The organism is Pseudomonas marginalis, from assembly GCF_001645105.1.
GTDB lineage: Bacteria > Pseudomonadota > Gammaproteobacteria > Pseudomonadales > Pseudomonadaceae > Aquipseudomonas > Aquipseudomonas petroselini.
On sequence record NZ_LKEG01000032.1, the window covers coordinates 57,643 to 112,754 of the forward strand.

A 55,112-nucleotide genomic window follows, 5' to 3' on the forward strand; every position below is an offset into this window, starting at 1 on the left:
GCCCTGGGCTAGCGGCATCTGGATATCGCAGTACACCGTGTCATCGTCTTGTCCCATGCCCTCACCCGCTCAGTCTTTTTTAGATTTATTTCTTGCGGCCCGATGCTGCTCCAGGTGTCGCATCTCTGCTTCCCAACTCGCCAGGAATTTATCCCAGCCTGAGGCGTATGGCCCATCGACCAACCTGGTCGACCCGACGCTTGCCTGGTAGAAACGCTCTCTCCAGGGTTGCGGAATAGTCTGCTCCAAAATGATGATGATTCCGGAGTTATGGCGCATCACCGAGACAGAGTTACGAACCTGAATGAGGTCGAGTGGCTTATCGCTACAGGGGGTGTCGTTTCGCTCTTGGTCGTCGAGATAATCGAGGATGGCAAGGAGGTCGGATGCACTGGGATCACCAGGACGGAGGCATGCAAGGGCCCACAGAGTCCTTCGCCTAGCGCCCTCAAGCTGACGGAGTTCATCGTGGGTCATTTCAGCCGCATCCTTGTTGATTTGATATCGGGCATTAGCTATGGCGCGCCGCCTGCGGCGGAAGGCTGGAGAGAACTGAGCCACGGCTGCGCCGCGTCTCAGCCCGTTGGGCGCTCATCCTGCACGCCTGCGCGCTCCGCTTGCCCGATACTCGCTAGGAAAGGAAAGTCTGGCGCAGCGATCCTGAAGCCGGGGCGGGTGTAAGCGTGCCCTACGTACAGGATTATTACTTATGGAGCTTACTGAAGCGACTCGATAGCACTGCAGCTTCGGTAGTTTCCCAAGCTTCAGGATTAGACGTAGCGTTGAACATCACCCATGCCCTCCACAGGAAAAAGGCGGCTACCAAGCTCGACTCAATTACTGCAAATACCGTAGTGGTATACATATAATCTGAATTTTCTCCGAAGAAAAACAGCACTGGAAATATTGAAGCGATCCAGCCGGCGACGAAAGTTAGACAAAATGCGATGGCCGCAGTAACCGTCAGGAAAATCGGGACTTGATATCTGTACTGGGTTGCAAATGATTTCTCGCCGTTTTGCTTCGCTAGGCCGTACAAGATGCCTGTGTTTTTTTCTTTGTCATTGTTTCTTTTAAACAGGCCATACAAAGTTACACTCTCGCCGACCTCCAACTCTTCATAAAGCTTGTTCGACACTTGCAAATTCGGGATAACTGCACCGTCAATGCTGACTTTAGCTTTATGCCCGCCGTTCATTCGATCAATAGATCGAACGTAGTCAACTTTTCCTGAAACTTTCACGCAATCGAACTTCATCACTCACTATCCCTGCCTTCGCTTAAAAAAGTGGATCTGGTTCTTGCCAAGACGTCGCTCAGTGACGATTGCAGGCGGGCTTACGCGGGCCATAAACGTCGGACTTGATGAGCGCGTCTCCCATCGAGACGTCCCTGGCCGTGTCTTAGGTGCTGCTCTCATGACCAATCCATCATCAATCCAAACATCCCGCCGCTATGATCAAGCGACTGCTTGGCAAACCATATGTCACGATAACATCACTATGATCTGTTTATCGAAACACGCTTGCCGTGGCTCTATCCTCAGTTTTGAGGATCCGACTCATGCATCTGAAAGAAGCGCTGGCAGGAGCATTGCGTGGAGCTCGTGCTCATCAGGGGTTTAGTTACGAAGAGTTGGCGGGGGCAACGCACAGAACGTACGTGGGGAAGCTTGAGCAGGCCCGAGCGAACGCGACGTTGGAGAAACTGGACGAGATCGCTGACTATCTAGGCCTAGACCTTTTGACTATGGTCACTCTCGTCATTGCTGCACAGGGTGAAGAACTTCCTTCAGAAGCTTTGCAACGTACTGCCTTGCGAATCAGGGAATTCGAAATGTCCGGAGGGTGGCAGTTGGTAGAGGAGCAATTCAGTGATGGAAAGCTTATCAAGCGCTCCCAAGGTAAGCCTAAGCAGCCGCTTAAAGCGGACTACGTTCGAGTCCTGAAAGCGCAAGGTTTCGACAGAAAAACAATCGCTGAAAAGCTCGGCATTGCCAGAAGCACAGTCCAAAAATACTGGAATACATAAGCCTGCAGAGCATCAGCAATCCTGCAATCTGAGCAAATCGCGGTTTATGGCCCGCCCTATCGGGTCGGCTGTCGTAATCCGTGCCATGGCTGACGCCAAGTCATGGCTCTTTGGACTTCCATCCTCGCGCCTGCGGCCTAACTGGCCTGCGCGCTCCGCTTGCTCTGGTTAATTCCATCGACGGAAGAAACTCCAGGGATGCCTCAGCACTGCGCAATGGAGTGTAGTCATCCTGTCCATCCATATTTCTGTTGGAAGGTGCGGTCGCTGGGTGGACAATACGAGTTTGGCCATCTAGTAGTTGGCCATTGAGGAAGGAACCCCGCGCATGAGTCAGAAAGTCCTGAGGCTTCCCCAGAACGATGTCGGTCGCGACTTCGTTATCGGCGACATTCACTTCAAGACGATTGACCTCCATAAAGGATTGTTGAAGCTAGGTTTCGACAAAACTATCGACCGAGTCATCGGGGTGGGTGACCTCATAGATCGCGGGCCTGGAGTCCTCGATGGTCTGAAGCTTCTTGGTGAGCCGTGGTTCTTCACCGTTCTAGGTAACCATGAGCAGATGCTTATCAACGCTTACAGGGAAAACCCCAGCGCTCGTTATGTAGCTCATGGTGCAGGCTGGTGGTCGACCATCGCTGACGAATCGAAAGAGATGGTCGTTGGGAAGCTCGAGAGCCTTCCCACAGTCATAGAAATCGAGTCCCCTCGCGGTTTGGTTGGCGTTGTTCATGCTGATGTCCCTGCCGGGATGTCATGGGTCGAGTTCACTCGAGACATATCGATCCCTGCTGTAGAAGAGATCGCGCTATGGGGGCGCGAGCGGATCAAAAAGCACCATCGAGAAGGTGTCAAAGGGGTCTGGCGTGTCTGCACGGGGCACACCTGGATTCCAGAGCCTGTTCGGCTAGGGAACGTTCTTGCACTTGATTGCACCGGAGGGGGTGAAGGGCCACTAGCTGTCTATTGTGTTCAGGCGGACACGATTTATGTGGAGGGACGCCCCGTGACACTTGACCAATCGGAGGCTGTTACCGAGCTACTGGACGAACTTGAGCAGGCTTTAGGTCATCTTAAGGCCACCACCAACGCTAACAAGCTAATTGAGTCACAACGCTTGAGCCATGAGGCCGACGAGTTAGCTCGTCGAGTGAACACTACCTGGCTGACTTTGCGTTCGGAAATTGGCGAGTCTCAGAAGTTGCTTAATGAGCTTCACGGACTCAGCTTGCTCACCGGCGAACGAAGGGAAGCTAAGCTCGAAGAGCTGAAGTTCAAGCATGCAGGCACCCAGATAGAGGGATTGCTGTCGAGACTTCTTGATTGAAGGTTGAGTACCAGTAACCCGGAGACCTAAGAGAAATGATGGCCGAATCTGTGCGAGTAGTTCGTAAATGAAGCAGGTGAGACTAATACGACATGGAGAAAGCGCTGCGAACGCGGGCGAAGCCACTTTAGATCACGCGACCATTACTCTCACTCCGAGAGGAGTTGAGCAAGCGCAGCTGGTGGCACTGTCGTTCAACCATGCTCCGGCTCTGATCGTTGCCTCGCCTTTCACCCGAGCGCACTCAACCGCTATGGCGACCGCAGCGGTGTTTCCTAATATCCTTTTTGAAACTTGGCCCATCCAAGAATTCACTTACCTTGAACTCACGCGGTGCACTGGCACAACCGTCGCTGATCGGCGCGAATGGGTGGAGGCGTATTGGGCCAAAGCAGATCCTGGTTTCACGGATGGTGAAGGCGCTGAGTCATTTCTAGATTTCATAGCTAGAGCTCAGTCTTTCCTGGATCGACTTGCAGTGCATCCTGCTCATGACATCGTAGTGTTTTCGCATGGTCAGTTCATTAACGCTGTAGCCTGGCTGATTGAGCGCAAACCGCTCGGCATTGACGGTGGAGCTATGGTGGACTGGCGTGAGTATGAGATCGCGAACCACGTGCCCAATTGCGGTGAGTGCCTGCTTTCGAAAGATCCCGACGAAGCCGGTTGGAAAGTAAGCCGGTCAGCCCCAAAGGAGCCACGAATGGATTCCATTTGGCGCGTGCCGGGCAGAGCTTATCAAGTCGCTCGTGATCCTGAGCGCCTGCTCATTGAAGAGCGCGCCGAAGCTCTCTCAGCTGCGGGCTATCCACTGCCGAATGATGATCCGGCTATGTACGCTGAGCAAAGGCTGAAAGAGGCCAGAGCGGCAGCGCATTCATCCCAGGTAGGTAGCATCAGCGAAAGCACTGCGGCGGAGCTCTCAGCGAGAGAGGTATGCCAGGTATTGCGAGAGGTCACCTTCGAGCGACGGACGATTACCAAGGTGAGTCAGGCGTCTTGGGATGAGATTTATGCGGGCCATTTCGTGGTGAGCGTCGATGGTTGGCGGCTATCGATCTACAACGACTGTGACACGCTCGACTACTGCGAAGAGTGCATCAGCTCTGATGGGCGACGCTGGTCGTTTCACTCTGGAGATCGCTTTGGTACTGACCCGATAGCGTTGCTCAGCACTTGGGAACATCAGACGCTTGAGCGTCTCCTGAAAGCGCTCTAGGGAGCCAAGTTCGAGCGGGCCTCTACGAGGACGGCTGTCGTAAACCAAGCCTCGATGTTGCCGAGTCTTGGCCCTGTGGGCTTCCATCCTCCGGCCTACGCGCTCCGCTTGCTAGTGACCCCACGTCACCCCTCCACAAGATTTGTGGCCCAATAGCCTCGTCGTACTTCGGACGTGCTGCTTGGATGGAAGTGAGTTGTGCATACCAGCCCTCGCCCCCGCAACCCAATATGGACAGTTCTAGAGGCGAAGGCGATAAACGTGAAAATGGAGCCCCCCTGTCGAAACGTCCTTTTCCTTACTCAGCGGCGAAAGAGACGGTCTAGAACCAGCAGCGCTACTGCACCAATCGCGATTGCAGCAACCGGTTTCTCTTTGACGAACGTGGATACGCTGTCCAGCGCATCGCCATAGGTTTGGGTCAGCTGACCAGCAGCTTGACGTCCAGCACCTTCAGCTTCCAGCTTCGAATCACCAAACAGTTTTCCGACTGCGCTCTGCGCTTTGCCGGCAACCTTTTCTACAGCGCCTTCAACTTGTTCGCTCTTCATGATTCACCAAACCTTCGTGTGTGATTGAGTAACCCAGAAAAACCTGGGCTTGAAGCAACCTGCACAGAGTTAGGGGAACGGGCGTAATGATTAGTTCAAAGTTGATGAGCCTCAGGATTTGTCCGCAAGACACCTAACCATTTCTTATGCTGCGCTATGCTGAGCGGCCCTGAAGGAGATCACCCCAATGCCAAAGGAATACTCATTGTCAGATGTGCTGGAAAGGATGTACCAAAACCAACTCGCCCTAGAGGCAGCGCTGATGGAATTAACCCTGCACGTCGAGGCTCACGGTCATGCAGACGCTGGAGATAACGTCCGTGGCGCGCTTGAGACCATCGGCGAGAACGCCGGCCATATCAAGCAAGGTCTAGCCCGGCTCAAAAAGCTCCCATGAGGCAGCCGCTCTTTGATTTTGATCTCAAACGCGCCTCACGCGAGGGCTACATAACAGGGAAAGCTGCGATCAACTTTCCACACGTAGGAAGCACTAATGGCACACTTCTGCTCCAGACGCATTCCAGCCTCGTCCGCCTCGTCCGTCGCCCCACGCAATAATCCGCTTAAATTCAAACTGGCTTGCTACCTGGCCATTGCTGGAAACTCCAAGCGAAAGCTCGTTCCTGACGAACTACTGTCTACGCTTACCCGAAGGCCATGTAACCGAAATTGAGAAAGCCCCTCATCACCTGATGAGGAGCTAGTACAGCGCAGCTGGATGACTAAGGCGCTACATTCGTGTTGAAAATCTTGCTAACCACAGTCCACTTGCCATCGACTTTCAACAGATGGAAAAAGTCAGTGAAGGAAATACCTGACATGTCGTTGGCGTCGATGCGAGCGCTAGCCGCAGTACCGACGATCTCGATGCGGGTAATTGCAGCCTTTGCATCCGGAGATGGGCGGAAACCCTTGTCAATTCCCTCGAACAAGATTGGAATCGCGCCGCCTTCCAACTTGCCATCGGCGCCGACGCTGTACATCGTCGCATGTTCATTGAAAGCGGGTTTCATGATACTGCTCTTGGCCTGCTTGCAACCCTCAATGTACTTGTTAAGTACCTCTGTAATAGCTTGATAGTCTTCTACGTACGTAGCTTTGCTGACAGTCTTACTACTGACTTGCGGGCTACTTGGTGCATTTTCTGCGTGAGCCATCGTGCCAATGCTCAAAATCAAGGCCACGAAAACCAGCTGCTTAATAGATGTAGTTTTCATTTAGTCGCTCTTCGTAAGGAGTGCAATTATTGAAATATACTCAACCGCAAAAACGCAGCAGACGCTCCGGGAATCTGCTGTGTGCATGCAGCTTCGCAATGAAATGACGATGTGTTTTCAATGACGAAGCCCGCAGTTTCACAGTGACCTGCGGATTCTTTGTTTTTGAAATTACTTGCTCAGGTTGATCTTGAGTTCCTGAGATGCCTGCGCAATCGCGCTGCGCGGCGTCGGCAGATGGCTGAAGCCGTTCGACAGACCGAAATCGTGAATCATGCCGTTGTAGCGAACCGTCTTCACAGGCACACCCGCCGCGTCGAGCTTGCGGCCGTACGCTTCAGCTTCATCGCGCAGGACATCGAATTCGGCAGTCTGGATCAGCGTCGGCGGCAAGCCCTTCAACTGTTCGGTCGTGGCCTGCAGTGGAGAAGCGTAAATCTGTTTGCGTGCCTCGGCGTTGGGTGCGTAATTGTCCCAGAACCACGCCATCATATCCTTCGTCAGGAAATAGCCTTTGGCAAAGGCCTTGTACGACGGCGTGTCAAAGTTGAAGTCTGTCACTGGGCACAGCAACACTTGCGAACGCAGTGCGGGTTCACCCTTCTCGTTCGCCATCAGGGCAACTACGGCGGCAATGTTCCCGCCAGCACTGTTGCCGGCTACGCCGAGGCGAGTGCCGTCTACCTTGATCTCTTGCCCGTGTTCGGCGACCCATTTTGTCGCGGCATAGGCTTGCTCGGCGGCGACGCCATATGCCGCCTCTGGCGAAAGGCTGTAGTTGACGAAGACCGCCACCGCACCCGAGCCCACCACCAGGTCACGCACCAATCGCTCGTGGGTCGGGAAGTCGCCCAAAACCCAGCCGCCGCCATGGAAATACATAAACGCGGGCAGAGTCTTCTGCTGGCTACCGACCGGGCGCACGATGGTCAGCTTCAGATCACTGCCGTTGACGCGTATCGTCTTCTCGCTGACATCAGCTGCCGGCAAGACTACTTGGGGGGCAGCCTGGGCACCCGCCAGCGCCGCACGGGCATCGACCGGCGTCATGGAGTCGAGCGTCGGAACACCTTCAAGCGATTGCAAGAGTTTCGCGGTGTTGTGCTCAACTCCCGGGTAAGTGGCGGCGGAGGCAGTACCGGGCGCAAGTGTAACGACCGTAAGAGCCAGAGCAGAGGTAAGGGTTTTCATGACGTTTCCATTTTTATGCCTGAGTGCTGGGAAGCCTCAACTGCTACAGACTTAAGGACGACAGAGGTTCAAGGCGCGACGTGAGTGTGAAAGATCTTGCTGACGACCGTCCACTTACCGTCAACTTTCAACAGATGGAAAAAGTCGGTAAACGAAATGCCGGACATGTCGTTTGCGTCGATGCGCGCGCTCGCCGCGGTACCGACAATCTCAATGCGGACGATAGCTGCCGGTGCATCAGGAGAGGGGCGAAACCCTTCATCGATCCCCTTGAACAGGATAGGAATTGCGCCGCCGGCCAGCTTACCGTCGCCATCGACGCTAAACATGGTCGCTTGCTCATTGAAAGCAGGCTTCATGAGACTGCTTTTTGCTTGCTTGCAGCCCTCGATGTACTGGTTAAGCACCTCGGTGATGGCTTGGTATTCGTGTACGTAAGTAGGTTTGCTCATGGTTCTACTCCTGCATCAGTTGATGCCTATGTATCGCTGATTTGGCGTAACAAATTATTTGATGCACCACTATAGGCATCAGCGATAATGAATAAAATGATCACAAGCATGGATACCGTATGAGCAATAAAGTCATAATAAAAACCGCATCACACACGGATACTCATAAAGCAGCAGTCGCCCTACCCCCCGTGCATCTTCCAGGCCTTTTAACGTTTGAGGCTGCTGCCAGGCATTTGAATTTTGCCCGCGCGGCTATCGAGCTAGGCGTCACGCCTACTGCTGTATCACGCACCATCAAAGGCATAGAAGCGCAGCTGAATGTGCGATTGTTCAATCGTACAACTCGCAGTGTCAGCTTGACTGAGGCTGGCGAAGCGCTGATCGGAGCATTAGCCCCTGCACTGGCACTGATCAAGGACGCGTTGTCACAGGCCTTGCTTGCGACCGACCAGCCATCTGGTACCGTGCGCCTAAACTCCTCCTACGTCGCATACCGTATCTTTATCGAACCGCACCTCACCGCCTTCATGGAAAGATTCCCACTTATCAATGTCGAGATATCTCTGGATAATCGGCTGAGTGATATCGTCAACGCCGGTTTTGATATCGGCATACGCATGGGAAAACGCGTTCAGAACGATATGGTGTCCGTGCAGCTGGGATCGCTACAAAAAAGAATTGTCGTTGCTGCACCGGATTACTTCCGCGATCTGAGTGAACCAGAAACCATTGAGGAACTGCTAGAGCACAACTGCATTCGTCAACGTTATTCCGTTGGCGGCAGACTGTTCGAATGGAAGTTCGACGCTCAAGGCCAAATGACCCAAGTCGACGTTCAAGGGCGCTTTGTTTTCGATGAGATGAGATCCGTTCTGGATGCAGCCATACAAGGTCAGGGCATCGGCTTCGTCTTCGAAAATTTTGCAAAGCAAGAGTTAGCCAGCGGAATGCTGCGGCACATATTGAAGGAGCACAGCGCACTAGATGATGCGTTTAATCTGTACTATCCGCATCGCAAGCACATGCCTGGAAAGCTTCGTGCATTTGTTGACTTCATGCGCAGTGCAAATCGGATGGAATCCGATTGATTGAATGCTCGCTTACAAAGTCCCGATTGTATCGACGAGACCCCAACGCCCCGAACACACTCATTGTCGACTGATGCATGCTGGCGAACCTGCTTGGGATTACGACGGGGGAAACGGGCTCATCAGACCAGCTCAAGGCAGGCGCCGGTCTTCTGTAAACCAGAAGACTGGCGCCCTGCTGCTGTTACGAGGCCGTACCTTCGAGCAGGTACAGATCTGTTTTCGCCGAACGAGTACGGTAGCCAATCACATCCTGATAATCCTGGGAGTGATAAAACTCTCGAGCCTTCTCAGGGCTTTCGAATTCGACGAGTACCACGCGCTCGACACGACGATCACCCTCGAGTACCTCGGGTTCGCCGCCTGCGATAGCGAAAATCGCACCCCACTTTTCGAGTACGGGCCCCACGCGCGTCATGTACTCGTTGTAAAAATATTCTGGATCGGTCACGACCAGTTCGGCATAGATGTAACCTTTCTTTTGCATGACAACACCTTTTTATTGTTGTGAAATTAATGGGCTGAACCGAGGTAGGCTGCCCGTACAGCGGGATCACTGCGCAGCTTGCTGGCAGCGCCGTGTATCGATATGTAGCCGTTCTCAAGGACATACGCGTAGTCGCTGACCTCAAGGGCCGCCGCTGCGAATTGCTCGACAAGAAGCATTGTCACGCCGGTGGCCTTCAACCGCTCAATGATGCGAAAAACTTCGTCAACCAGGATCGGCGCCAGGCCCATTGAAGGTTCATCGAGAAGTATTACTTCAGGAGAGAGCATCACGGCACGTGCCATGGCGAGCATCTGCTGCTCACCTCCCGACAATGTGCCCGCAAGCTGTTTGCGACGCTCCTGAAGACGCGGAAACAACTCCAGAGCTCGCTCCAGATCCTGAGCGATATTTCCTTTCGGCCGGCTGCGCATGAAACGAGGAAAGGCACCCAGGGTGATGTTGTCGATCACCGAAAGCGTGGGAAACACCCGCCGCCCCTCAGGTGAATGGGCCAAGCCGCAGCGTGCGATTTTGTGGGAAGGCAGCCCAGCAATATTTTTGCCGTCCAGCATGACCGTGCCCTGCTGCGGACAGATCATTCCAGACAAGGCTCGCATTGTCGTTGTCTTGCCAGCGCCGTTACTCCCTATGAGGCTGACCACCTGCCCCTTTAGGACTTCCAGGCTGATTCCATGAAGTACCTGAATCTTGCCGTAGCCAGCATGAAGGTTATCGACTTTGAGCATGGTCACGCCCCCTTCTGCACAAGAACGGGTGGTGAAATGCGTTCTACCTGTGGTGCTGGGACGACAGCTTCTGCGGCACTTCCTCCGAGGTAGGCCTCTATCACCCGAGGATTAGACTGAACATCGGCTGGCTTGCCCTCGGCAATTTTCTGGCCGAAATCCAGCACGGTCACTGTGTCGCAGATGCTCATCACCATGTCCATGTGGTGCTCGATCAAGACCACGGTTACGCCGTGATCCTTGATCTTTTTGATGATCTGGACGAGCTCGGCAATATCCGCAGCGGTCAACCCGGCCGCGGGCTCATCGAGTAACAGCAACTTGGGTTGCAAAGCGAGCGCTCGGCCAATCTCGAGCAGGCGTTGCTTTCCGTATGGAAGGTTCCTGGCCTGCTCGCTGCGAAGTGCTTTGAGTCCAATGAAATCAAGGATATTGAGGGCCTTCTCCCTTGCTTGCAGCTGTTCGGCTTGATAACCAGGGAGGTTGAGCAGGATAGAAGGTAGGCCCCGCTGGAACGTATGGTTAAAAGCAACGAGCACGTTTTCCAGCACACTCATCTCGCCGAAGAGCTGTACGTTCTGGAATGTCCGGGCAATGCCACCCAACGCAATCTTGGAGGGAGAGCGCCCGACGATCGAATGACCTTCAAACTGGGCCACTCCTACCGTCGGCACATAGATGCCCGTAATCACGTTCATCATCGTGCTCTTGCCTGAACCATTGGGCCCAATCAACCCGTGAATGCTTCCGCGCGCCACACTCAAGCACACGCTATTGAGGGCTTTGAGCCCGCCGAACTGCATGACAATGCTTTCGGCTTGGAAGATCGGCTCATTGCTCGGCGTCCGGTCGGCGCCTTTATCCCACAAGTTCACTGATCGCGGCCGGTTTGTACTGACGATCGAGGCCTGATCCTTGCTGAACCTGGAGAAAGGCGCCTTCAAAAAGCCAATAACCCCGTTGGGCAGATAGTAGATGACGGCCAGCATCATTAAGCCAAAGATTGTCAGTCGCTGTTCGGTAATATCGTCAATGTTGAATGCAAAGACTACGAACGCTACGAGCGCGAGACTCGGTATAGCGATCTGTCTGGGCGTGAGTCGTTTTTGGAATATCCCGAAGCCCACCGTTATTGCAACGATGACCGCAAGTCCTACGACCAGTGAATGAAACAGGGCAAGGTCAGATAACCAGTTAGGCAGTAGTACCACCACCGAAGCGCCGATCAGCGCACCCACACGACTCTTTTTCCCTCCGAGGATCAGCGCTAGGAGGAATAACACATTGAGCTCGAAGCCGAAGCCATTCGGCGCGATGTATTCCTCCGAATAGCTGAACAGACTGCCCGCAAGCCCCGCGAAGGTGGCGCTGATTACAAACGCTATCACCTTATAACGGTAAACGTTGACACCCATGCAATCGGCCGCCATGGGACTCCCTCTCAGGGCTGCAAAGGCACGTCCCAAAGGTGAGTGCAGGATGCGTGTCACTGCAATGAACGACAATACTACCGCCGCCAGCACTACGTAGTAGAACTCCTGCGAAGACAGCCTGTGCTCGAAAAAAACGGGCTTGAGCACCTGTAACCCTTGAGGGCCATTGGTGAGGAACGCCATTTCATTGATTAGAATCAGGATGATCGTCGAGAACGCGAGCGTCACCATCGCAAGATAGGGCCCGGTGACCCTTAATGCGGGAAACGCCAGAATCCCACCAAATACTGCAGTCACGGCCATCGCTGCGGGAACCGCAACGTAGAAAGGCAGGCCCAGTTTTGTGGCGATCAGACCGGCGGTATAAGCACCGACCGCAAACAGCCCTGCATGCCCCAAGGAAACTTCACCGGTATATCCAACAAGGATGTCCATGCCGAATAGCAATACAGCATAGATACCGATCACCACCACCAGATGCAGGTAATAGGGGTTAGGGAATGCCAGGGGCAGTACCGCTGCTACAAGTAAAAGCAAGCAGCTAACAAGTAGTTGGACGTTGCGCATACTCACACCTTCTTGATGGCGGCCCTACCGAAAATGCCGGCCGGCTTGATCATTAACACGATGAGTAACAGCACCAGGCCAGGCACGTCCTTATAGCCGGTCGACAGGAAGAATCCTGTTGCCGTTTCCGTGACGCCCAGAATGATGCCGCCTACGATGACGCCGAACCCGGAGGTCAGGCCGCCGATAATGGCTACCGCGAAGGCTTTGAGGCCTAATGCGACCCCCATGCTTGCGCCAGTGAGGGTCAACGGAGCTACCAGAATTCCTGCAAATGCCGCGGTCATCGAGGACAGTGCATACGAGAATGTAATGACCGAGCCCGTGTTGATCCCCATCAACCCTGCGGCATCCCGATCAGAACTCGTGGCAACCACTGCTTTGCCGAAAATGGTCTTGCGATTGAAGAACTCCACCGCCAGCATCATCAGGATGGCGCCGGCTACCACCAGCAGCTCCATCGGCATCACGAACGCCGAGCCGATCTGCAAAGGCAATTCCGGTAAGGGAGAAGGAAACTTCATGTCGTCCTTGCCCCAGATGTTTTCTGCCACGTTCTTGAAGATGATCGCCAAAGCGATCGTCGACATAATCCAGCCGAATTCAGATTTGATTTTCATCGCCGGACGCACCGCAATCCGCTCGACCACTACGCCTTGCAAAGCGCCAAACAACATGACCAGAGGAATGGCGACCCAGTAACCGACGTAGGGATAAAGCGTGAGACCGACAAGCGCCCCTAGCGCAAGAGCTTCGCCCTGACCAAAGTTAAGCGTCGTGGACGTCGCAAACGTAAGTTGGTAGCCAAAGGCAATGACCGCGTAAATCATGCCCACGGAGATACCGCTGAGCAGTACTTGTAGAAGTAGCTCGTCCATTGATATGCCCTCCCCTAATCGGGGTCGATAAAGGTGGCAGCAGAGTCTTCTACTACCCGAGTTTCAGCGCTGGGGAACTAGCGGTTGTTTCGGTCGGCGTCATAGGCATAAACGACCCGGCCATCCCGGATCTCACCGATCACCGCGACGGCGGGAGACTTGAAGGCCTCGTGATCGGTTTTGGAGAAAGGTTTGTCGTAGGTCATGACCAGGCCCTCTACCGGTTTCTGCAGATCTTCCAGTGCTTCCTTGACCTTGGCGCCGTCAGTGGAGCCTGCCTGCTCAATGGCTGCTGCCAGGATGTAGATGCAGTCATAACCTTGGGCCGCCCAGACCGGGCCCGGAATTCTGGAGACCGAATAGGTCTTCTCATACTTGTCGATGAAGGCCAGGCGCTTGTCTGTCGCACCGTCGAGAATGAAGGTCTGGGGCATGCGCACGCCTTCGGCATTGGCACCTGCGTTTTCGGCAAAGTTCGGCATCGACAATGTCCAACTGCCGATCATGGGTACCTTCCACCCAAGCTTGGCCATGCCGTTGGCGATCTGTGCTAGTTCGGGGCCGATGCCATAAGTCAGGATTGCCTGAGCACCGCGCATGCGCGAGCGCAACAGCTGAGGTGTCATGTCGACGTCTTTGATGTTGAATTTCTCGACCGCGACGGGCTCGATCCCTTTCTCTTTGAGCACGGCCTCAAGATCCGCTCGCCCCAATTGGCCGTAGTTGGTGGAGTCGGCCAGGATCGCAACCTTGGTGAGTTTTCGAGTGTCGATTGCCTCCTTGACGATCATTTCAGCCTGGATGCGGTCGGGAAGCGAAACCCGGAAAATATAGCTGTCCGGCAGAAAGGATTTCGTCACTTCAGTGCCGGATGGCCCCGGTGTGATGACAGGAATTTTAGACTCTTGGTAGAAGCGCTGACTCGCAAGCATGACACCGGTATTGATGACACCCACAGCGGCCACGATTTGATTGTTGTAGATCAGCTCCTGCGCTACCTGGATGCCGCGCTCATTCTTGGCTTCGTCATCTCGTTCAACAAGCTCCAAGGGCCGGCCTAAAACGCCGCCTTTGTCATTGATTTCCTTCACCGCGATTCGCATGGCGTCACGCATGGACACGCCCATAGGTGAAGATGCGCCCGTGTAGGGGCCTGGTGCCCCAATCTTGATAGGGTCAGCTGCCATGGAGCTCATGGCCAGCAGGAGCCCAGATACAGCCAACGTCGTGCGCAGGATCAATTTCATGATTTGTCTCCGTTTTTATTGTTTTCAAATCGTTAAGCGGGAGTGCAGTCAATGGATGTGCATCCCTCCATTCACATCCAATACGACTCCTGTCACATAACTGGCCATATCCGACGCGAGATACAAACAGGCATTGGCCACTTCTACGGGCTGCCCTATACGTCCCAAAGGCGTGGCGGTGAGCGTAAGTTTTCGATTTTCGTCGGAGAGTCTTCCGGCAATCAGATCGGTCTCGATCAATCCAGGGGCGACGGCATTCACACGGATGCCATCAGGAGCAAGCTCCCTGGCTAATGCCTTTGCCAAGGATTGAATGCCACCCTTAGCCGCCGAATAGTGGGCGCCGCCCATGATGCCGCCACCGCGTTGGGCTGAGACTGAGCCCATGCACAGAATGCTGCCGCGCCCCGCCTGGCGCAGGTAAGGCACGACGGCTCGGGACATGTTGAACGCACCACGTAGGCTCACATCCATAACCAGGTCGTAACCTTCGTCATCAATCTCCAGCAGGCGACGCGGCTGGCTGACACCTGCGTTGTTCACCAGGACATCGATCTGTCCGTAGGCGGCAATGATCTGCTCGACAGCACGCTTGCAGGCCTGAGGGTGTCGGACATCACAGACGAAGCCCTGATGCGGATCCCCGAGGGTTTCCTTGGCGATCTCGAGCTTGTCAGCGGCGATATCGAGGAGCACTACCTTCGCTCCCTCTTCGGCAAATCGACGGGCGATCGCCCATCCAATGCCATTGAGTGATGCAGCACCCGTAACAACCGCGACCTTATCCTTGAGCAACATATCGGTATCTCCCCTATAAGCCGGCAATGGCGGCGTCAACCTAATGGATGTGAAGCCCGCCGTTGACGTCCAGAACCACGCCGGTGACGTAGCTTGAGAGGTCGGACGAGAGGAACAGGCATGCGTCAGCAATATCCTTGGGTATGGCTAGACGGCCCAGAGGCGTGGCGTTGAGTGCAGCCTGGCGGCCCTCATCAGTGAGCTTTCCAATCAACAGTTCGGTGTCGACCAAGCCTGGAGCAATCGCATTGACTCGGATGCCATCGCTGGCAAGCTCCCGCGCCATGGCTTTCGCCAATGTTTGCGCCCCGCCCTTCGCCGCTGCGTAATGTGGGCCGCCGAGCACGCCGCCACCACGCTGAGCCGCCACTGACCCCATGTTCACGATCGCACCGCTGCGCTGGGCCCGCAGATGCGGAACCAGGGCACGAGACATGTTGAATGCTCCGCGCAGGCTGACATCCATAACGAGGTCGTAGTCCTCGAGCGCGCTATCCATTAGCTTGAAAGGCTGGCTGACGCCCGCGTTGTTGATCAAGATGTCGACATGACCAAAAGCGTCGATAACGGCATCAACAGCTCGCTGGCAGGCATCCGCAGAACGAACATCACACTGCAACCCAATGCAGCCGTTTCCAAGTTCAGCGGCAGCGGTATCGATAGCACTCCGATCAAGATCTAAGAGCGCGACACGCGCACCGTTTTCGACGAAACACTTAGCAGTTGCCCAGCCGATTCCTTTCAGCGAGGCGGCACCGGTAATGATGGCGGTCTTGCCTTTAAGTAACATGGTGTTCTCCCTTTCTTCTTGTTTTGCGGAGAAAGCGTCGCGGTTATACGGTGAGAATCACCGAGCCGCTGGTTTTACGGGACGCTAGGTCTTGGTGCGCAGTAGCCGCTTCCTTCAATGGGTAGGCGTTGTCGACGCGGATGCGTAATGCACCGGTTTTCACCAATTCGAAAAGCTCTGCTGCGCCGCGCTGGAAATCAGTTGCCTCTGCCACGTAATGCGAGATGGTGGGACGCGTGATAAACAACGAACCCTTGTTGCGCAGGTAGGCCAGATCCACGGGCGGTACGTCGCCAGATGCCCAGCCGAAGGAAGCCACCAGCCCAAATCGTTGGACGCAATCGAGCGATTTCTCAAAGGTATCCTTGCCAATGGACTCGTAAACGACGCTGACGCCCTTTCCATCAGTCAGGCGCTTGGTCTCATCAAGGAAATCGAGCTTTTCGATATTGATGGGATGAGCACAGCCGTACTCTCCTAGGATATTGGCCTTCTCATCACCCACGCAGGTACCGATTACATTGGCCCCAAGGTGAGAAAGCCACTGGGTCAAAATCAGCCCAACACCACCCGCAGCTGCATGCACCAGCACCCAATCACCGGCCTTGATGTCTTTCAAGCGCGTGGCGAGATACCAGGCCGTGAGTCCACGAAACAACGCACCAGCGGCAGTTGCAGAATCAAGGTCTTGATCGGGCAGTTTGAATACGCGATCAGCGGGGACATTGCGACGCTCGGCGTAGGCACCAGGCGTCAGGAAGTGGTAAACCACCTTGTCCCCTTCGGCAAAACCTTTGACCGACTTGCCGACCTTTTCGATCACACCTGCTGCGGCGAAGCCAATCCCGCTGGGCAGCTTTGGAAGCGGAAGGAGCCCAGAACGCAACTGGGTATCTATGAAGTCGACGCCGATCGCTTCCTGGCGAATCTGTACTTCCGAATCACCAACCTCTGGAAGCTCAATTTCCTTCCATTGCAGCACTTCGGGGCCGCCGGTTTTTTCGACAATCAATGCGCCTGTAGAACTGGTCATTGCAGTACCTCGCTATTCGGATTCGTCGATATGTGATTACTGTGCAGTCCAGCCACCGTCCACTTTCAAACTGGCACCGGTGACCATGCTGGCTGCCGGGCTAGCCAAGTAGAGTGCAGCGCCGACGATGTCTTCGACTTGCGCCATATGGCCCAATGGAATCTTGGAGACAAGAAACTGCATCTTCTCCGGGGTGTTGACGATGCTGCGAACGAGCGGCGTGTTGACGAAGGTGGGAGCGATGCTATTCACACGCAGCCCGCGGTCGGCAAACTCGATTGCCATCGCTTTGGTGAGCCCTTCTACCGCGTGCTTGGTCATGCAGTAGACCGTGCGGTTAGGTGAGCCAATGTGGCCCATCTGGGAGGTGATGTTGATCACGACACCAGGAACTTCCTTCTCCGTGCTCAACATTTTTTTCGCCGCGGCCTGCGCGGTGACAAAGCAAGCCCGGACGTTGAGATTAAGCATTCCATCCAGATGTTCATCACTGACTTCGCCCATTGGCTCGGGGAAGTTAGTGCCTGCGTTGTTCACCAGAATATCGAGCACTGGAAGCTCACCGATCAGTGCGCGGATAGCAGCGCTATCGGTGACATCGCATACCGATACGGTGGCTTGACCGCCTTGGGAGCGGATATAGGTGGCTACCGGATCAAGTGGGTCGCGATCACGACCGACGAGAATTACATGAGCGCCTGCGCTGGCATACGTGAGCGCGATGCCCTCGCCGATACCACCGCCTGCGCCTGTAATCAGTGCTGTTTTTCCGTCGAGACGGAAGCTTGGGGCTACGAAAGGTTTGATATCAGAATACACAGTGGGCTCCTTTTCTTTTTGTATGGCGCCATTAGATTTCAGTGAAACCGGGATCCCTATCATCGGAGTGGGAAAGACCTGCACACCGATCGTTATCAATCCCGGTTAACCTTCTTATTGCGCGCCGAGCGCCTGGATCTTGGTGAGTTTGTAGAGGTCAGGCGCCGGTTCGCATTTGGCACAGTTCACGCCGGGCTCGTTACCCGCCGCTTGAGCCGCGTCTTGTGGAAGAGGCTGAATTGTGGCGCCAGGAGTGGCTTTCCCGTCGGTGGCTGACTGCAGCGAGATCTCCGGGAGCAGTACCGGGTTAAAAATTTCGGTCACAAAGGAATCTGGAACTGTGCCTGCCGGAAGGGTGTTGCAGGCCGGTGTGACCACACCGCCGTCGCACACTTTCACCTTATCTGCGGGAACCCATGGCAAGGCGTACTCGATGTTGTGTTCCTTCATCTCGCGCTTACCCAACAATTGCTCCATCATCAGCTTGAACGCCAGACCTGCCGATGCGGGTGGCGATCCGGAGGAAACGCCTCGCAGCCCCTTCGCCTGATAGTCGGGATTGGCGAGCCCCAAGCGGAAACCGTTTGAGTTCTCGCCGGTGATGGGGATCAGCTTGTGATTGGCCGCGAGCAACGCTTTGAGCGCTCCGTTTTCGCCGGCCTGAGCCCAGATGCCATCGACGTCCGGGTGCGCGGCCAGCGCTTTCGCGGTTTCTTGCTGCGTGGTTCGGTCATCCCAGAAGCTGTAGTACTCAGCAACGATCTTGATGTCCGGATAGCGCTTGAAGACACTCATGGCCCCGTCATAGTGGCGCTTGTCCACCGAGTTGCCCGACATGCCGCGACTCAAGAAAATCTTGCCTTTACCATTGAGCTCATTCACCAGTGCCTGCGCCGTGTTTTCCCCAAAACCTGCGGTGATGTAGCTGACGTTGTAGGCACAGGGCTCAGTGACGGTGGCGTCATACATATAAAACAACGTGCCTTGCTGGCAACCCCGTTTGATCGTGCGATTCAAAGCTGTGGGCGAGATGGGAAAGCTTATGACGCCGTCCGCGCCTGCTGCGATCATACTTTCATAGGCCGATATCTGTGCCTGGACGTCGGTGCCCGAAATCACCTCTCGCAGCTCGACCAACTTGTCGTAAGGCGGCGTTTTCGCCAGCGCCTTTACAACGTTCGCGGCTTCTGACTGCCAGGCGTTGCCGCTGTAGCTGACGCTCAGGTAGATGAGATAGTGATCCTTGGGTTTAGCCTCAGCCGCGTGGGCTCCGGATATTCCTAACGCGCCCATGGCGGCCGCTGTACATGCCAGCGTCGCAAACATGCGCTTGGAGAACCTTGAGGACGGCGACGTCATTGTTTTTGTCATGTCATGCCCCTTTTATTGTTGTTGGTTTGCTATGAACGGCTTGGATCTAGGCCATGGCTTTGGACTTGCGGCGTTGTATTGAGCGCAAGTAGTCCATAGCCCCCTCGTGCTGAAGCAGAATGGCGAACAGAATGATTGCCCCGCAGATGATCGTTCTCCATCCCTGGGAGAAACCCAGACTCGAAATGATCATGTCGAGTACGGTCAGCAGCAGTGCACCGGCCAGGGTGCCGAGGAAACTGCCTCTCCCTCCGCTAATCGCTGAGCCGCCGATCACTACGGCTGCGACTGAGGGCAGCAAGAATGGCTCCCCCATGCGCAGCGTCGCGCCGTTGGAATAACCCACCAGGAGCATCCCGGTAATACCTGCCAGCAGCGCGCACAGCGCATACGTCATGACCGTCAGCCGCACGGTGTGCAAACCAGCGAAACGCGCAGCGACCGGGTTTGAGCCCAAGGCGTAGAGTCGTGTCCCAAAGCGGGTGCGTGCCTGGAGGATGTAAGCGATTGCCGCACCGAAGAGTGTGAAAGTGATGATGACCGGGACGCCGAAGGTGCGGGCAGTCATCAGCCAAGTCAGGTGATCCGGTGACGTGCCACTGGGTGCTCCCCCTGTAGCCCCTAAGCTGAGGCTGTAGACGATGATGCCCATGGCTAACGTCATAATGAATGCCGGCACCTTGAACACTGCTACCCCTAAACCATTTAACGCACCTACCGCCGCACAGACCCCAAGCACGATGAGCAGCTTCCACTCTTCGCCATCAACCCCTACCCAGGCCGTTGTCAGAATGCCGCCAAGGGTAATGACCGACGGGATGGAAAGATCCAAGCCTCCGATCAGCACTACCAACCCTTGGCCGAAGGCGACTACGATGAGGAACGCGCCTAGGATCAGTACAGTTTCGAGCTGCTGTGAAGAACTGGCGTTCGGATTTACCCAGCGAGCCACGAACAGGGCAATGATGCAGAGTAAAAAGACGCCACCGATGTTGAGAGCCTCTCGGGATATCCGCGCGGATGTTCGGGTATCCGTTAGCCCCTTATTCATGGCAGTTACCTGCAGAGCTTCAGTCGATTCAATGCTTCCACTGTTCATCTCAAGCTCTCCTCATACGGAACCGATCACCGGCGTTCATCAGGCCGACTGCCAGAATCATCACCAGACCTTGCAACAATCCGATGTAGAAGGACTGGGCACCCATCGAGAACAAAAGCTTTTGCAGAAGCATCAAACTGGCGGCGCCGATGATGCTTCCGGTAAGGCCGCCTACTCCGCCCCGGAACGAGGTTCCACCCAGCGCGATCGCAGCGAAGGTCAGCAGCAGAAGGGAGTTACCTGAGGTGGGATTGCCGGTGGCCGTTTGGGCTGAAAGCATATAGCCGGCCAGGGCATATAGTCCGCCAGCGATGACAAACGCGAGGCAGCGGGTTCGCTGAACTTTGATGCCAGAAAGCGCGGCAGCATGGTCATCCTGGCCCACGGCATAGAGTGAGATTCCAAAGTCCGTGCGGCGGACGATTAACCATAGAGCGACCACAATCGCCAGCACCACACCCGAAGCAGGGAAGCCGGCGACGGTGTCCGTGAGGTTCTCGCTCAACCAGTCGGCAACATGGCCACCGGGCGCATCGAGCACGACCAGTGAGAGCCCCAACGTCATGATCATCGTTGCCAGTGTCACGGCCACGGCCTGAAAACCACCGTAGGCGACGAGAATGCCGTTCAGCAGGCCGACTGCGCATCCAATCACCAATGAAAGACCCAAGCTCGCAGCTGCGCCTCCTGGCCCTTCCAAGGGAAAGGTTGCCAACATTACGTTCACCAGCGAGATTACGCCGGCGACAGACAGGTCAAAGCCTCTGATCAGAACGATCAAGGTACCTCCGGCTGCTGCTACGGCCAGTGGCGCTGCGTTGTTAAGCAGGTCATTGAAGGCGTAAGCACTCAACGCGCTTTTTTCAACAATGGCATAGGCTATGTAGAGTGCTACATACAAGATGGCCGCCATTCCTGCGCCGCTCTTGGCAATGGGTGCCAGCGTCGAAGCCACACTTTTCATGCGACCGCTCCTTCTAGGTGGCGCGGGTTGCCCGTCGCCGCCGCCACAAGTGCTGTCTCTTCAATCGATTCACCTTCGAGCTCCGCGGCGATTCGGCCCTCGTAGATCACGAGGCATCGCTGACTCAAACGCACCAGTTCTGCGAGTTCGGACGAGTACAACAGAACGCTTCCGCCCTGCCTTGCGAAGTCCTCTATCGCTAGATACAGGGCCTGTTTGGTACCCACGTCGACACCTCGAGTAGGATCGAAAAGCAAGAGTGTTTTTGCCCCCGTAAGCAGTACCCTGCCCAAGAGTGCTTTCTGCTGATTGCCACCAGACAGTTCCTTAATTTGAAAATCCAGGTAGCGGTCTTGGAGATCGACTTGGCTGGCGATGCCACTGGCCAGTTGACGCTCCTTACCTCGAGAGGTGAAGCCCATCAGGCCAATGCGATTTAACGCCGATACAGCCATGTTCGATCGAACGGCCAAGTCCCCGAAAATCCCTTGAGTCTTGCGCTCTTCCGGCAGCAACGCGACCTGAATGCCAGCATCGAGTGCAGCGGACGGTGAATCGATCGAAACGCTTTTGCCTTCGACCTCGATCGCCTTGGCATGTTTGGGGATCAGGCCGTAGAGCGCATGAAACAAATCACACTGCCCCTGCCCGTCCAACCCTGCCAAACCTACGATCTCACCTGGGTAGAGTTTAAAGCCGAGATCCTTGACCTTACCGGCGGTCAACCCCTCAACGTGGAGGCGAGGCTGCTGGATCACTCGGTTTTCGGTAGGCATCGACCTCACTGTCGCAGCCGCCATGCGTTGACCGACCATCATTTCGAAAATCTTAGCGTCATCCGTGTCCAGCAAGTCAGCGGTACCGGTGCTGCAACCGCTGCGTAAGATCGTCGCGCGACTGCAAAGCTCGCGGATCTCATTGAGTCGATGTGAGATGTACAGAACAGCAGTGCCTTTTGCGGTTTCCTTGCGAATGAGATCAAACAACCAGTCGGTGGAAGGCAGAGCTGCAGTTGGCTCATCAAGGATCAACAATGCGGGGTGATGACTCAGCGCCCGCACGATCTCTAGTCGCTGTTTATCCGCCAAGGAGAGTTCACTGACGAGGGACGCAGGCTTGATGTCGTTGAGGCCATAGGTGGCCAGCGTCAGACGCGCTGCTTCTTGATTCAAGGATTTTGAGTTCAGGCCTTGCCAGCTCTTGGCTAATACCGGGAGTGCCAGGTTGTCCGCAACCGTAAGATTGGGCAGCAAGCTGAGCTCTTGAAAAGCGGTGGTCACCCCGTCCTTGCGTGCTTCCATAATCGTCTTTGGCAAGTACTGCGCGCCGGCAAAATTCATGCTGCCACTGTTTGGAGACACTACGCCGGTGAGGATCTTGACGAGGGTCGACTTGCCCGCACCGTTCTCACCGAGCAAGGCATGAACTTCCCCTGCGTTGATATCAAAGCTGACCCCGCTCAGTGCGTGCGTCGGCCCATAAGACTTGCGCAAGTCGCTCACTTTCAAAATGGGATCTGCAAGCGAAACAGGATTCGAATACACGGTGGGCTCCTTTTATTTTTGTATGGCGCCATTACCTTTTCGGTGAAATTGAGGTTACTGGGCACTGGCGAAAGCGACCAATTCAATTATCATGGTGATTGTGCAATCTAATCTAATAATGAGCTCATCATGGCCGCACCACTCGATCCTCAGCCCCTGCCGAACGTTAATCTCAAGCTTCTGCAAGCATTCATGCTCGTCGCGGAACACGGAAGCTTTCGACAGGCAGCCGATTTGACGCACAAGTCTCAGTCAGCGGTAACCAGTCAAATTAAACAGCTGGAAGCACAGCTCGGCGTGCAGCTTTTCCACCGAACGACTCGGCAGGTCAGTCTCACGGAGTCAGGTGTTGAGCTGTTGGAGAGCGCTAAACGAGCGGTGCATGAGGTGGAGCTGGGCTTGCGCCGTATCCAGGAAACGACCGATTTAAAACGAGGACGGATTTTTCTCGCCTGTTCGACAACCGTTGCCTCCACGCGTTTGGCAAAGATCCTTGCAGCGTTTGAAAGCGATTTCCCGGGCATTGAAGTCTTCGTGCATGAGCTAACCTCAGGCGATATGCATGACAGCATTCGTAAGGGAGAGGTGGATTTCGGAATCGGCCCCGTCAGTGACAATCAGGACTTCAATTTCGAGACCATCCTCACGGAAAATCTCTACGCCCTGGTACCGAAAAAATTCAGGGAGGCCGGAGGCCTTACGATCACAATGACAGCGTTGGCCGAGCTGCCGCTACTGCTCCTGAACTCCGCAACCGTGTTGCGGGCCGTGGTCGATGACACTGCGAAACGGCTCGGCCTGGAGTTGAAGACCCGATATCAGTTCAACCAGGCACAGACTCTGATCTCCATGGCTAACGCAGGGCTGGGCGCCGCGGTGTTACCCGCTGTAGCGCTGCCGGATCATCCGAGCGCGGACACTCATGAAATGCTGATTATCGAGCCAGAGCTGACTCGGCAGTTGGCGATCATCACGCTGAAGGGACGAAAGTTATCACCGGCAGCTTCACGGCTGGCTCAGCTAGTGCGGCTGCTGATCACAGCGCCGCACACCACTGATCGCCACCGTGCTGCCCGGTAACGAGCGGATTAGCTACTCAGCTTGCTGAGGATGCGTCTTGCCCGAGCGAGTACTGGCGCATCAATCATCTGTCCATCGAGCTTGAAAGCCCCGCCATGCATCTCAGCGGCAGCCAGAACACGGTTCGCCCAGTTGATCTCATTCGCCTCTGGCGCCAGTGCAAAATGGATGTCCGCTACTTGTTTGGGATGGATGCATAGTACGCCTGCGAAACCCATCTGCACGGCTGTTTGAACCGCCTGTATCAGGCCGGGCGAATCATTTATTGACGGGAACACGCCATCAAGGGCTGGGGCCAGACCATGGACTCTGGATTGGACGACGATCCCAACCTTCAGGTGCTCCAGCACCTTCAAAGAACCTGCTGATCCATCCTTGAGCCCTAGATCAAGGGCCATGTCGATTGCCCCAAAGCAAAGCCTTTCCAAACCCGATGCTGAGCACAGATCGCTCAGATTCGCTGCACCTACGGCACTTTCGATTATCGGGACAACGGGCTTTCCGGTAGCGGCCGCGGTTTCTACCTGCACTTTGGTCTCCGTCTTGGGGAGCATGATCGCGACAACCCCATGATGCTCACGGCAGAATGCGAGGTCTTGATCGTGCTGTTCATGCCCGGGCGAGTTGACGCGCACCCACACTCTCGTGTCCGGGTTAGCAACGAGATAGTCGCCCAGCATTTGCCTGGCGCCACTTTTCGCACCCTCCTCCACAGCATCCTCAAAATCGACGATTACCCGGTCAGCACCGCTCGCAAGCGCTTTTGAAAAGCGCTCTGGACGATTGCCTGGGACAAAAAGTGCAGAACGCACCACATCGTGTGCGCAAGATTGGTTCGAAGCGTTACCCATGATTAGTCCTGCTGTTGAAACGTGAAATGATCAATCAAACCCGATCTCGCCAACCTGTCCGACTCCACCCTGGTTTCCCGCCCAGACCGACGCTTGCCCAGACTCATTCACACGGCCGCCCACAATCAGGGTTTCTCCGGCAATGAGCGGTCGTACACCGCGGAAGGCAAACGTTCGGACGGTCGAATCTGGGGTGAACTTCGAAAATGCACGCATCACCAGCGTCGCCGTGAGGGGGCCATGTACGACCAGTCCCGGGTAGCCTTCAACTTCCGTGACATACCGCCAGTCGTAATGGATTTTGTGGGAGTTGAAGGTGACCGCTGAATAACGGAATAGCATGGTTGGGCTCGCATCGATCTCCTCAGACCATTCGGCTTCTGGCAGTGGTTCACCGTCATCCACCACCGCCTTGGTGACGGCGCGATAGACGATGTCTTGCTCCTCGACCAGTGCGACCTCACCGTCCTGAAGGTATTCGTGACGTACCGTCACGAACAGCAAAGAGCCCGTTCGGCCCTGTTTTTCCTTCACGTCGTGAATAACAGAAGAACGTCGGGCGCACTTGCCCACCACTAGCGGCTTGATGAAGCTCAAGCGGCCACCGGCCCACATGCGCGTGCGGTCGCCAGCATCGGGAAGAAAATCACCGGTCTTGGCATGCCCATCGGTACGCAGCGCCTCTGTTGAAGCGAGATCCTGGAAGTACGCCCAATGCCACAGCAGAGGTAAGGCATCGCCATCTACTGGCGGGTTTTCGTTGAGCGTGGCAGCGATCCGGGCAGCATTCGCCTCGGTGATGACTTCAGCACGATCCTGGGTTTTACCGATCCACTGTGAGTGTTCCACGAGCCCTCCTTATGCCAGAGCAGCTTTGGCTGCTAGGCCTTGACTGACAACATTGTTTGTTGAACGAGAATCTTCCAGCACCATGTCAGCGCCCTTCTCGGCGATCATGATGGCCGGTGCATTGGTGTTGCCGGAGCTGATGCTCGGCATGATCGAGGCATCGATTACGCGCAATCCTTCAATGCCTCTTACACGCAAGCGCGAGTCGACAACGGCTGTTTCGTCGTTACCCATGCGGCAAGAGCCAACGGGGTGGTACATGGACTGGCCGAACTTGCGCAGATAATCGAGCAATTGCTCATCAGTCTGGACATGACTACCGGGCATGGTCTCTTTGACGATGTGCTGCGACAGCGGCTCGGCGGCATGGATTTTTCGCATCCAGCGGATACCGGCGATCAGAGCCTTGCAGTCATCCTCGTGCATCAGGTAATTCATGAGGATGTTCGGGTCGTCGTAAGGGTCTGAAGAGTTAAGGCGGATGCGACCGCGGGATTTAGGGCGAATCTGGCTGCAGGAGGCGGTCACCACCGGGATTTTCTCAGGCACGATCTTGCCGTCTTCGGTCACGATGATGCTGAAGGGCCTGAACTGGATCTGGAGGTCGGGCGAGACCATCGAGGGATCGGATTTGATGAAGCAGACAACTTGCGCCGCAGCCGACGTCAACAATCCCTTGCGTGCACCTACGTAATGCAGAACATGGGGGATCAGGCGCCAGCCCTGGATCTCATGATTGATGGAGAACTTGGGCGTGACCTGGTTCAAGAAGTGAACGTAAGCATGGTCATGAAGGTTCTCACCCACGCCCGGCAGGTCGTGAACGACCTCAATGCCATGCTCTTTCAGATGTTCTTCAGGCCCCACACCCGAGAGCATAAGCAGTTGAGGGGATGCAATGGTGCCACCGCTTAGAATGACTTCCTTAGCGAAGACCTCATGCTTTTCGTTCTGTCCCTTGATTGCGTAACGCACGCCAACTGCGCGTTTGCCTTCGAACAAAATCTTCTCAGCATGGGCGTTCACCTGCACCTCAAGGTTTGGACGGCTGCGCACAGGCTTCAGGAACGCTGTGGCGGCGGACTGGCGCACACCTTTTTCAACGGTCATCTGCGGGTAGCCCACGCCGTATTGCTGGGCACCGTTGAAGTCTTTATTGAAAGGAATGCCGATCGTTTTCGCAGACTCGATGAAGGTCAAGGATGCAATATGGGGATTGACCACGTCGGAGATGGCGAGCTCCCCCGTTGCACCATGGTATTGATCAGCGCCACGCAGTTGGCGCTCACTTTTCTTGAAGTACGGTAGAACGTCCGACCACCCCCAGCCTTCGTTACCATCATCGCGCCAGGCATCGTAGTCGTAGGCGTTGCCGCGCATATACACCAAGCCGTTAATCGCACTCGATCCACCTAACGTCTTACCTCGAGGGCAGTACAGAACGCGGTTGTTGAGTCCAGGCTCCTTTGCTCCCTGGTACCGCCAGTTAACCTTGCTGTTGGAAAACAAACGGGTCATGCCCGCTGGAATCTTGATCCAGAGCAAGTCATCAGACGGGCCCGCCTCAAGCAGTAATACGCGCTTCGAGGGGTCGGCGCTTAGCCTGTTTGCCAATACACAACCCGCGGATCCGGCGCCTACGATGACGTAGTCATAGGTCGATGCGTTCATTTTTTCACCCCTGTCATTTGTTTTTGTCGGGAGCCGAGCGATCAAACCAGCCCGGTCAAATAAAACACGGCAATCACCACGAAGGCCGCCATGGTTTTGAAAATGGTCAGTATGAAAATGTCTCCATACGCCTGACGATGTGTAAGCCCGGTCACCGCCATCAGCGTGATGATGGCGCCGTTGTGAGGCAAAGTATCCATGCCTCCGGCGGCGATCGAAGCCACACGGTGCATCACTTCAGCCGGTATCGCGTACTGATGGGCCAGTGCCACAAAGTGATCCCCAAGCGCTCCGAGGGTGAGGCTGAGGCCGCCAGAGGACGAGCCGGTGATGCCTGCGAGGACGTTAACGCTCACTGCGAGGTTGATCAGTGGGTTTTCGATGTGGGAGAGCGTGTCAGCGACCATCTTGAAGCCTGGCAGCGCCGCGATCACCGCACCAAATCCATATTCCGACGCCGTGTTAACGCCTGCCAATAGGGAGCCCGAGACCGCGAGCTGGGTTGACTCGGTGAACTTTCCACGAATACGGCCCCAACCGATAATCAAGGTAACAATGATGCCAAGCGTCAGTGCGCCCTCCACCGCCCAAACGGCAGCCATCTTGGTCACGTCCTGAGACACGGCGGCAAAGTCCGGACGGAACGTCACCAGCACCTGATTGCCTGCGCCGTAGTAGCTCAGAATCAGATCCAAAAACAGTTTGTTGCTGATGCCAACGATGACCAACGGCAGGATGGCGAGCCAGGGGCTGATCATTGGCTCGTCGGTAGGCGGGGCGGGTTCGTTGGTGTGCCCTTGCCCATAGCCCTCGCCTCGCGCCATGAGGCTGCGGCGACGCCACTCCAGATAAGTGATGCCACACCCGGCGACAAAAATCGCGCCTATAATGCCCAGCCAGGGCGCTGCGTATGCATCTGTGCCAAAGAAAGCAGTGGGGATGATGTTCTGAATCTGCGGCGTTCCTGGAAGTGAGTCCATGGTGAACGTGAACGCCCCCAGGGCGATCGTCGCAGGTATCAGACGCTTGGGGATGTCGTTGCGCCGGAACAGCTCAGCCGCAAACGGATACAGCGCAAACACCACGACGAACAGCGACACTCCGCCGTAGGTCAACACTCCCCCCACGCAAACGATGCAGGTGATCGAATAGCTGCTGCCGAAAACCTTCGAGATGGCGGTTACTATCGAGCGTGCGAACCCTGAGACCTCGATCAGTTTCCCGAATACCGCTCCCAACATGAATACCGGAAAGTAGAGCTTCAGAAGCCCCACCATCTTGTCCATGAACAGCCCACTGTAAGCGGGCGCGACCATTGCAGGCTCTGTCAATAAGACTGCGGCCAAGGCTGCTACCGGAGCGAACAGGATCACACTGAAGCCCCGGTAGGCCACGAACATCAAGAATCCCAGCGATGCCAGGCAGATCAATAGACTACTCATTGGAGTTGCTCGCTTTTATTTTTATAAGTCGCGCGTTCTGCTACAGACAGTATTTATCCAGACGCCCTGCCTACGACGCCGCTGTCCCGCAGCACACCGATTTCGTGATCGCTCAGTCCAAGGACGTCGGCCAATACCTGATCGGTGTCGCGGCCGAGTTCGGGCGCCGGCTGCACAGCAAGGCGCGGCGCCCCGCCAAACCTGAGTGGAGTGCCAGCCGCCAGATGCTCGCCGACCCCCGACGTTTGAATGCGCTCGAAGACCGGGTTTTCCAGAGAGACGCGTTTGTCTTCGTGGAGCAATTGGCGAACGGTTCGATAGGGGCCAAACGCAACGCCGTGCTGGGAAAGGTGCATTTCAATCTCGGCAAGCGAGCGTTTAATGCACCACTGTTTAACCAAGGCGGCGAGTAATTCACGCCCCTCAAACCGGTCAGCTTCGTGATCAAAGTTCACCCCTAGCGCGACCTGCAGGGCCTCGACGGCAGGCTGCAAATCACAGGCTTTTACCAACGCCCGCCATTGCCGCGCAGAAATGGCCACAATCATCACCCGGCGACCGTCTGAGGTAGCGAAGTCGTGCCCAAAGGCGCCGTATAGATGATTGCCGAGGGATTCACGTTGCGGCTCGATCAGCTCCGACTCTGTCAGCAAGCCCAGAGACGACAGGGTTGAAAAAGCCGTATCAGATAATGCCAGGCGTATTTGCGCGCCCTCCCCGCTGACCTGTCGGCGTGCAAGCGCGGCCACAATGGCCGTGGCTGCCTGATTCGCACAGATCACGTCCCAGGCAGGTAGCGTGTGATTGACGGGGCGATCAGGTGTTCCGTACCCGGTGAGCATCGGGTATCCCGTTGCGCAATTGACGGTGTAGTCGACCGCAGTGCTCCCATCGAAATTACCCTCGATGGTGCAAGAGATCAGGTCAGGCCTCAGCTCAGACAGCAGCTCGTGGCTCAGCCATGGGGTGCCAATATTGGTGAGCAGGATCCCACCCGCGTCACCCGGCGCCCCGATCAGCTGTTGCACAAGCTCACGCCCTTCCGGGCGCTTGATGTCAATCGCAACGGACTTCTTGGCCTTGTTGAGGCTCGTCCAGTAAATGCTCCGGCCCTCGGGCATCATCGGCAAACGTTGGTAGTCAATGCCTCCACCAATCAGATCGACACGGATGACCTCCGCGCCCAGCTGCGCCAAGGTCATGCCACACAGCGGTGCAGCAATGAACGCGGAGCTTTCGATGACCCTTACGCCTTTTAGCAGATCGTAATTCATGATCGTTCTGCCCTCTGCGCACGCAACTCGGTCGCGTTGCGCCGCGTCGGTACCAGGCATGCACGCGTGAAGCTCATGCACACGGTGCCCTCCTGGTTAAACGCCTCGGTACGGGTTGTAACGATGCCCTGTCCTGGCCGCTTGGCACTCTCGCGCACTTCGGTCACTTCAGAACGTGCATACAGGGTGTCGCCCGGAAACACCGGCGCACTGAGCGTTATGTCTTTCCAACCCAGGTTGGCAATAGCGTTCAGGCTGACGTCTGCAACCGTCAGACCCAATACGATGGCCACTGTCAGGCCGCTGTTGACCAGCGGGCGACCGAACTCACTTAACGATGCAAAGTGATGATCACAATGCATCGGGTGCTGGTTCATCGTCATCAGGCTGAACTGGATGTTGTCGGCTTCTGTAATGGTGCGACCTGGCCAGTGACGGTAGGCATCACCCACTTTGAAATCTTCCAGAAACCGCCCAGGCATTGGGAATTGAGTTTCCATCATTCTTATCCTTACTGTTGGATCAACAGGAGCGATGTGTCAGCCGAGGACAAACGGATCCGGCGTCTCGAGTGCAGTGCTGATCCAGACGCTTTTGGTCTGAAGATAGGAATAGATGGCGTCCTGGCCATTCTCATGACCTACGCCGGAACGCTTGAAGCCACCGAAGGGCGCCATGTAACTGACCGCGCGGTACATGTTCACCCAAACCATCCCGGCCTGAAGGCGCTCGGACATCAGTAAGGAGCGACGCATGTTCTGAGTCCACACCCCCGCCGCCAGGCCATAAGGCGTGTCATTGGCGATCGCAATCGCGTCTTCCTCATCCTTGAAGGGAATAATGCTGAGGACAGGGCCAAATACTTCCTCGCGTGCGATACGCATCTGGTTGTTCACGCCAGTAAAAATGGTCGGTTCAACAAAGAGACCGTTACCGCATTCCGGGTTGGTGGAAGGGTTGCCACCGAGTCGGCAGACAGCACCTTCAGCCTTGGCGATGGCGATATAGTCTAGAATTTTCTGGTATTGGGCGGGCGTCGTTACAGGGCCGACTTGTGTGGTGGGCAGCATGGGATCGCCCATCTTCGCCGTGCGTGCGAAGGCCAGAAGTTTCTCCACGAACTCATCATGGATTGACGCTTGAACAAGCAGACGGCTGCCTGCGACGCAGGTTTGGCCGGTGGCGGCCATGATGCCACCCACAACGCCCTTGACTGCGTTATCAAGGTTCGCATCATCGAACACGATGTTTGGAGATTTACCCCCGAGCTCGAGAGTCACTTTCTTGAAGTTCTTGGCCGCCGACTCATTGATTTTCTGACCGCCATACTCGCTGCCGGTGAAAGCGATTTTCGCGACGTCTGGATGAGTCACCAACGGTTCACCCACTTCCAGCCCAAAACCGGTTACGACGTTGACAACACCTGCGGGGAAACCTGCCTTTTCAATCAACTTGGCCAATTCAAGCGCTGAGGCGGAGGTAAACTCAGAGGGTTTGAGAACAAATGTGTTACCTGCGGCCAGCCCAGGCGCCAGCTTATTCACAGCCAGCAGCAACGGTGAGTTCCAAGCGGTAATGGCCACGCATACCCCAAGCGGCTCGTAACGGGTGAACGTAAACGTGTCAGCCTTATCGATAGGCAGTACACCCCCCTCAATTTTGTCGGCCAAGCCACCAAAATAATAGAAGTACTGGGGTAGGTACCGTACTTGCCCACGCATCTCAGCGAGCAGCTTGCCATTGTCGGCAACTTCAGTGGTGGCAAGGTGCTCAACGTTTTCAGCGATCAGGTCGCCCAGGCGACGCAACAACTGCCCACGCGCACTTGGCTTCATCTTTGACCATTCAGGAGAATTAAAGGCTGCTTTAGCGGCTGCAACGGCACGATCTGCATCAGCGGCGCGAGCGCGAGGCAAAGTGGCCCAGGTTTCGCCCGTGTAAGGGTTCTGGGTGTCGAAGGTTTCACCTTCAATGGCGTCAACCCATTCGCCGCCAATGTACATTTTGTAGTGAGTCATGCTGGTTCCCTTGTTCGATTCAGATAACGTTGCTGGCTTTGAGCGCTTGCAGCACTTCAGGAGAAAGACCCAAGAGACGGCTCAAAATGTCGTCGGTACTCGACCCCAGTGCAGGGCCGGTAGAGACAAACGCGGCAGGTGTTTTGGAAAGGCGGGGCATTGCGTTAGGCAGCACCAGCTCACCGATACGCGGATCCTGAACCTTGATCAGGTTTTCCCGAGCGGCAAACTGAGGGTCTTCGAAAATGTCGGCGATGGAGTTGATCGGGCCAGCAGGCACCTGCCCTTCCTTGCAGATATCCAGCAGTTCCTTCTGAGTGAAGCCGGATACCCAAAGAGCAACCAGCGCATTGATCTTGGCGCGATCTTTCACGCGATCGGGGCTGGTCGGGTATTCGATAGCCAACTCCGGCGTGCCCATGGTTTGCGCCAGTCGTTCGAACATACGATCGTTGCTGCAGGCCAGCGCGATCCACTCACCATCTTTCGTTTGGTAGTGGCTATGTGGGACGACATTGATCGTGTCGGCGCCCATACGCTCACGCACGTAGCCGTACTTGGCGTACACCGGCGCAATCTCGTCGAGCAAACGGAAGACCGACTCGTACAGCCCAATGTCAACGAATTGCCCCGTACCACCTGCCTCTACAGAACGCAGGGCGAGTAACACACCAATTGCACCCCACATTCCGGAGATATAGTCCGCCAGTGAGGTCGAGCCAGGAACAACAGGCGGGCCATCGTTTTCGCCTGCCAAAAATGCGAGTCCACCGAAGGCGTGAGCAATTCGCGCAAAACCCGGCTCGCCGCGTTTTGGGCCGGTCTGTCCATAAGCACTGACGCGCAACATGACCAACTTAGGGTTGATCTCCAGCAGCGACTCGAAGCTCAGGCCCCACTTCTCTAGGGTTCCGGGGCGGAAGTTCTCAAGCACTACATCTGACTTCGCCACTAATTGTCGGAACAACTCGGCACCCTGCTCCGAACGCAAATCGAGCGTCACTGACTGCTTGTTACGGGCCTCGCTGAGCCAGACCATGCTGTCGCCGCACTCAGTCGGGGTGCCGAATTTACGCAGGGTGTCACCCCCAGCAGGCTGTTCGATCTTGATAACCTCGGCACCAAAATCGGCAAGGATCGTCCCGCAAAATGGCGCTGCCACGAAGGTCGCGATATCCAAAACTCGGACACCGGCCATAGGCTGATTGTTATTTGTCTGGCCCAATTGAGACTCCTCAGATGCTGTTCTTCGACCGGCGCAAAAAGGTGCACCGGTGAGCTGAGGTCAATCCTAAAAGAAGCGCTGAAAGGGCACTAATCGAATAATCATTTCAATTATGCAATTTAATGAAATTATCAATATTTAGTATTTAATTCAATAGGTTAAGTAGATTTTACGAGTGCCATGGGATGCACCACTAGATCACGTGCATCACTGCACAATTGACCAAATGTTTACGGGCAGGTGAACGATGGTGAACACAAGAAGCGCCATTAGCATCCATTCAGTAGCACCCCATACAGCTTCAATGGGCGCTACTTTCAGGATGCCTGACGTTATAGGCAGCGCAGTGGAGAATTACGCTACGACCGATTCCTGGCCTCTTGCCAGGCATATCTCGCTGACCCGCAATCCCAACTTAGTATTACGAGATGGGAACACGTCTTTAAGCCGCTCCTCATGAATGGGGATAACGCGCTTGACCTGATAATCAACAGCTTTGAGCATGTCATCCGACGCTGCTACCAGGTTGGTGTTACTGCCCATCGCAAGGCCCACCGGTTTGATACTTAGTCGGCCGTCGATCTGGCCATCGATTACCTGCGGGTTCTTCACCAGGTTCTCGTAGACGTACACAAGATCACCTGCCAGCACCCATCCATTTTCAGACTCGCGCTCAAGGTCATTACGAACATGCAGCCACATGCAGCCATAGGTGTGGCTGTCGAACGCGACGTGAATATCGATGCCCGGAACCACATCTTCCAGAGCACCGTCCAGGCACTTCAAGCGGCCTTGCTTAGCTAGGTCAACAGCCCTAAGGATGTCCGACGGATCAGTACCCGCCATCATCCATTGCATATGCTCCGGTTGGGCCATAGCCCAAATCCACTTCGAGAGTTCGCGCTCCTGAATGTAAAACGTAGCGTTCGGGAAAGCGTCAGTATTGCCCAGGTGATCGAAGTGAGAGTGGGTAATGAATACAGTGTCCACCTCTTCCGGCGTCACCCCGCACTCTGCAAGTACTTCGCGAGGCGAATGCCAGTGTTCGACACCGAAACGTTCACCCAAGACCCCGCCATAAGCCTGGTGGTTGTAGCCAACGTCTACCATCATGGTTCGCCCGCCACCCTTGATAACGACGTAGCAATAAGGGAGCTTACGAACTCCTTCGTTATGCGCACCGTAAAGCACGCCACTGACGGGATAATTCACCACATAGGCATATTCAGCGACCCAGATGGAGTACGTGTTGTCGGTCATAAGGTGCTCCCAATTCTTGTAATTAGTAGTTGCACATGATGTGTTGCAGCTTTAAGAAATAGCGGTGGAGCCTATGTTGCAACACGCGCATGCGTCTTCAAATGCCACGGGCTGCATGGATACGACTGGATCGGCGGCGCAATGAAGGACAGCGGTGACTGCCTTTAACTGCGTAAGCCACTGCGCAAGCTTGAGGGTGAGTTCGCGGGTGTTCCGCACCGCAACGTTAAGGTCGTCGGCAACTTGGTAAAGCTGCCGTGCTGCTTCTCGGAGGTGGTTGAGGTGCACAGCCGCAGTGACAGGAGCGCTTAACGCGTAAAGCTCTTCAATACAGGCCTGCGCCTGCTCTTTTGGCGTTCTGGACATCTCAAAATAGGTATCGAAGCACCCCTTCGCCTGACCCAGTATCAGGAGCCCTGCAATTTGTCCGACGAGACTGTTCATCCTCTCGTAGTGCGGGCGAACGCGACTCGCGTAATACACCCATTCATCCGTACGCTCGTTGACACCAATAACTGCATTCGAGAGCGCTGATGGCACAGCCGGAACCGTGCCGAGCGAGATCGGCGCAAAGGAGGTAAGAGTTGCGTTCATCGCTGACCCCTTCATAGCTTGAGCATTCAACTCAATGTTGGCGTATTGCTCAGCTGCTAATTTTGTTTACGGGACGTTAGAACAGAAGCCATCTCAGGCCTTCCGCTAAGGGCATGCACTCTGCTGCGGAATAAGCGATGCTTCGCTAAAGCATGGGTGGCGTTCAGCAAAGAGTGAAAGGGACGAAGGGACGAGCATGAGGGTGTCTCCGAGCTTTTTATATTTGTATGGGAAAGACCTTATCCCACCGCTCATTGCACTGGCTATTTCAATAAAATTGGAGATTATTCAGTTTGATCGATCAATGATGTGTTAGACGCGACTCCGCTATAAAAGAGCCGCACCTAAGCGTTTCACCTCAATTGTGACCTCTGAAAATTTTTAGCCTGATTTTCGCAAAATCTATAATGAAGTTGAAATTACAGAGCCGAATAACCACCATCAACGGTTAATACGGTTCCGGTAACAAACGATGCTTCATCAGAGGCCAGAAAGAGAATAGAGTTTGCGATCTCCTCAGGCCTGCCAAGTCGTTTGATCATTTGTTTATCAGTCATCACCTTCAAATACTCTTCGGAGATATTACTGACTGCGGGAGTATCGATCGTACCTGGCGCAACGGCATTGACACGAATGCCCTTTGGTGACAGTTCGGCGGCGAGATGAAGTGCAAGACCTGACGCCACGAACTTGCTTGGGCCATAAACCGCCAAACCAGGAATCCCATTCAAGGCTGCGATAGATGAAAGGAAAATTATCGAGCCTGTAGCTTTAGGAACCATGTGAACAGCAGCATGCTTTGCAACAAGGAACATGCCGCGGGCGTTGATCGACATCACCTTGTCCCAGAGTTCTGCGGTTGCCTGCTCGAGATCTGCTTCCGGAATGATCCCTGCATTGGAAACGACTACGTCGAGTTGCCCGAAGGTTTTGATGCCTACCGCAATCATCTCGATAATATCTTGTTCTACAGATACGTCGCATTTTATAGTGATAACTTCAACGCCCTTGACTCGAAGCGAGTCAGCAAGCGTGCTCAAAAGATCGATATTAATATCAGACAGGACAAGCTTCGCGCCCTCTCGCGCCATGACCTCGGCGGTTGCTCGACCAATACCATTAGCAGCTCCGGTAATAACAGCCACTTTGGATTGCAAGCGGCCGAGTCCCTGAATTGAAGTAGTCATGTATACGATCTCGCTTAAAAAATCTATTAAAGTTGCGGGCAATTTTTAGCAGTTAGCCCAAGTTTGCAAATCAAGAAGTTGCGCTAAAATAGTTACTCAATCAAGGCTCGTATCGAGAGCCTTGATCTGGGCGGCAACTCAGATTACTGCGCAGCACCGCAACGCACTAATTAAATTATCATCGCGACTATGCAATTAAATCTAATAATCTCTCATCTCACTGACTTGCCAGCCGCCCGTGGGAGGCCGGCATCTTTCATCCATTATGGAAAATCTGCCCGATAGTGACGCATGCAAGTTAGCTATGCTTAACCGGGCGCAACAACTCCCACAGAATGAAGTGTATTTTTTGGCGCGTCATTTCTCGATATCGAGAGTAGCTAAGTCCGATCGCCCTTTTACGGCACGAATGGATAATTAGGCTTTGGTATCAAGCCATACAGAACCGTAACGTGTGTAGGCAGTAGGAATTTCAATGATTTCTTTCAGATCATCTGCTGCAGTGCGCACCCAGAATGGATCACGCAGCATTTGCCGACCGACAAACACTAGATCAGCTCGGCCGTTCTGCAGAATTTCTTCGGCTTGGCGACCACTCTGGATCACACCCACAGCCCCCGTAGCAATGCTGAGTTCCTTGCGTAGCAGTTCCGAAGCCGGTACCTGATAGCCCGGATAGGTTTGCACCTTGACCATCTTGATACCGCCAGAGCTGCAGTCGATAAGATCGACGCCCTGTTCTTTCATCCAGCGACCGTACTCAAGGAATGACTCGGGCGTGTTTCCGCCGTCGGCGTAATCAGAGCTGGAGATTCGAACAAAAAGGGGACGATCGCCCCAATGCGTTTTTACTTCCTCAAGCACCTCGCGCAGGAAGCGATAGCGACGCTTGGCATCGCCGCCATATTCATCATCGCGAGTATTGGCGAGTGGGGAGAGAAATTCATTCAGTAAATAACCATGTGCGGCATGGATCTCAAGCACATCAAAGCCCGCTTCACTGGCGCGTCGTGCGGCGTCGCCATAGAGCTTTACCAAACCCGGAATTTCGTCAGCCGCAAGTGCACGAGGCACTGGGCTGGTTTCCGTGAATGGGATGGCCGATGGCGCAATGTGAATTAGATTGGGCAGGTCAGCGTTGCGCCCCGCATGGCCGATCTGAGCACCAGCTTTTGCACCAAAACTGTGAAGCAGTTTGGTCAGGGCTTTCAAGCCGACGACGTGAGAGTCGCTCCATATACCGAGGTCACCGGCTCCGATACGACCATCGGCGTGGACTGCAAGCGTTTCGGGGAAAATTAATGCAGCCTGGCCCAAGGCGCGGGCACCGTAATGCACTCGGTGCCATTCAGTAACGAAGCCGTCATCGGCAGCCATGTGCATGCACATAGGCGACATGACGACGCGGTTTTTCAGTTTCATGCCTTTTATTTCATGGGGGGATAGCAACAAGCTCATTTGATATATTCCGTAGTGATTGATACGGAATGATGCTAACGTATGCACGTCGAATACGTAAGTACGCACTTTTTTGTGCTATAGGCACATTTTTTATACCTAGGAGCTGAAAGATGAAGAAATGTACGCCTCAAGGGGAAATAGAGGCGTTTGCCTGCCCCGTTGCGTTCACTGTCGACGTCATCGGTGGCAAATGGAAAGCGCTTATATTGTTCCATCTAATGTCCGGAACGAAACGTTTCAACGAGCTACGACGGCTTATGCCAGATATTGCTCAGAGGATGCTCACGCTCCAGCTGAGAGAGCTGGAGACAGATCAGGTTATTCATCGTGAGATTTATCGCGAGGTTCCGCCAAAGGTGGAGTATTCGCTTACAGAGTTAGGGAGTACGCTCATGCCTTTGGTAAAGGCGATGCGGGAATGGGGAGCAGTACATGAGCCTGCGATTTTGACGTTCAGGCGCTCTGCAATCGAAGGAAAACCCTTGGAGTATCTTGGCTAGTAAACACTTTAATACAAAAGGCCATTCTCAGGCCCTTTGTGCTAACTTGTCAGCAACGAGTTAAATTTAACAATTTAAAACTCTCAAGATTAGTTTAATACTGTTGCGTTTAGCTTTTAGAGAAGTGGGATACTGTAGCTAACAAACACCCGATTCTGATCTTGATCACGTGCGGCTTCGCTATTGGATTTACCGTTACGCCAACCAAAGCCAACGCCTTTGAGCGCTCCCGACTGAATAACGTAGTCCAGAAAGATATCCCTTTCCCATTCCTTCTGATTGTCGCCGGATCTCGTCTTAATATTGTCCCCGGAGAGGTACATGACCGAGGCTTTCAGGCCAGGAATACCCAAGGCGGCAAAGTCATAGGCGTACTGACCAAATGACGTACGTTCCCCTGCGCGGGTGAAGCTCTGGATCAGACGGTCTGTGTATAGGTACAGGCTGCTACCTCCGGCGCCTTTATCCACTAAACTACCCTGGTTCAGCTGGGTGAAGCTGCTCCCGTCCGAAACGCTTTGGTAGCCCGCAGTAAATGCGTGGGCGCCAAGGCTATAAATTAATGCAGCACTCCAAAGACGGTTGTCGATCACGCCATCACCGTTCTTTGTGTAGCCACTGATTCGGTAACCTGATGTACCGGAGCTGTTTTCACCTGACGAGTCAGTTTTGAAGTAGCGAAGATCAGTTTTAAGAGATTGGTTATCCGAGATTGCAAGCGTGTGAATCAGTCCGAAAAATTGCTGGTTATAGTAATTATCGAGATGAGCATAGTAGTACTGAGCCGTTAAATCCTTGGTGACTTTCCAGTCGCCCCCTGCGAAAGCGAACTGGTTGCTTTCGCGCGTACCCCCCATAGCGGCCAGCCCCGTCTGATCAGTTGAACCGCGACCAGTAGCATGTTCAATCCGCCCACCCGTCAGGGTCAGATCCTTGAACTCGCTCGAGGTAATTTGGCCACCCTCGAAGGTTTGTGGAAGCACCCGTCCATCGTTGGCGACCAGGATCGGTAGTTTCGGAATCAAGGTGCCGTAGCGTAGTTCGGTCTTCGACATTTTGACTTTTCCGGTCAGCCCCAGCCGGCTCCACTCGTCGACGGCGCGGTTGTTACTGTACGATGGAATCATAGAGCTGCCGACGTGTCGTCCCTTGCCAGAATCCAGAGTAATTCCCAGCAGTCCCAAGGCATCAACGCCAAAACCAACGGTTCCATCGGTATATCCCGACTTGAAATCCAACATGAAACCTTGCGCCCACTCTTCGGTTTTCGAAGGCGCAGCGGTACCATCCCGGTTGTCGTTATTGAAGTAAAAGTTCCGCATTCCCAAGGTGGCTTTGCTGTCACTTAGAAAGTCAGCAGACGCCTGGCCACTTATGGCAATGCTGACAAACACCAGTTTTACAGATATTTTCTTTAGACTCACTGTATAACGCTCCGATTTTTATTATTGGTAAGCAACAGAAGCAACAACTAACTCTCCCTACAAATAAAACGCACCCGAAAGCCACAAAATTTATCAACAGCACTGAGATATTAATAGGCGAGGCTGGAATGCTTTTTCTATTATTCGAAAGATGCAAACTAGCCTTATGATCCGTTTAACTGCATCAGTTTTTACGAAAATCTCCATTCACGCCGCTTACATCTTCGAAAACGACTCAGTTTTTCCCAACGTGATGTACTCAAGCATTAGCTATTTGAGGCTAAACGGATAATCGCGTCACGACTGCCTGCTTGCTCTCGAAGTAAAAATTTCTGGATTTTACCAGTTGCGGTTTTCGGCAACTCCATAAAAACCACTCTACGCGGACATTTAAACCGTGCGAGACGGGCCTGACAGAACATCATTAGTTCTGCCTCGGTCGTAGGTTCTACACCCAGTTTCAACTCGACGAACGCACATGGCACTTCGCCCCATTTGTCATCAGGCTGAGCGACAACAGCGGCATGTAAAACAGATGGATGACCGTGAATGGTTTCTTCGATTTCTACAGACGATATATTCTCGCCACCGGAAATAATGACGTCCTTGCATCGGTCGGTAATTTGTACATAACCGTTGGGGTGCACCACGGCTATATCACCAGTATGAAACCAGCCGCCTTCAAAGGCTTTTCGGGTTGCGCTTTCATTCTTCAGATAGCCCATCATCACGGTATTTCCTTTGAGCAGTAGCTCACCCGTTGTTTGGCCGTCTTTCGGTACTGGCTGCAAAGTTTCCGAGTCCGCGACCATTACGCCTTCGAACGCTGCAGATCGAGCCCCTTGCTGTACACGAAGAGCACCCTGCTCACTCGGTGTTAAATCATCCCAACCGTCTTGCCATTCGCAGCCAATTGGGGTGCCGGAAACCTCTGTAATTCCATAAACATGGTTAACGTCAAAGCCATGTGAGACTATCGCATTCAGTACGGTAGCAGGAGGTGGGGAACCAGCAGTCAGCACTCTAACCGGACTTTTGAGCGGCGGGCGATTTGCGGCGTTCGCGATCATTGCCATCACAATGGGCGCCGCACAGAAGTGATCGACACCATGGTTGTCTATCGACTCAAAAACCGTCTCTGCGGAAACTTTTCTTAGACACACATGCGTGCCAGCGACGGCAGTGATAGCCCAGGTAAAACACCATCCGTTTGCGTGGAACATCGGTAGTGTCCACAGATAACGAGGTGCACGAGAAAGCGGCCAGTTGGTGATCTGCAACATACTCATTAGGTATGTCCCGCGATGACTAGCCACTACACCCTTCGGATCACCGGTTGTACCTGAAGTGTAGTTGAGCGCAATCGGCTGCCACTCGTCACTGGGCCATACGCCCTCGAAATCAGGGTTACCACTAGCGATAAACGTTTCATAATCGACCTCCCCAATGCTCTCGGAAAGTGGAGCTAAGTGATCATTGATGTCGATGACAATTGGACGATGCTCAAGGAGTTCAATTGCGGCATTAGCCAGCGCGGCAAACTCTCGATCAACCAAGAGGAGCTTGCACTCCCCGTGACGAAGTATGAATGCCACGCCTTCTGCATCCAGGCGGTAGTTAACGGTGTTCAGAACTGCGCCGCAGAGGGGTATCCCAAAATGCGCTTCGAGCATTGCCGGGGTATTAGGAGACAGGATTGAAACGGTGTCTCCGGCCCCCATTCCCTTTTTGGAAAGAGCCGAGGCCAATCGAAAGCAACGTTCGCGGGTCTCACTCCAGGTTCTGCGAAGTTCGCCATGCACCACAGCTACCCGATCCGGGTGCACGATAGCTGCACGATCAAGAAAACCAAGTGGAGTCAGGGGCAAATAGTTGGCCTTGCATTGTTCAAGCCCATTCTCGTAAGCACCAGGCTTCATGATGTCGTCTCCTTATTATTGTGATGAAAAGTGGAAAACGCGCCCACAGGTTCCCGATCCGTGACCAAGGTGTTCTCTATACAGGACTCGTCGGCGTATCCAAGGCTCATTCCGCAGACCAACATTTGATCTGCCGGGATCGCAAGGGCCTGCGAAATAACGTGGTGATATTTCAAAAACGCTGCTTGCGGGCAGGTGTGCAAGTTTCTGCCACGCGCCGCCACCATCACTGCCTGCAGGAACATTCCATAATCAAGGAGACTTCCTTCTTTCAAGACTCGATCAATGGTGAAGATCAATCCTACTGGCGCATCAAAAAAACGGTAATTGCGGCCGTGCTGTGCATGCATCCGCTGCTTGTCACCCTTCTCGATTCCCAGCAATCCGTAGAGTTCCCACCCTACTTTCCTTCTGCGATCCACGTAGGGTGAAGTCCATTTTTGTGGGTAATATTCGTATGCATCTTCAAGGTGGTTGCTGAGTGACGGATTATTGTCGACCTCGGCAATGGCACATGAGAGATGAGTCTTCGCTTCTCCAGTGACAACATGGACGCGCCAAGGCTGCATATTCACTCCAGTTGCGCAGAACCGAGCGATATCAAGGATCGCTTCGATTTCTTCGCGTGGAACAGGAGTGGGCAAAAAGGCCCGAATGCTGCGTCGTGAAGCTATCGCCCAATCAACCGTTTGGCTGAGAAGCTCAGACGATATTGGCGGTTCGGATAAGCGATTGATTTTCATACCTTCAATTCCACGAATTCAGCTTCGGTCAGGTGCATCAGGGGAGTAGCTAGACGGTGCTGGGGCTTTTTTGACTTGAGTAGAGTCAGCACGCGACTGATTGATCATGGTGACTGCGACTGCGCCGATGAGCCCAGCAAGGCTGATGGCCATAAAGTTTTTCTCAAGCGGAAGGTTTAACGACACCAACCAGCCGATGAGAACCGGTGCGACGATTGCGCCAATCCTTCCCACTCCAGACGCAAAGCCCACACCGGTTGATCGAATCGATGACGGGTAGAAATCTCCTGCATACGCATATGCCAACAACTGGGTACCCAGGGTCGATGCACCGACAACGAACACCACGGGGAAAAGCAAAGTCGTTGAGCGCGTATAACCCAAGATGGTTAAAGCAATTGCACCGACGATGTAGAAGCAGACCAGTACGTGTTTGATGTTTAATTTGTCACTCAACCATCCACCGCCGATAGCACCGGCGATGGCCCCCACATTGAAAACAATCACAAAGTTCAACGCCGAGCCAAGACTGAATCCCGCCATCGCCATAAGCTTGGTTAGCCAGGAGTTAAGGGCGTAGACCATGAACAGACCGGTCATGAATGCCGCCCAGATCATGACGGTGCTAAAACCTCGACCATCCTTAAACAAATTGCGAACTGGTGCTTCTTGTTTATCCACTATTCCGGCATTCCCGGTCATAACAGTGTTTTCGTCAATGATGAGAGTAGGGTCTAGCTTTCGAGCAATTGCTCGCAGCTCATCCTGACGTCCGGTTTTGAGCAGGTAACCTATGGACTCGGGCATGGTCTTCAGGATCATGGGAATCAGAAGTACTGGCAGCACCGCCACATAAAACACCCACTGCCATCCGTGACTCTCAATGAGTTGCTTGCCAGTCATCGCAACCAAAATACCGCCCACGGAGTACCCTGCGAACACGAGAGTTACCAGCCGAGTACGTAATTTGAGTGGAGAAAACTCACCCATCTGGGCGGTGCAAATTGGCAGTACACCGCCGATCCCAAGACCAGCGATAAAGCGCGAAATGCTGAAGCTGATAGGATCACTGGTGAGACCTGCCGCTGCTGTGAAGATACTGAACAAGGCAACGCAGACTGCGATCATCTTGGGGCGCCCGATACGATCCGCTAGCGTTCCAAGAAAAATCGCGCCCAGCATCGTTCCGAAGAGCGCAGACCCGGCCATTATTCCGGCGCTAGTTGGATCAATGTTCATGTCTTTCATGATTGCCGGCAGGGCCGCACCCACTACGGCGAGGTCGTAGCCATCGATGATCAGAATGAGCACGCACCAAAACAGAATGAGCCTATGGAAGCGGTTGAACTTCGACTCAACTGCGAGTGTATAAACGTTTACCGGCTGCATATCGCGTCTCCTTCGATCTTGTTTTTTTTGTGAAGTGCACTTGCATCTGCCTCATCAGGCACCTGGTCTTTGGAGTTATATCGAGGTTGAACACGCACCGTTTGAAGGCTCGGTGGTTTGCTTGATATGCGACGCAAAGGGTGCCTGCGTCGCATCGTAGAAGTTGCCTTTGCTGAGGCCTATGCCCAGCGACTTCGTTCTGCCTGACCGATTTGGACACCAACAGCTCGTCATAAACGTCGAGGATGACTTTAGCGAGAGATGCCCATCGGCATCCGGCGGGTGAAGCGCGTTGCAGATCTCAGTACGTAATCCGGCGGGAAGTGGTTCTCCTGCTCCGAAGGAAAGGCTGTTAGATCCCGCCCGATTCGTCAGCATTGGAGCGGCGATAAGCGCCAGGGCTCACTCCCGTCCACTTCTTGAAGGCACGATGAAATGCGCTGCTCTCCTGGAAGCCAGTGAGAGCAGCCACTTCGGTTACGGTCATGTTCGGTTGGCACAGCAGATTGATTGCCATGTCACGTCGCAGATTGTCTTTCAAACGCTGATAGCTAACGCCCTCGGCCTGTAGTCTTCGCTGGAGCGTCGAATAGGATATGCGTAGCGTGTTTGCCACCTTATCCAGCTCTGGCCATTCCTCCGGATTCAGGCCTCGCAATTTCATCCGGATCTGGGCGCTGGTGCTGTCCTCGTTACGATATTTCACCAGCAGACTGGCAGGCGACTCTTTCAAAAACGCCGATAGGCTGGCTTTGTTTTGCACGACCTTGAGGCTCAGAAACGTGCGATCAAAACGAATCATCGTAACGGGAGCACCAAACTGGATTTCTTCACAGAAGCGCATCCGATAGTCACTGTCGTCCAGTGGTCGATTCGGTTTAAAGCAAAGTTCCTTTATCGGAATACGCCTATTACCCAGCCAACAGAGCAGCCCATGAACTAAAATCAACCATGTTCCGTAGCTAAACAGGCGGCGTTCAACGCCTTTGTCATGGATAACAATGACGGCGCAGTCGTCTTCAATCTTCAGCTCACCGTGAATATCGTCCAATACGAGGCGTAAGAATTTCAGAATCCGACGCAACGCTTGCTCTAACGACTCGCAGTCAATTGACGACTGGCACATCAATTGGAAGCTGCCTCGTCGCATTGGATGGCTATCGATTCCGAAAAACTCATCATCGAGCAGATCTGAAAGTGCGACCCACAAGCGAGAGAATGCAGCAGCCGAAACCCTGGCTTGGGGAGAAGTCAAGAGTTCCGGATCTATACGCGCTTGCTGCAATGCGATGGAGGTGTCCAGTTGGCGTCGCGATGCGCCATCGAGAGCTTCAAGCACCAATCCAATTGAAGTCGTTCCCTTATCCTGGATGAGCACGCTTATTCCTCTGCGCATATGATTTCTGACGTGATGCTGAGCTTTAGGTCTTTTCGGTAATTCTACTTCGAACAACCTGACGAGCCTCAATTCTTTGTGTACGTTTCAGCTTCCCTGCATTGAATGTCAAGTGCATGTGCCAGCCCTTTTCTTGATGCCTGGCCTCGATTGTCCAAAGCATTCAAACAATCTGAGGCGTTTGAGCATTGTCGGGATCACTGACCGCCGACACTATCGGTTCAACAATCTTCGGCGTGGCTGACACCTGAAGCGAACCGGCATTTGAGCCTTTTATCTGTCAAGTAACCGCTTGTGCGGTACTACCCACTTTTAAGGGGACATCATGCGCATCGAAAACTCAGTCTTTCTAATCACTGGCGCAGGTTCCGGACTCGGTCTGGCATCGGCGCGTGAATTGGTGGCCCGGGGTGCAAACGTGGTGCTGGTTGACGTCAACGAAGCATCTGGTGCAGCTCGCGCTGACGAGCTGGGAGAACGTGCAATCTTCGTTCGAGCCGATATCACCAGTGAAATTGACTGCCGAACAGCAATAGCCTCTGCAATTAGCACATTCGGTGCGTTGCATGGTGTGATCAACTGCGCGGATATTGCACCAGCCGAACGGGTTTTAGGTCGTAATGGCCCCCATAGACTGGAAAGTTTTCGTCGAACTGTCGAGATCAACTTGATCGGAAGCTTCAACATGGTTCGCCTTGCCGCCGAGGCTATGGCGGGGGGAGCCCCCAGTGTCGAGGGAGAGCGCGGCATAGTCGTGAATACAGCCTCAGTCGCCTCGTATGACGGACAGACAGGCCAAGCCGCTTACGCCGCATCCAAGGGCGGCGTCGCTGCCATGACACTGCCATTGGCACGCGACCTGGCGCGTTCAGGCATCCGTGTGATGTGCATCGCACCCGGAATATTTGAGACCCCTATGATGGCGAGTATGCCTCAGGAAGTGCAGGCATCATTGGCACCCTCCACGGCTGGGAAGACCTTCAGAATACGCGTCCTTGGCAGCGCACATCATCGAAAACTCCATGCTCAATGGTGAGGTGATCCGTTTGGATGGCGCTTTGAGAATGGCCGCGAAATAGATCGAGCTAAACGTCTATGACCGGTCACTAGCCCCGCCCAAAAATGAAACAGAAGATTCAGTTATGAGCTATCAACAAAATGCCTGACCAGAAAGAAGGGGCGCGAGCATTTGTGAGGAAAAGCACAGCTAAGTTTTGAGCGGAAGTGTCGCGAGTTAAACGCTGCGAAATCGAGGAGATACCGTGGCAGATAAAGAGCTGTTTTGGGAAGACTTCATCCTAGGTAGAACTTGGACAGCCAAGCAATCTGATCCTATCACAACGGAACAAATTATCGCTTTTGCTGCCGAGTACGATCCTCTCGATATACATATTGACCCTGACCTTGCCCGTTCGAGTCCGCTTGGGGTGCACTGTGCCAGCGGGGTACAGACGTTCGGTATCTCGCAACGTTTGATGTGTGATGCCTTACTTCTTCAGACAAACGTCGTTGCGGGTGGGAAGATTGATGGCTTTAGGATGGTTGCTCCAGTCGTGCCTGGAGACATTCTCACGCTCTCAGCTCAAGTCGTTCGATCACTCATCCACGCTGGAAACCATGCACGAGGGTGGGTTGTATTTAAAGCTGACGTCGCTACGACGGCGGGGAAAACCGTCCTTGTATATGAGGTAACAGTATTAATACTGCGCAGGGGCGATTCAAACCTCGCCTCGCTGGTATCTCTCCAGGAAACCTAGAAGCTCATATCGGTGAAGCAATGAGAAAGAACGATCTTCCCGTAAAAACCCGTCTAACATGCGGCCGCGTCTTCACATGGAGGAAGAAATTGGCGCGTGGCAGGGAGGATGTTCGCTGCTGCTCGGAGCGCTGGACGCACCCAAAATTGAGCCAAAAAAAAGGGCCATCACCGGCCCTTATGTAGTCAACCCCAAATCACTTGCTTAGCCAGGATTCGACAGTCGCTGCGCCATGCTCAGTTTTCCACTCCTTCAGGCCGCGATGGTTCCCGCCTTTCGTTTCAATGATTTCGCCGGTATGTGGGTTCTTATAAACCTTAACCTGGCGGGCTTTACGTGTGGCTTTAGGCTCAGATACTGGAGCGCGACGGCCTGCATGTGGATCAAGCAGGTTGATCACGTCCTTCAAGCTGTATCCGTATTTTGCGAGCAAATCGCGCAGCTTGGTCTCGAATTCTATTTCTTTCTTGAGGCCAGCATCACCCTTGAGGGCCTCGAGCGCTTGTAGCTGTTCGGCGAGGTGTTTTTCAAGCTGGCGGAATTCTGCGAGTTTGGACATGAGAACTTCCCTAGTAATAAGTATTGTTACGTTACAACAGGATAGACACTCAAATGAAGAAGAAATATCAATACTTAGCTCCCATACTCTACTAGAGCATTTGGCCTTCTTCCGGAGAGGGGCGTTGTTACCAGCGGCCAAGCCTTCGCGCGGCTTTAGTCTGATCTGGGTATGTAGACCAAACGCCCACTAATCAGAAGCCAAGAGCTTTTTAACTTCAGCGATTATCAAGTCGATGTTGAACGGCTTTGCCAACACCGCATCAAACAGATCCGATCTCTCCATGCCGATGTGGGCCTGAGCACCGCTCATCAGGATGATCGGCAATTGATTAGCCGAAGGTAGAGCTCGAACGGCTGTGGCGAATTCTAGGCCGTCCATCACCGGCATCATAAAGTCGGTGATGATCAACGCAGGCCGTTCTCTTTCGAGCACGTCTAGTCCTTTTCGGCCGTTGCTGGCGGTTACCACCATGAACCCTTCATCCTCTAGCGCGAAACTGAGAATGTCAGCGATCAAATACTCGTCGTCGACGACCAGGATGGTGGTCATTTTAGTTCAACCTACTCAAAAGCTTAAGAAATTGAACCGGGAGGTGACTCAGTGGGGACTGATGGTTCATGTCTTGAAGCCTTTGTCAGGAAAACATCTTGATCATGGATGACTACCTCAAAGCGCGAGGGGTCATAAGAGCTGTCTCGTACTTTAAGAATGGAAAGCGTCCTGCTTAGTTCAGAGTGATTCTCAGAGAAACGCATAAGCATCAGGTTGTCGACGATACTGGACAGGTCAGAGTTTGGGGCGCTGACCTCTGAACCAAACAGATCGCGCATTTCCCAGGATGCAAATACCGTAACGCCCCTGGATCGGAGCTCGTTCATCAGAGCACTGAAGAAGTCAGTAATCCGTGCGGGATTTGTCGATACTCGTGTCATACCGCTAAGGCTATCGATGAACAGGCGCTTGATGCCCTTTTCTTCAACGATACTCAGCAATCGTGCGCCGAGCCCATCCAGCAGGCCTTCAGTGGTGGGCTGCCAGGCAATGCTTAAGGCCCCGCTGTCCTCCATACCCTTGATATCGATACCCAGTGATTGGCCTTTAAGTCGCAGCCGTTGTGGGCTTTCGTAAAAGCCAAAATGCAGTCCTGGAGCATCGACCGTCGACTCGGCAAGAAATTTGAGACCCAGAGTCGTTTTACCAATGCCGGAAGGGCCAATCACCAGAGACACGCTGGAACTGTAAAGGCCTCCACCTAATATGCCGTCAAGCGAACCAATGCCACTAGGAATACGCGTCATGTCGGCGCTGTCTGGGGCGGACGGGTGGCTGTAAAGACTTTCGAGTCGAGGGTAAACCACCAACCCATTGTCGGTGATCTCGCACTCATGAAGGCCTGTCATCGCTCCACTGCCGCGAGTTTTACGCAGCTGAATACGACGTACCGAGCGAGTGCCAAATAGCTCTTCGCCCATTTCAATTACGCCATCAACCATTGTGTGCTCAGGGCTGCCGTCGTCGAGACGGGAGCTGGTGAGAAAGAGCACTGTGCAACCAGCGAAAGCAGCGTGCCCTTGAAGCTCAGAAATGAACTTCTTGGTGTCAATGTGCGAGTCGGCTTTTGAGCGAGCATTGAGCAAACCGTCTACCACCATCACGGTGGCTTTTTGGCGGCTTATCTCGCGCCGAAGCAGTTTCACCACCTCGTCCAGTCCTTCGTTTTCCAGGGTGTCAAACGCGCTGACAAACTGAATTTCGGCTCCCACTTTGGAAGAGTCGAAAAAGCTCATAGTAGAAAGAAACTGAAAAAGACGGTCGTGTGACTCGGCCAGCAGTGTGGCGACCAGAACCCGACCTCCATTGTTCGCATGGTGGAACCCAAGTTGGTTGGCTAGGATGGTTTTGCCAGAGCCTGGCCGCCCTTGGATTATGTATGAAGCACCCGCGACCAGCCCTCCCTTGAGCAGAGCGTCGAGCCCTTCGATTCCACTTTGGAGGCGTTTTAGCTTTTCCACAATGCGACCCTGATCTGAAAAACAGGCTGTTTAAGCCGAGTGATGGGAATGCTAACGCCATTTACGCTCTAGAGCCATCCAGACCTAAAGCATGGTGGGTTGTTCACCAGAGGATGTAGTCCCAGATCGTCTCTCCCATGTACGACCTCCACCAGCACTTACGCAGAAAGGTTGGAATCGCGAAAAGTGCCGCCCCGCACCCTCCCCAGATTACCCACATACGCCGAGTAGCATTCCTCAGCTTGAATACAGTTCTCGCATGACTATCCGGCCCTGAATCAGCCCTAAAGAGATTGGTACATCCTGTTAGGAAACATCGTAATGAATGGCACTATGAAATACGTCAAAAATGGATCTTTTATCGAACCATTTATCAACTATTGTAAGGGCACGCACCAGGCAGCAATAAGAAATTTTGATTCAGTCAAAGCATTTAAAACACTCTTCACTGAGAATTAATATTAATTATAAAAACCATTCCATTGGTATTGGGGCATGCGCTATTTTAGTGCTATCAGTCCTGCGCTTTTCCACCATCCAACCTCCAGCCCGAGAAGACTTTGTAAAATGTCCTTCTCTTCGACAGAAATGGCTGACGACATGCGACTTGCGTAGCAACCTCGTAGAACTTAATGATATAAGTTGCAAGCATTTACACGAATGGCAGGCTGCCAACAAATCACCTGTTCTTAATAGTTTAATGAATAAAAATTTAGGTAAATAACTAACCGGATATCCGTCCGATCATCACGTCTTACGCTCAATAGAACCCGCTGGAGCAGAAATCCTAGTAGAATTCATGGAGCTCATTACCGCCCCGTTGAGATATTCTATGAATTCTGATTTAACTGAAGAAGAAATGCGTCTTGCCCTATTTGGTACGCCTCTGCCCGAAGACCAGGTGTCTGCGCCTCAAGTACAGGAGCCTGAGCCAGAGGTGGTAGCTACAAAGCCAGCAGAAGCTCCCCAAGTGAAGAAGAAAGTGGCGAAAGCATTTACGCCCAGGCTGAGGGTCACGTTACGTGTTGGAAACGAGTTTGAGGGGAAAATGATCGAGTTGATTCACGAGGCTGATACGTTGAGCTCGTTGCTTGCTGAGCAAGAGGCTATGAAGGCAGCAAAGAAGAAGTACAAATACGTGGAAGTGTTATCGGTTAAATCGATGTAGAAAACGCAGCTGGGCCGATGAGTTAAAACGTCGTGCGCCTAGGGAGGTCTCTTATCTCTCACGAGCAAGCCCCTCTTCACTCTGCTCTCTACCTGAATCAACTCGCCGGCGTTGTCGACAAACAGCCCGTCACTTGGGGGTAAGTCTGGCAAACCAGCATAATTTTGTTTTTGGGTTCAAAGCCATGATTAATCATGCAACGCTGCACTTCAGCAGTGCGCCCGATGCTGGCGACGTCCAGATTCGACCCAAGTGGTTTCGCATAGCCGCACGCATACATCACTGGTAGGGCTTCNGTGAAATGCTTCATCTTCTACAAACGGCAACGCTTCGAGCTGCGACAAACTGAGCGGACGACCCTGCCTTTCTTCGACGCAGGCTGGCATATTCTCCATTATTTCACAGTATTCAAAGCCGTCTTTACGGGTAAAGCCGAGGCGCTGCATACACTGAAAGTGAATTATCTGTTCGTTTATTGGGAAATGGTTTTGTGGCCCTGCCACAGGGTCGCCACATTCTGCCATTGCGGCTCTTACACCATCTACAGAGGTCGAAGTGCGTTCCCATTGGGTGAATTCCGGTGATGGGGGGCAGCCGGTGAGTAAAAGTACCGATGAGATCAGGATTGGGATGGTAATGATCTGAGATTTGCTGAACATATTTTGTCCTTAATTTATGTCAGGCCACGCGAATGGTGTCCAACTCTTCGGGGCGAATAATTCCACCATATGACTCCTACAGTACCAGCCGCTACCTGGGCGGTCTCAGGTATGTCGGGTGTCAAAACTGGTGGTTGATCTAAACGATGTCCGTTCTTGATGAAAGCTGACAAGAACTACTCATGGACAGGCAGGACAATGCTCCAGTTGCCGTCCATCAACATCTACAGCCAACGGGATGTACGACTCAGGTTGATCATTCATCGACGTCTGACTCCCCTGAGAGCGGCTTAACCAATTCTGGGCCCTGATTACGAACGCTACCCACAGCCTTGCTCACCTTATACCAATGAAAATCGGTACCAGGCCGGCAGTGTTCCATCGCGATTTCCCGCGCACGTTCAGGGGAAGTATCCAAGGCAATCCATTCGCGGGCATGCTCAGGGGCCAAAACCAGCGGTTTCCGATCATGGATATCTACCATCCCTTGATCACTGGCGGCGGTGATGATGACGAAGCCGTCGCGAGGGTCTGGCTCCAAGCCCTGGTGAACCTCAGCCAAACCAGCGAAGAACATCGGAGCGTGATCCCTCAGGGTGATGAAGTAAGGCTGCTTTTTCTTTGAATCAGCCGGATCTTTGACCCACTCAAACCACCCGTTCGCCGGTGCAAGGACGCGACCGTTTGGCCAGAGCTGATTGAAAAACCTCCCTGTCACGAGTGTTTCAACCCTGGCGTTTATCGGATCAGGACGCTTTCCTTTCGCCCAAAATGGCGACCATCCCCACTTCACCTTATCAATGCTTAGCTTTTCGTCTAAGGGGCGAATAATTTCCACCCGGGTCGAGGGTGCGACGTTGTATCGCTCTACTGGCCAAAGATCGTAGCCGTTGATCACAAGCTGCTCTGGCGCGAGCTCCTTCAGATAGTGATCCATCGATTCGTAGATCGAGTAGCGTCCGCACATGCTGTCACCCGTCGAATAGTGATGCTTATGAGATTGACCACAAGCGAAGCAAATCGTTAACTGTATATACGTACAGTCTACCAATCTAAGGCTTGCATCATGAGCATCACCATCCTCGGCCCACTCGCTACTGGCGGTAAGAAGCTGCCCCTTTATTCATCCAAGGTGCCGGCGGGCTTCCCCTCCCCTGCAGCTGATCACATCGAAAAGCACATCTCCCTTGATGAGCTGTTCGATATTCGAGCCCCGCACGTGTACCTGGTGAGAATCGATGGGGACAGCATGCAGGGCGCAGGAATCTATTCAGGGGATCTAGTGGTCGTTGATCGGAGCATCGATGCGGTCAGCGGCGACATAGTCATCGCAGCACTCAACTCCGAGCCCTTCTGCAAGCGTCTGCTTTTGCGCGAGAACGCCGTGATGCTGTTGTCAGAGAATTCAAAGTACCCGGCAAGGCATGTGATGGAGGGCGATGATCTGGTGATCTGGGGTGTAGTGAAATACAGCGTGCGCGATCATGACAACACGTGAGCCCGTCTTTGCCCTGATTGACTGCAACAGCTTCTACGCGAGCTGCGAACGAGTGTTCAGACCCGACCTGGCAAAGACACCTATCGTGGTGTTGTCCAACAACGACGGCTGTGTGATTGCGCGCAGCTACGACGCCAAACCCTTTGTGAAAATGGGCCAGCCGTACTTCCAGATCAAAGACCATCTACGCTGGCATGGAATCGTGGCCTTCAGCAGTAATTACGCTTTATACGGCGACATGAGCGAACGGGTCATGACGATCATCGAATCGATGGTGCCAGCGCTCGAGGTCTACAGCATCGATGAGGCGTTTGCCGATCTCACTGGCCTCCCAGGCGATCTATCTGCCTTTGGGCGGCATATGCGTTCCACTCTTTTCAAGCGCACAGGCATTCCTGTCGGTGTAGGCATCGCACGCACCAAGACACTGGCCAAGCTCGCCAACCATACCGCCAAGCGACTGCTGGACATCACTGGGGGTGTGGTAGATCTGTGCGACCCTTTCAAACGGGACTGGACGCTGCGCAACACCGATGTTGGAGAAGTCTGGGGAGTCGGCAGGCGCATGAAGGCACACCTGGAAACGATGGGCATCAAGACCGCCATGGACTTGGCGAAAGCCGATCCGTGGATGCTTCGCCAGAAATTCAGTGTGGTGATCGAGAAGACTGCTCGCGAGCTTGCCGGCACTTCATGTCTGGAACTGGGTGAAGCAGACCCACCCAAGCAAGAGATTTGCTGTAGCAGGATGTTCGGCACCCGACTCACGCAGATCCAGCCGATCAAGGAGGCCGTTGCTACCTACACCCAGCGTGCGGCAGAAAAGCTCAGAGCGCAAAACTCGCTGTGCAAGAAGATCCGCGTGAGTATCAGGACAGGCATGTTCAATCCCGAAGAAGCGAAGTACGCGAACGGCGCACTCGTCGAACTCCCCTACCCCACAAACGACGTTCGACTCATGACCAAGGCTGCGACTGAAGCCGTCAATCGCCTCTTCCGACCAGGCTTCAAGTACAGCAAGGCGGAGGTTCTGCTGATGGATCTACGACAGCCAGGGGAATTCACCGATGATCTGTTCGCGCAATCGCAGCCGGTGATGGCAGACAAGGTCATGAGCGTTCTGGATGAGATCAATGGACGTTGGGGAAAGGGAGTTTTACGAGTTGCGAGTGTTCCGGTGGCGCCAGGTTGGGCGATGCGTCGAGAGTTGATGAGTCAGAGCTACACGACAAAGGTGGATCAGTTGTTGATGGTAAAGGCTAGGTAGCAGACAGGTGCGGTCTGGCTATGCTCGAATGATTCCGGAGGTGCAGTGCTACCTGCAAGATGTAACCAATGAACGTAAAATCAAGACGTTACCTGTCGTTAGATTTCCAGTAGATGAGCCAAAGCTAATTCGATTTTTCACATACCTAAAATCAAGCATCTCTTACCTATTGAAAGTATCCGTCCGTACCAATAGGATGATCCCGCAGCAACTAAAATAAAACCAACATCAAGGAGAGATTTTATGGCGCTTAAACCAGGCCCCAAACCGATTGCCAAATCAACCGGCGAAGTTGATAAGCGTCGTCGTGACAATAAAGACACGCCAAGTAACAATCCTGACTTGAAGCCTAGCAAGTCTACAAAAAAATAGCTTGTCGCTGGCAGAAGCTACTTTAATGGTAGCTTTTGTCATTGGAGTTTCCAGGGGGTGGATGCATAGCCTGCAATTTCAATTTATCTAACAATCACTACGTGCTCTACGAGCGCTACAACGATAGATCGAATTTAATCATTGCGGCATTTCCTAAAAACTGAATTACCGTGCGATTTTTAGATGTAATCTAGGCTCGTTGTTCATAATTTATTTCAACTCTACTGGTAACTGAACCGCCCCTGTTTCGCAAACAAACTGAACGATAGCTTTTGGCTGCAAACAGCCTTCGCAGGCTGCTCCAGAAAAACGACCAGTCGGCTGCTAACCGAGAGCATCGCCCCACGCGAAAGCATATTTGCGCCCATGATTTTGAGCTTAAGACACAGGGAATTTTACTCTGGTCACCTTGGGTAAAAGCACGTTTGCTTATGCGTCTAGTGCACCGTAGGCGAGCGCCAGCGAAGGTGATCAAGGTGGTGATGGCTTTTAGCCTCAATGCCAGCTAGATTGGGAGCTTTCTAAGATCAAGGATGAATATGAAAAAGCTCATCGCAGTAATGGGGATATGTGTCGCACTTGGCGGTTGCGCTACGTCCCACTACACCGCAGGACGAGACTTTCCGTCGGCCAGTGTAGCGAGCATCACCAAAGGNNNCAAAACGACGACTAC

Annotated in this window: 54 protein-coding genes and 3 pseudogenes (2 of these 57 only partly in view); 16 read left to right on the plus strand and 41 right to left on the minus strand. The window is 53.8% G+C overall.

What is annotated here, in order from left to right; translation table 11 throughout:
* The 3 genes from AO064_RS31180 to AO064_RS08585 form a co-directional block, all read right to left on the minus strand.
* Positions 1 to 57 carry the start of a hypothetical protein gene (locus AO064_RS31180; protein WP_064053019.1) on the minus strand. Its footprint begins 147 nt before the window's first position, so only the first 57 of its 204 coding nucleotides appear in the window; it begins with the start codon at positions 55 to 57; the stop codon falls past the left edge of the window.
* 12 nt (positions 58 to 69) lie between these two features.
* Entirely contained in the window at positions 70 to 477 is a 408-nt protein-coding gene (locus AO064_RS08580) for a hypothetical protein (RefSeq protein WP_064053020.1), read from the minus strand.
* Positions 478 to 703: 226 nt separating this feature from the next.
* Positions 704 to 1,258, minus strand: coding sequence for a hypothetical protein (locus AO064_RS08585; RefSeq protein WP_064053021.1), 555 nt, complete (start codon positions 1,256 to 1,258; stop codon positions 704 to 706).
* 305 nt (positions 1,259 to 1,563) lie between these two features.
* Between AO064_RS08585 and AO064_RS08590 the strand changes: the two genes are divergently transcribed.
* The 4 genes and pseudogenes from AO064_RS08590 (at position 1,564) to AO064_RS31745 (ending at position 4,580) form a co-directional block, all read left to right on the plus strand.
* On the plus strand, positions 1,564 to 2,031 hold the full coding sequence (locus AO064_RS08590; RefSeq protein WP_064053022.1) for a transcriptional regulator: 468 nt from the start codon (positions 1,564 to 1,566) through the stop codon (positions 2,029 to 2,031).
* 328 nt (positions 2,032 to 2,359) lie between these two features.
* Positions 2,360 to 3,361 (plus strand): metallophosphoesterase, encoded by a 1,002-nt coding sequence (locus AO064_RS08595; protein ID WP_064053023.1) that lies wholly within the window; start codon positions 2,360 to 2,362, stop codon positions 3,359 to 3,361.
* A gap of 67 nt (positions 3,362 to 3,428) precedes the next feature.
* A pseudogene (locus AO064_RS31185) lies at positions 3,429 to 4,037 on the plus strand (histidine phosphatase family protein); the annotation flags it as partial.
* Between the two features lie 219 nt (positions 4,038 to 4,256).
* Positions 4,257 to 4,580 (plus strand): DUF7693 family protein, encoded by a 324-nt coding sequence (locus tag AO064_RS31745; RefSeq protein WP_244159507.1) that lies wholly within the window; start codon positions 4,257 to 4,259, stop codon positions 4,578 to 4,580.
* A gap of 302 nt (positions 4,581 to 4,882) precedes the next feature.
* Here AO064_RS31745 and AO064_RS08605 read toward each other — a convergent pair whose 3' ends face one another.
* Positions 4,883 to 5,131 (minus strand): CsbD family protein, encoded by a 249-nt coding sequence (locus AO064_RS08605; RefSeq protein ID WP_064053025.1) that lies wholly within the window; start codon positions 5,129 to 5,131, stop codon positions 4,883 to 4,885.
* Between the two features lie 187 nt (positions 5,132 to 5,318).
* On the opposite strand from AO064_RS08605, the gene AO064_RS08610 reads away from it, so the two are divergent.
* Positions 5,319 to 5,528 carry a hypothetical protein gene (locus AO064_RS08610; protein WP_064053026.1) on the plus strand — a complete coding sequence of 70 codons (210 nt, stop codon included), beginning with the start codon at positions 5,319 to 5,321 and terminating at the stop codon, positions 5,526 to 5,528.
* 325 nt (positions 5,529 to 5,853) lie between these two features.
* Here the strand turns inward: AO064_RS08610 and AO064_RS08615 are convergent, their stop codons facing one another.
* From AO064_RS08615 to AO064_RS08625, 3 genes are all read right to left on the minus strand, one after another.
* Positions 5,854 to 6,288 (minus strand): nuclear transport factor 2 family protein, encoded by a 435-nt coding sequence (locus AO064_RS08615; protein ID WP_064053070.1) that lies wholly within the window; start codon positions 6,286 to 6,288, stop codon positions 5,854 to 5,856.
* A gap of 231 nt (positions 6,289 to 6,519) precedes the next feature.
* A complete protein-coding gene (locus AO064_RS08620; RefSeq protein ID WP_064053027.1) occupies positions 6,520 to 7,539 on the minus strand; it encodes an alpha/beta hydrolase in 1,020 nt (339 codons plus the stop codon).
* A gap of 68 nt (positions 7,540 to 7,607) precedes the next feature.
* Positions 7,608 to 7,991 carry a nuclear transport factor 2 family protein gene (locus AO064_RS08625; RefSeq protein WP_064053028.1) on the minus strand — a complete coding sequence of 128 codons (384 nt, stop codon included), beginning with the start codon at positions 7,989 to 7,991 and terminating at the stop codon, positions 7,608 to 7,610.
* A 119-nt stretch (positions 7,992 to 8,110) separates the two neighbouring features.
* On the opposite strand from AO064_RS08625, the gene AO064_RS08630 reads away from it, so the two are divergent.
* Positions 8,111 to 9,082, plus strand: a complete 972-nt coding sequence (locus AO064_RS08630) for a LysR family transcriptional regulator (protein WP_064053029.1) — start codon at positions 8,111 to 8,113, stop codon at positions 9,080 to 9,082.
* A 184-nt stretch (positions 9,083 to 9,266) separates the two neighbouring features.
* On the opposite strand, the gene AO064_RS08635 is transcribed toward AO064_RS08630, so the two are convergent.
* The 13 genes from AO064_RS08635 to AO064_RS08695 all read right to left on the minus strand — a co-directional run bounded on the left by AO064_RS08635 (position 9,267) and on the right by AO064_RS08695 (position 22,861).
* On the minus strand, positions 9,267 to 9,569 hold the full coding sequence (locus AO064_RS08635; RefSeq protein WP_064053030.1) for a DUF1330 domain-containing protein: 303 nt from the start codon (positions 9,567 to 9,569) through the stop codon (positions 9,267 to 9,269).
* A 26-nt stretch (positions 9,570 to 9,595) separates the two neighbouring features.
* Positions 9,596 to 10,318: an ABC transporter ATP-binding protein gene (locus AO064_RS08640; RefSeq protein WP_064053031.1), complete on the minus strand. Its 723-nt coding sequence runs from the start codon at positions 10,316 to 10,318 to the stop codon at positions 9,596 to 9,598.
* 2 nt (positions 10,319 to 10,320) lie between these two features.
* Entirely contained in the window at positions 10,321 to 12,318 is a 1,998-nt protein-coding gene (locus tag AO064_RS08645; protein ID WP_064053032.1) for a branched-chain amino acid ABC transporter ATP-binding protein/permease, read from the minus strand.
* Positions 12,319 to 12,320: 2 nt separating this feature from the next.
* Positions 12,321 to 13,196 carry a branched-chain amino acid ABC transporter permease gene (locus AO064_RS08650; RefSeq protein ID WP_064053033.1) on the minus strand — a complete coding sequence of 292 codons (876 nt, stop codon included), beginning with the start codon at positions 13,194 to 13,196 and terminating at the stop codon, positions 12,321 to 12,323.
* A gap of 77 nt (positions 13,197 to 13,273) precedes the next feature.
* Entirely contained in the window at positions 13,274 to 14,443 is a 1,170-nt protein-coding gene (locus tag AO064_RS08655; RefSeq protein WP_064053034.1) for an ABC transporter substrate-binding protein, read from the minus strand.
* A gap of 48 nt (positions 14,444 to 14,491) precedes the next feature.
* Positions 14,492 to 15,241, minus strand: a complete 750-nt coding sequence (locus tag AO064_RS08660; RefSeq protein ID WP_064053035.1) for an SDR family NAD(P)-dependent oxidoreductase — start codon at positions 15,239 to 15,241, stop codon at positions 14,492 to 14,494.
* Positions 15,242 to 15,281: 40 nt separating this feature from the next.
* Positions 15,282 to 16,031: an SDR family NAD(P)-dependent oxidoreductase gene (locus AO064_RS08665; RefSeq protein ID WP_064053036.1), complete on the minus strand. Its 750-nt coding sequence runs from the start codon at positions 16,029 to 16,031 to the stop codon at positions 15,282 to 15,284.
* Between the two features lie 43 nt (positions 16,032 to 16,074).
* On the minus strand, positions 16,075 to 17,064 hold the full coding sequence (locus tag AO064_RS08670; protein WP_064053037.1) for a quinone oxidoreductase family protein: 990 nt from the start codon (positions 17,062 to 17,064) through the stop codon (positions 16,075 to 16,077).
* A gap of 36 nt (positions 17,065 to 17,100) precedes the next feature.
* Positions 17,101 to 17,883 (minus strand): SDR family NAD(P)-dependent oxidoreductase, encoded by a 783-nt coding sequence (locus AO064_RS08675; RefSeq protein ID WP_064053038.1) that lies wholly within the window; start codon positions 17,881 to 17,883, stop codon positions 17,101 to 17,103.
* A gap of 114 nt (positions 17,884 to 17,997) precedes the next feature.
* A complete protein-coding gene (locus AO064_RS08680; RefSeq protein WP_208602897.1) occupies positions 17,998 to 19,254 on the minus strand; it encodes a sugar ABC transporter substrate-binding protein in 1,257 nt (418 codons plus the stop codon).
* A gap of 46 nt (positions 19,255 to 19,300) precedes the next feature.
* Entirely contained in the window at positions 19,301 to 20,353 is a 1,053-nt protein-coding gene (locus AO064_RS08685) for an ABC transporter permease (RefSeq protein ID WP_064053040.1), read from the minus strand.
* Position 20,354: 1 nt separating this feature from the next.
* The gene (locus tag AO064_RS08690; protein ID WP_064053041.1) at positions 20,355 to 21,317 is read right to left on the minus strand and encodes an ABC transporter permease; all 963 of its coding nucleotides are present in this window, start codon (positions 21,315 to 21,317) and stop codon (positions 20,355 to 20,357) included.
* Entirely contained in the window at positions 21,314 to 22,861 is a 1,548-nt protein-coding gene (locus AO064_RS08695; RefSeq protein WP_064053042.1) for a sugar ABC transporter ATP-binding protein, read from the minus strand. The genes AO064_RS08690 and AO064_RS08695 overlap by 4 nt, the downstream gene beginning before the upstream one ends.
* A gap of 129 nt (positions 22,862 to 22,990) precedes the next feature.
* Between AO064_RS08695 and AO064_RS08700 the strand changes: the two genes are divergently transcribed.
* Complete coding sequence (locus AO064_RS08700; protein WP_064053043.1) at positions 22,991 to 23,941, plus strand: LysR family transcriptional regulator; 951 nt, start codon at positions 22,991 to 22,993, stop codon at positions 23,939 to 23,941.
* An 8-nt stretch (positions 23,942 to 23,949) separates the two neighbouring features.
* Here the strand turns inward: AO064_RS08700 and AO064_RS08705 are convergent, their stop codons facing one another.
* The 12 genes from AO064_RS08705 to namA all read right to left on the minus strand — a co-directional run bounded on the left by AO064_RS08705 (position 23,950) and on the right by namA (position 37,770).
* Positions 23,950 to 24,792 (minus strand): HpcH/HpaI aldolase/citrate lyase family protein, encoded by an 843-nt coding sequence (locus AO064_RS08705; RefSeq protein WP_064053044.1) that lies wholly within the window; start codon positions 24,790 to 24,792, stop codon positions 23,950 to 23,952.
* 30 nt (positions 24,793 to 24,822) lie between these two features.
* Positions 24,823 to 25,641, minus strand: a complete 819-nt coding sequence (locus tag AO064_RS08710) for an HTD2 family dehydratase (protein ID WP_064053045.1) — start codon at positions 25,639 to 25,641, stop codon at positions 24,823 to 24,825.
* A 9-nt stretch (positions 25,642 to 25,650) separates the two neighbouring features.
* Positions 25,651 to 27,312 (minus strand): GMC family oxidoreductase, encoded by a 1,662-nt coding sequence (locus tag AO064_RS08715; RefSeq protein WP_064053046.1) that lies wholly within the window; start codon positions 27,310 to 27,312, stop codon positions 25,651 to 25,653.
* A gap of 41 nt (positions 27,313 to 27,353) precedes the next feature.
* Positions 27,354 to 28,754 (minus strand): GntP family permease, encoded by a 1,401-nt coding sequence (locus AO064_RS08720; protein ID WP_064053047.1) that lies wholly within the window; start codon positions 28,752 to 28,754, stop codon positions 27,354 to 27,356.
* A 53-nt stretch (positions 28,755 to 28,807) separates the two neighbouring features.
* On the minus strand, positions 28,808 to 30,028 hold the full coding sequence (locus AO064_RS08725; protein WP_064053048.1) for a CoA transferase: 1,221 nt from the start codon (positions 30,026 to 30,028) through the stop codon (positions 28,808 to 28,810).
* Positions 30,025 to 30,528: a MaoC family dehydratase gene (locus tag AO064_RS08730; protein ID WP_244159504.1), complete on the minus strand. Its 504-nt coding sequence runs from the start codon at positions 30,526 to 30,528 to the stop codon at positions 30,025 to 30,027. Before AO064_RS08730 ends, AO064_RS08725 begins: the two co-directional genes overlap by 4 nt.
* A 39-nt stretch (positions 30,529 to 30,567) precedes the next feature.
* Positions 30,568 to 32,046: an aldehyde dehydrogenase gene (locus AO064_RS08735; protein ID WP_064053050.1), complete on the minus strand. Its 1,479-nt coding sequence runs from the start codon at positions 32,044 to 32,046 to the stop codon at positions 30,568 to 30,570.
* 19 nt (positions 32,047 to 32,065) lie between these two features.
* Positions 32,066 to 33,271: a CaiB/BaiF CoA transferase family protein gene (locus AO064_RS08740; RefSeq protein ID WP_208602899.1), complete on the minus strand. Its 1,206-nt coding sequence runs from the start codon at positions 33,269 to 33,271 to the stop codon at positions 32,066 to 32,068.
* Between the two features lie 354 nt (positions 33,272 to 33,625).
* Entirely contained in the window at positions 33,626 to 34,531 is a 906-nt protein-coding gene (locus AO064_RS08745; RefSeq protein WP_064053052.1) for an N-acyl homoserine lactonase family protein, read from the minus strand.
* Between the two features lie 51 nt (positions 34,532 to 34,582).
* Positions 34,583 to 35,125 (minus strand): hypothetical protein, encoded by a 543-nt coding sequence (locus AO064_RS08750; protein ID WP_147469650.1) that lies wholly within the window; start codon positions 35,123 to 35,125, stop codon positions 34,583 to 34,585.
* Positions 35,126 to 35,544: 419 nt separating this feature from the next.
* A complete protein-coding gene (locus AO064_RS08755; protein WP_064053054.1) occupies positions 35,545 to 36,312 on the minus strand; it encodes an SDR family NAD(P)-dependent oxidoreductase in 768 nt (255 codons plus the stop codon).
* 417 nt (positions 36,313 to 36,729) lie between these two features.
* Positions 36,730 to 37,770, minus strand: coding sequence for an NADPH dehydrogenase NamA (gene namA / locus AO064_RS08760; protein WP_064053055.1), 1,041 nt, complete (start codon positions 37,768 to 37,770; stop codon positions 36,730 to 36,732).
* Positions 37,771 to 37,883: 113 nt separating this feature from the next.
* Between namA and AO064_RS08765 the strand changes: the two genes are divergently transcribed.
* A complete protein-coding gene (locus tag AO064_RS08765) occupies positions 37,884 to 38,273 on the plus strand; it encodes a winged helix-turn-helix transcriptional regulator (RefSeq protein ID WP_064053056.1) in 390 nt (129 codons plus the stop codon).
* Between the two features lie 116 nt (positions 38,274 to 38,389).
* Here the strand turns inward: AO064_RS08765 and AO064_RS08770 are convergent, their stop codons facing one another.
* From AO064_RS08770 to AO064_RS08790, 5 genes are all read right to left on the minus strand, one after another.
* On the minus strand, positions 38,390 to 39,697 hold the full coding sequence (locus AO064_RS08770; RefSeq protein WP_064053057.1) for an OprD family porin: 1,308 nt from the start codon (positions 39,695 to 39,697) through the stop codon (positions 38,390 to 38,392).
* A gap of 266 nt (positions 39,698 to 39,963) precedes the next feature.
* The gene (locus tag AO064_RS08775) at positions 39,964 to 41,616 is read right to left on the minus strand and encodes an AMP-binding protein (protein ID WP_064053058.1); all 1,653 of its coding nucleotides are present in this window, start codon (positions 41,614 to 41,616) and stop codon (positions 39,964 to 39,966) included.
* Positions 41,613 to 42,359: a nitroreductase gene (locus AO064_RS08780; RefSeq protein WP_064053059.1), complete on the minus strand. Its 747-nt coding sequence runs from the start codon at positions 42,357 to 42,359 to the stop codon at positions 41,613 to 41,615. The genes AO064_RS08775 and AO064_RS08780 overlap by 4 nt, the downstream gene beginning before the upstream one ends.
* Before the next feature lie 18 nt (positions 42,360 to 42,377).
* Complete coding sequence (locus AO064_RS08785; protein ID WP_064053060.1) at positions 42,378 to 43,748, minus strand: MFS transporter; 1,371 nt, start codon at positions 43,746 to 43,748, stop codon at positions 42,378 to 42,380.
* Positions 43,749 to 44,100: 352 nt separating this feature from the next.
* The gene (locus AO064_RS08790) at positions 44,101 to 45,126 is read right to left on the minus strand and encodes an AraC family transcriptional regulator (RefSeq protein ID WP_244159505.1); all 1,026 of its coding nucleotides are present in this window, start codon (positions 45,124 to 45,126) and stop codon (positions 44,101 to 44,103) included.
* Between the two features lie 343 nt (positions 45,127 to 45,469).
* Between AO064_RS08790 and AO064_RS08795 the strand changes: the two are divergent.
* The 3 genes and pseudogenes from AO064_RS08795 (at position 45,470) to AO064_RS30125 (ending at position 47,086) form a co-directional block, all read left to right on the plus strand.
* Positions 45,470 to 46,223 (plus strand): annotated as a pseudogene (locus tag AO064_RS08795) (SDR family NAD(P)-dependent oxidoreductase).
* A 183-nt stretch (positions 46,224 to 46,406) separates the two neighbouring features.
* A complete protein-coding gene (locus tag AO064_RS08800; protein ID WP_064053062.1) occupies positions 46,407 to 46,901 on the plus strand; it encodes a MaoC/PaaZ C-terminal domain-containing protein in 495 nt (164 codons plus the stop codon).
* Between the two features lie 20 nt (positions 46,902 to 46,921).
* Entirely contained in the window at positions 46,922 to 47,086 is a 165-nt protein-coding gene (locus AO064_RS30125) for a DUF2256 domain-containing protein (RefSeq protein WP_082893906.1), read from the plus strand.
* 11 nt (positions 47,087 to 47,097) lie between these two features.
* Here the strand turns inward: AO064_RS30125 and AO064_RS08805 are convergent, their stop codons facing one another.
* From AO064_RS08805 to AO064_RS08815, 3 genes are all read right to left on the minus strand, one after another.
* Positions 47,098 to 47,460, minus strand: a complete 363-nt coding sequence (locus AO064_RS08805; RefSeq protein WP_064053063.1) for a histone-like nucleoid-structuring protein, MvaT/MvaU family — start codon at positions 47,458 to 47,460, stop codon at positions 47,098 to 47,100.
* Positions 47,461 to 47,649: 189 nt separating this feature from the next.
* A complete protein-coding gene (locus tag AO064_RS08810; RefSeq protein WP_064053064.1) occupies positions 47,650 to 48,012 on the minus strand; it encodes a response regulator in 363 nt (120 codons plus the stop codon).
* 23 nt (positions 48,013 to 48,035) lie between these two features.
* Positions 48,036 to 49,478, minus strand: coding sequence for an ATPase domain-containing protein (locus AO064_RS08815; RefSeq protein WP_167355317.1), 1,443 nt, complete (start codon positions 49,476 to 49,478; stop codon positions 48,036 to 48,038).
* 829 nt (positions 49,479 to 50,307) lie between these two features.
* Between AO064_RS08815 and AO064_RS08820 the strand changes: the two genes are divergently transcribed.
* Positions 50,308 to 50,643 (plus strand): hypothetical protein, encoded by a 336-nt coding sequence (locus tag AO064_RS08820; RefSeq protein ID WP_064053071.1) that lies wholly within the window; start codon positions 50,308 to 50,310, stop codon positions 50,641 to 50,643.
* Between the two features lie 915 nt (positions 50,644 to 51,558).
* On the opposite strand, the gene AO064_RS08830 is transcribed toward AO064_RS08820, so the two are convergent.
* Positions 51,559 to 52,269 carry an SOS response-associated peptidase family protein gene (locus AO064_RS08830; protein ID WP_064053067.1) on the minus strand — a complete coding sequence of 237 codons (711 nt, stop codon included), beginning with the start codon at positions 52,267 to 52,269 and terminating at the stop codon, positions 51,559 to 51,561.
* Between the two features lie 99 nt (positions 52,270 to 52,368).
* Here AO064_RS08830 and AO064_RS08835 point away from each other — a divergent pair, with 99 nt between their 5' ends.
* The 4 genes and pseudogenes from AO064_RS08835 to AO064_RS31565 form a co-directional block, all read left to right on the plus strand.
* A complete protein-coding gene (locus AO064_RS08835) occupies positions 52,369 to 52,800 on the plus strand; it encodes a LexA family protein (RefSeq protein ID WP_003191471.1) in 432 nt (143 codons plus the stop codon).
* The gene (gene umuC / locus AO064_RS08840; RefSeq protein WP_064053068.1) at positions 52,787 to 54,067 is read left to right on the plus strand and encodes a translesion error-prone DNA polymerase V subunit UmuC; all 1,281 of its coding nucleotides are present in this window, start codon (positions 52,787 to 52,789) and stop codon (positions 54,065 to 54,067) included. The genes AO064_RS08835 and umuC overlap by 14 nt, the downstream gene beginning before the upstream one ends.
* A gap of 243 nt (positions 54,068 to 54,310) precedes the next feature.
* Positions 54,311 to 54,439, plus strand: a complete 129-nt coding sequence (locus AO064_RS31470; protein WP_256588646.1) for a hypothetical protein — start codon at positions 54,311 to 54,313, stop codon at positions 54,437 to 54,439.
* Between the two features lie 539 nt (positions 54,440 to 54,978).
* Positions 54,979 to 55,112 (plus strand): annotated as a pseudogene (locus AO064_RS31565) (hypothetical protein) (it continues 245 nt past the right edge of the window).

What these genes read in the sequence shown, in the direction of transcription:
- AO064_RS08580 (WP_064053020.1), bottom strand. Translation starts at nt 477, where the DNA reads ATGACCCACGATGAACTCCGTCAGCTTGAGGGCGCTAGGCGAAGGACT.
- AO064_RS08585 (WP_064053021.1), bottom strand. Translation starts at nt 1,258, where the DNA reads ATGAAGTTCGATTGCGTGAAAGTTTCAGGAAAAGTTGACTACGTTCGA.
- AO064_RS08590 (WP_064053022.1), top strand. Translation starts at nt 1,564, where the DNA reads ATGCATCTGAAAGAAGCGCTGGCAGGAGCATTGCGTGGAGCTCGTGCT.
- AO064_RS08595 (WP_064053023.1), top strand. Translation starts at nt 2,360, where the DNA reads ATGAGTCAGAAAGTCCTGAGGCTTCCCCAGAACGATGTCGGTCGCGAC.
- AO064_RS08605 (WP_064053025.1), bottom strand. Translation starts at nt 5,131, where the DNA reads ATGAAGAGCGAACAAGTTGAAGGCGCTGTAGAAAAGGTTGCCGGCAAA.
- AO064_RS08610 (WP_064053026.1), top strand. Translation starts at nt 5,319, where the DNA reads ATGCCAAAGGAATACTCATTGTCAGATGTGCTGGAAAGGATGTACCAA.
- AO064_RS08615 (WP_064053070.1), bottom strand. Translation starts at nt 6,288, where the DNA reads ATGGCTCACGCAGAAAATGCACCAAGTAGCCCGCAAGTCAGTAGTAAG.
- AO064_RS08620 (WP_064053027.1), bottom strand. Translation starts at nt 7,539, where the DNA reads ATGAAAACCCTTACCTCTGCTCTGGCTCTTACGGTCGTTACACTTGCG.
- AO064_RS08625 (WP_064053028.1), bottom strand. Translation starts at nt 7,991, where the DNA reads ATGAGCAAACCTACTTACGTACACGAATACCAAGCCATCACCGAGGTG.
- AO064_RS08630 (WP_064053029.1), top strand. Translation starts at nt 8,111, where the DNA reads ATGAGCAATAAAGTCATAATAAAAACCGCATCACACACGGATACTCAT.
- AO064_RS08635 (WP_064053030.1), bottom strand. Translation starts at nt 9,569, where the DNA reads ATGCAAAAGAAAGGTTACATCTATGCCGAACTGGTCGTGACCGATCCA.
- AO064_RS08640 (WP_064053031.1), bottom strand. Translation starts at nt 10,318, where the DNA reads ATGCTCAAAGTCGATAACCTTCATGCTGGCTACGGCAAGATTCAGGTA.
- AO064_RS08645 (WP_064053032.1), bottom strand. Translation starts at nt 12,318, where the DNA reads ATGCGCAACGTCCAACTACTTGTTAGCTGCTTGCTTTTACTTGTAGCA.
- AO064_RS08650 (WP_064053033.1), bottom strand. Translation starts at nt 13,196, where the DNA reads ATGGACGAGCTACTTCTACAAGTACTGCTCAGCGGTATCTCCGTGGGC.
- AO064_RS08655 (WP_064053034.1), bottom strand. Translation starts at nt 14,443, where the DNA reads ATGAAATTGATCCTGCGCACGACGTTGGCTGTATCTGGGCTCCTGCTG.
- AO064_RS08660 (WP_064053035.1), bottom strand. Translation starts at nt 15,241, where the DNA reads ATGTTGCTCAAGGATAAGGTCGCGGTTGTTACGGGTGCTGCATCACTC.
- AO064_RS08665 (WP_064053036.1), bottom strand. Translation starts at nt 16,031, where the DNA reads ATGTTACTTAAAGGCAAGACCGCCATCATTACCGGTGCCGCCTCGCTG.
- AO064_RS08670 (WP_064053037.1), bottom strand. Translation starts at nt 17,064, where the DNA reads ATGACCAGTTCTACAGGCGCATTGATTGTCGAAAAAACCGGCGGCCCC.
- AO064_RS08680 (WP_208602897.1), bottom strand. Translation starts at nt 19,254, where the DNA reads ATGACAAAAACAATGACGTCGCCGTCCTCAAGGTTCTCCAAGCGCATG.
- AO064_RS08685 (WP_064053040.1), bottom strand. Translation starts at nt 20,353, where the DNA reads ATGAACAGTGGAAGCATTGAATCGACTGAAGCTCTGCAGGTAACTGCC.
- AO064_RS08690 (WP_064053041.1), bottom strand. Translation starts at nt 21,317, where the DNA reads ATGAAAAGTGTGGCTTCGACGCTGGCACCCATTGCCAAGAGCGGCGCA.
- AO064_RS08700 (WP_064053043.1), top strand. Translation starts at nt 22,991, where the DNA reads ATGGCCGCACCACTCGATCCTCAGCCCCTGCCGAACGTTAATCTCAAG.
- AO064_RS08705 (WP_064053044.1), bottom strand. Translation starts at nt 24,792, where the DNA reads ATGGGTAACGCTTCGAACCAATCTTGCGCACACGATGTGGTGCGTTCT.
- AO064_RS08715 (WP_064053046.1), bottom strand. Translation starts at nt 27,312, where the DNA reads ATGAACGCATCGACCTATGACTACGTCATCGTAGGCGCCGGATCCGCG.
- AO064_RS08720 (WP_064053047.1), bottom strand. Translation starts at nt 28,754, where the DNA reads ATGAGTAGTCTATTGATCTGCCTGGCATCGCTGGGATTCTTGATGTTC.
- AO064_RS08725 (WP_064053048.1), bottom strand. Translation starts at nt 30,028, where the DNA reads ATGAATTACGATCTGCTAAAAGGCGTAAGGGTCATCGAAAGCTCCGCG.
- AO064_RS08730 (WP_244159504.1), bottom strand. Translation starts at nt 30,528, where the DNA reads ATGGAAACTCAATTCCCAATGCCTGGGCGGTTTCTGGAAGATTTCAAA.
- AO064_RS08735 (WP_064053050.1), bottom strand. Translation starts at nt 32,046, where the DNA reads ATGACTCACTACAAAATGTACATTGGCGGCGAATGGGTTGACGCCATT.
- AO064_RS08745 (WP_064053052.1), bottom strand. Translation starts at nt 34,531, where the DNA reads ATGACCGACAACACGTACTCCATCTGGGTCGCTGAATATGCCTATGTG.
- AO064_RS08750 (WP_147469650.1), bottom strand. Translation starts at nt 35,125, where the DNA reads ATGAACGCAACTCTTACCTCCTTTGCGCCGATCTCGCTCGGCACGGTT.
- AO064_RS08755 (WP_064053054.1), bottom strand. Translation starts at nt 36,312, where the DNA reads ATGACTACTTCAATTCAGGGACTCGGCCGCTTGCAATCCAAAGTGGCT.
- namA (WP_064053055.1), bottom strand. Translation starts at nt 37,770, where the DNA reads ATGAGCTTGTTGCTATCCCCCCATGAAATAAAAGGCATGAAACTGAAA.
- AO064_RS08765 (WP_064053056.1), top strand. Translation starts at nt 37,884, where the DNA reads ATGAAGAAATGTACGCCTCAAGGGGAAATAGAGGCGTTTGCCTGCCCC.
- AO064_RS08775 (WP_064053058.1), bottom strand. Translation starts at nt 41,616, where the DNA reads ATGAAGCCTGGTGCTTACGAGAATGGGCTTGAACAATGCAAGGCCAAC.
- AO064_RS08780 (WP_064053059.1), bottom strand. Translation starts at nt 42,359, where the DNA reads ATGAAAATCAATCGCTTATCCGAACCGCCAATATCGTCTGAGCTTCTC.
- AO064_RS08785 (WP_064053060.1), bottom strand. Translation starts at nt 43,748, where the DNA reads ATGCAGCCGGTAAACGTTTATACACTCGCAGTTGAGTCGAAGTTCAAC.
- AO064_RS30125 (WP_082893906.1), top strand. Translation starts at nt 46,922, where the DNA reads ATGAGAAAGAACGATCTTCCCGTAAAAACCCGTCTAACATGCGGCCGC.
- AO064_RS08805 (WP_064053063.1), bottom strand. Translation starts at nt 47,460, where the DNA reads ATGTCCAAACTCGCAGAATTCCGCCAGCTTGAAAAACACCTCGCCGAA.
- AO064_RS08810 (WP_064053064.1), bottom strand. Translation starts at nt 48,012, where the DNA reads ATGACCACCATCCTGGTCGTCGACGACGAGTATTTGATCGCTGACATT.
- AO064_RS08820 (WP_064053071.1), top strand. Translation starts at nt 50,308, where the DNA reads ATGAATTCTGATTTAACTGAAGAAGAAATGCGTCTTGCCCTATTTGGT.
- AO064_RS08830 (WP_064053067.1), bottom strand. Translation starts at nt 52,269, where the DNA reads ATGTGCGGACGCTACTCGATCTACGAATCGATGGATCACTATCTGAAG.
- AO064_RS08835 (WP_003191471.1), top strand. Translation starts at nt 52,369, where the DNA reads ATGAGCATCACCATCCTCGGCCCACTCGCTACTGGCGGTAAGAAGCTG.
- umuC (WP_064053068.1), top strand. Translation starts at nt 52,787, where the DNA reads ATGACAACACGTGAGCCCGTCTTTGCCCTGATTGACTGCAACAGCTTC.
- AO064_RS31470 (WP_256588646.1), top strand. Translation starts at nt 54,311, where the DNA reads ATGGCGCTTAAACCAGGCCCCAAACCGATTGCCAAATCAACCGGCGAA.